This is a genomic window from Bradyrhizobium sp. U87765 SZCCT0048, from assembly GCF_018131225.1.
Lineage (GTDB): Bacteria > Pseudomonadota > Alphaproteobacteria > Rhizobiales > Xanthobacteraceae > Bradyrhizobium_A.
In genome coordinates this window covers 344,775-399,783 of sequence record NZ_JAFCMM010000006.1, presented here as the reverse complement: position 1 = coordinate 399,783, position 55,009 = coordinate 344,775, and the positions used below count along the sequence as shown (strand labels likewise).

General features: G+C 67.9%; 58 protein-coding genes (2 of these 58 only partly in view). 22 read left to right on the top strand and 36 right to left on the bottom strand.

All coding sequences use genetic code 11. The features are described from left to right. From JQ639_RS32005 to JQ639_RS31990, 4 genes are all read left to right on the top strand, one after another. Nucleotides 1–985: the 3' end of a S8 family peptidase gene (locus tag JQ639_RS32005; RefSeq protein WP_211964017.1), read on the top strand. It extends 1,493 nt beyond the left edge of the window; 985 of the gene's 2,478 nt are visible here — the last part of the coding sequence; its start codon lies off the left edge, out of view; its stop codon occupies nt 983–985. Nucleotides 986–2,264: 1,279 nt separating this feature from the next. Then, on the top strand, nt 2,265–2,465 hold the full coding sequence (locus JQ639_RS32000) for a hypothetical protein (RefSeq protein ID WP_211964015.1): 201 nt from the start codon (nt 2,265–2,267) through the stop codon (nt 2,463–2,465). 100 nt (nt 2,466–2,565) lie between these two features. Continuing rightward, the gene (locus JQ639_RS31995) at nt 2,566–3,543 is read left to right on the top strand and encodes a Bug family tripartite tricarboxylate transporter substrate binding protein (protein WP_211964014.1); all 978 of its coding nucleotides are present in this window, start codon (nt 2,566–2,568) and stop codon (nt 3,541–3,543) included. Nucleotides 3,544–3,879: 336 nt separating this feature from the next. Continuing rightward, on the top strand, nt 3,880–5,283 hold the full coding sequence (locus JQ639_RS31990; protein WP_211964010.1) for an amidase family protein: 1,404 nt from the start codon (nt 3,880–3,882) through the stop codon (nt 5,281–5,283). Nucleotides 5,284–5,321: 38 nt separating this feature from the next. Here JQ639_RS31990 and JQ639_RS31985 read toward each other — a convergent pair whose 3' ends face one another. Both JQ639_RS31985 and JQ639_RS31980 read right to left on the bottom strand, forming a co-directional pair. Further along, nucleotides 5,322–5,795 (bottom strand): hypothetical protein, encoded by a 474-nt coding sequence (locus tag JQ639_RS31985; RefSeq protein WP_211964008.1) that lies wholly within the window; start codon nt 5,793–5,795, stop codon nt 5,322–5,324. Between the two features lie 67 nt (nt 5,796–5,862). Continuing rightward, nucleotides 5,863–6,723, bottom strand: coding sequence for a dienelactone hydrolase family protein (locus tag JQ639_RS31980; RefSeq protein WP_211964005.1), 861 nt, complete (start codon nt 6,721–6,723; stop codon nt 5,863–5,865). 154 nt (nt 6,724–6,877) lie between these two features. Between JQ639_RS31980 and JQ639_RS31975 the strand changes: the two genes are divergently transcribed. After that, complete coding sequence (locus JQ639_RS31975) at nt 6,878–7,807, top strand: GlxA family transcriptional regulator (RefSeq protein ID WP_211964003.1); 930 nt, start codon at nt 6,878–6,880, stop codon at nt 7,805–7,807. Between the two features lie 89 nt (nt 7,808–7,896). Here JQ639_RS31975 and JQ639_RS31970 read toward each other — a convergent pair whose 3' ends face one another. From JQ639_RS31970 to JQ639_RS31955, 4 genes are all read right to left on the bottom strand, one after another. After that, entirely contained in the window at nt 7,897–8,736 is an 840-nt protein-coding gene (locus tag JQ639_RS31970) for an alpha/beta hydrolase family protein (protein ID WP_211964001.1), read from the bottom strand. Between the two features lie 31 nt (nt 8,737–8,767). Beyond that, the gene (locus JQ639_RS31965; RefSeq protein ID WP_211963999.1) at nt 8,768–9,478 is read right to left on the bottom strand and encodes a glutathione S-transferase; all 711 of its coding nucleotides are present in this window, start codon (nt 9,476–9,478) and stop codon (nt 8,768–8,770) included. Nucleotides 9,479–9,633: 155 nt separating this feature from the next. Next, nucleotides 9,634–9,834, bottom strand: coding sequence for a hypothetical protein (locus tag JQ639_RS31960; RefSeq protein ID WP_211963997.1), 201 nt, complete (start codon nt 9,832–9,834; stop codon nt 9,634–9,636). Nucleotides 9,835–10,143: 309 nt separating this feature from the next. Further along, complete coding sequence (locus tag JQ639_RS31955) at nt 10,144–10,479, bottom strand: hypothetical protein (RefSeq protein WP_211963995.1); 336 nt, start codon at nt 10,477–10,479, stop codon at nt 10,144–10,146. A 149-nt stretch (nt 10,480–10,628) separates the two neighbouring features. On the opposite strand from JQ639_RS31955, the gene JQ639_RS31950 reads away from it, so the two are divergent. After that, on the top strand, nt 10,629–10,958 hold the full coding sequence (locus JQ639_RS31950; protein ID WP_211963993.1) for a hypothetical protein: 330 nt from the start codon (nt 10,629–10,631) through the stop codon (nt 10,956–10,958). Nucleotides 10,959–10,962: 4 nt separating this feature from the next. Here the strand turns inward: JQ639_RS31950 and JQ639_RS31945 are convergent, their stop codons facing one another. Beyond that, nucleotides 10,963–11,208, bottom strand: a complete 246-nt coding sequence (locus tag JQ639_RS31945) for a hypothetical protein (protein ID WP_211963991.1) — start codon at nt 11,206–11,208, stop codon at nt 10,963–10,965. Nucleotides 11,209–11,599: 391 nt separating this feature from the next. Between JQ639_RS31945 and JQ639_RS31940 the strand changes: the two genes are divergently transcribed. Then, nucleotides 11,600–11,959, top strand: coding sequence for a GFA family protein (locus JQ639_RS31940; protein WP_211963989.1), 360 nt, complete (start codon nt 11,600–11,602; stop codon nt 11,957–11,959). Between the two features lie 76 nt (nt 11,960–12,035). Here the strand turns inward: JQ639_RS31940 and JQ639_RS31935 are convergent, their stop codons facing one another. From JQ639_RS31935 to JQ639_RS31895, 9 genes are all read right to left on the bottom strand, one after another. Next, entirely contained in the window at nt 12,036–12,716 is a 681-nt protein-coding gene (locus JQ639_RS31935) for a lectin (protein WP_211963987.1), read from the bottom strand. 277 nt (nt 12,717–12,993) lie between these two features. Continuing rightward, nucleotides 12,994–13,971, bottom strand: a complete 978-nt coding sequence (locus tag JQ639_RS31930) for a Tim44 domain-containing protein (protein WP_249122873.1) — start codon at nt 13,969–13,971, stop codon at nt 12,994–12,996. 191 nt (nt 13,972–14,162) lie between these two features. Then, complete coding sequence (gene cckA / locus JQ639_RS31925; RefSeq protein ID WP_211963985.1) at nt 14,163–16,730, bottom strand: cell cycle histidine kinase CckA; 2,568 nt, start codon at nt 16,728–16,730, stop codon at nt 14,163–14,165. Between the two features lie 287 nt (nt 16,731–17,017). Continuing rightward, nucleotides 17,018–17,794, bottom strand: a complete 777-nt coding sequence (locus JQ639_RS31920; protein WP_211963984.1) for an outer membrane protein — start codon at nt 17,792–17,794, stop codon at nt 17,018–17,020. Nucleotides 17,795–18,056: 262 nt separating this feature from the next. Continuing rightward, nucleotides 18,057–18,833 carry an HpcH/HpaI aldolase family protein gene (locus JQ639_RS31915; protein ID WP_211963982.1) on the bottom strand — a complete coding sequence of 259 codons (777 nt, stop codon included), beginning with the start codon at nt 18,831–18,833 and terminating at the stop codon, nt 18,057–18,059. Between the two features lie 8 nt (nt 18,834–18,841). After that, nucleotides 18,842–19,624 (bottom strand): 2-oxo-hept-4-ene-1,7-dioate hydratase, encoded by a 783-nt coding sequence (hpaH, locus tag JQ639_RS31910; protein WP_211963980.1) that lies wholly within the window; start codon nt 19,622–19,624, stop codon nt 18,842–18,844. A gap of 76 nt (nt 19,625–19,700) precedes the next feature. After that, nucleotides 19,701–21,191: a 2-hydroxymuconic semialdehyde dehydrogenase gene (locus tag JQ639_RS31905; protein WP_211963978.1), complete on the bottom strand. Its 1,491-nt coding sequence runs from the start codon at nt 21,189–21,191 to the stop codon at nt 19,701–19,703. Between the two features lie 21 nt (nt 21,192–21,212). After that, a complete protein-coding gene (locus tag JQ639_RS31900) occupies nt 21,213–21,950 on the bottom strand; it encodes an SDR family NAD(P)-dependent oxidoreductase (protein WP_211963975.1) in 738 nt (245 codons plus the stop codon). Then, nucleotides 21,950–22,702: a GntR family transcriptional regulator gene (locus JQ639_RS31895; protein WP_211963973.1), complete on the bottom strand. Its 753-nt coding sequence runs from the start codon at nt 22,700–22,702 to the stop codon at nt 21,950–21,952. Before JQ639_RS31895 ends, JQ639_RS31900 begins: the two co-directional genes overlap by 1 nt. A 268-nt stretch (nt 22,703–22,970) precedes the next feature. Between JQ639_RS31895 and JQ639_RS31890 the strand changes: the two genes are divergently transcribed. The 8 genes from JQ639_RS31890 to JQ639_RS31855 are packed head-to-tail and all read left to right on the top strand — an operon-like array spanning nt 22,971 to nt 30,015. After that, nucleotides 22,971–24,179: an ABC transporter substrate-binding protein gene (locus JQ639_RS31890; RefSeq protein ID WP_211963972.1), complete on the top strand. Its 1,209-nt coding sequence runs from the start codon at nt 22,971–22,973 to the stop codon at nt 24,177–24,179. Nucleotides 24,180–24,190: 11 nt separating this feature from the next. Continuing rightward, nucleotides 24,191–25,060: a branched-chain amino acid ABC transporter permease gene (locus tag JQ639_RS31885; RefSeq protein WP_211963970.1), complete on the top strand. Its 870-nt coding sequence runs from the start codon at nt 24,191–24,193 to the stop codon at nt 25,058–25,060. Further along, the gene (locus tag JQ639_RS31880) at nt 25,057–26,064 is read left to right on the top strand and encodes a branched-chain amino acid ABC transporter permease (protein WP_211963969.1); all 1,008 of its coding nucleotides are present in this window, start codon (nt 25,057–25,059) and stop codon (nt 26,062–26,064) included. Before JQ639_RS31885 ends, JQ639_RS31880 begins: the two co-directional genes overlap by 4 nt. Further along, nucleotides 26,064–26,816: an ABC transporter ATP-binding protein gene (locus JQ639_RS31875; RefSeq protein WP_211963967.1), complete on the top strand. Its 753-nt coding sequence runs from the start codon at nt 26,064–26,066 to the stop codon at nt 26,814–26,816. Before JQ639_RS31880 ends, JQ639_RS31875 begins: the two co-directional genes overlap by 1 nt. Continuing rightward, the gene (locus JQ639_RS31870) at nt 26,813–27,574 is read left to right on the top strand and encodes an ABC transporter ATP-binding protein (RefSeq protein ID WP_211963966.1); all 762 of its coding nucleotides are present in this window, start codon (nt 26,813–26,815) and stop codon (nt 27,572–27,574) included. Before JQ639_RS31875 ends, JQ639_RS31870 begins: the two co-directional genes overlap by 4 nt. Beyond that, entirely contained in the window at nt 27,571–28,446 is an 876-nt protein-coding gene (locus tag JQ639_RS31865; RefSeq protein WP_211963964.1) for a VOC family protein, read from the top strand. The genes JQ639_RS31870 and JQ639_RS31865 overlap by 4 nt, the downstream gene beginning before the upstream one ends. Nucleotides 28,447–28,474: 28 nt before the next feature. After that, complete coding sequence (locus JQ639_RS31860; protein ID WP_211963962.1) at nt 28,475–29,332, top strand: VOC family protein; 858 nt, start codon at nt 28,475–28,477, stop codon at nt 29,330–29,332. Then, nucleotides 29,329–30,015 (top strand): class II aldolase/adducin family protein, encoded by a 687-nt coding sequence (locus tag JQ639_RS31855; protein ID WP_211963959.1) that lies wholly within the window; start codon nt 29,329–29,331, stop codon nt 30,013–30,015. The genes JQ639_RS31860 and JQ639_RS31855 overlap by 4 nt, the downstream gene beginning before the upstream one ends. A gap of 551 nt (nt 30,016–30,566) precedes the next feature. Here JQ639_RS31855 and JQ639_RS31850 read toward each other — a convergent pair. Further along, entirely contained in the window at nt 30,567–31,310 is a 744-nt protein-coding gene (locus tag JQ639_RS31850) for an SDR family NAD(P)-dependent oxidoreductase (protein ID WP_211963957.1), read from the bottom strand. 31 nt (nt 31,311–31,341) lie between these two features. Beyond that, a complete protein-coding gene (locus JQ639_RS31845) occupies nt 31,342–32,076 on the bottom strand; it encodes an SDR family NAD(P)-dependent oxidoreductase (protein ID WP_211963954.1) in 735 nt (244 codons plus the stop codon). A gap of 228 nt (nt 32,077–32,304) precedes the next feature. Here JQ639_RS31845 and JQ639_RS31840 point away from each other — a divergent pair, with 228 nt between their 5' ends. After that, nucleotides 32,305–32,727: a cupin domain-containing protein gene (locus JQ639_RS31840; RefSeq protein WP_211963952.1), complete on the top strand. Its 423-nt coding sequence runs from the start codon at nt 32,305–32,307 to the stop codon at nt 32,725–32,727. Nucleotides 32,728–32,858: 131 nt separating this feature from the next. Further along, nucleotides 32,859–33,698, top strand: coding sequence for an IclR family transcriptional regulator (locus JQ639_RS31835; protein ID WP_211963949.1), 840 nt, complete (start codon nt 32,859–32,861; stop codon nt 33,696–33,698). A 4-nt stretch (nt 33,699–33,702) separates the two neighbouring features. Here JQ639_RS31835 and JQ639_RS31830 read toward each other — a convergent pair whose 3' ends face one another. The 10 genes from JQ639_RS31830 to JQ639_RS31785 all read right to left on the bottom strand — a co-directional run bounded on the left by JQ639_RS31830 (nt 33,703) and on the right by JQ639_RS31785 (nt 42,491). Then, nucleotides 33,703–34,470: an SDR family NAD(P)-dependent oxidoreductase gene (locus JQ639_RS31830; RefSeq protein WP_211963947.1), complete on the bottom strand. Its 768-nt coding sequence runs from the start codon at nt 34,468–34,470 to the stop codon at nt 33,703–33,705. Nucleotides 34,471–34,498: 28 nt separating this feature from the next. Next, nucleotides 34,499–35,689 carry an ABC transporter substrate-binding protein gene (locus JQ639_RS31825; RefSeq protein WP_211963946.1) on the bottom strand — a complete coding sequence of 397 codons (1,191 nt, stop codon included), beginning with the start codon at nt 35,687–35,689 and terminating at the stop codon, nt 34,499–34,501. Between the two features lie 22 nt (nt 35,690–35,711). Further along, nucleotides 35,712–36,407 (bottom strand): ABC transporter ATP-binding protein, encoded by a 696-nt coding sequence (locus tag JQ639_RS31820; RefSeq protein WP_211963943.1) that lies wholly within the window; start codon nt 36,405–36,407, stop codon nt 35,712–35,714. After that, nucleotides 36,404–37,123: an ABC transporter ATP-binding protein gene (locus JQ639_RS31815; RefSeq protein WP_211965056.1), complete on the bottom strand. Its 720-nt coding sequence runs from the start codon at nt 37,121–37,123 to the stop codon at nt 36,404–36,406. The genes JQ639_RS31820 and JQ639_RS31815 overlap by 4 nt, the downstream gene beginning before the upstream one ends. Next, on the bottom strand, nt 37,120–38,121 hold the full coding sequence (locus JQ639_RS31810; RefSeq protein WP_211963941.1) for a branched-chain amino acid ABC transporter permease: 1,002 nt from the start codon (nt 38,119–38,121) through the stop codon (nt 37,120–37,122). The genes JQ639_RS31815 and JQ639_RS31810 overlap by 4 nt, the downstream gene beginning before the upstream one ends. Beyond that, nucleotides 38,118–38,966 carry a branched-chain amino acid ABC transporter permease gene (locus tag JQ639_RS31805; RefSeq protein ID WP_211963940.1) on the bottom strand — a complete coding sequence of 283 codons (849 nt, stop codon included), beginning with the start codon at nt 38,964–38,966 and terminating at the stop codon, nt 38,118–38,120. The genes JQ639_RS31810 and JQ639_RS31805 overlap by 4 nt, the downstream gene beginning before the upstream one ends. Nucleotides 38,967–39,089: 123 nt before the next feature. Then, nucleotides 39,090–40,073, bottom strand: a complete 984-nt coding sequence (locus JQ639_RS31800) for a 3-hydroxyacyl-CoA dehydrogenase family protein (protein ID WP_211963939.1) — start codon at nt 40,071–40,073, stop codon at nt 39,090–39,092. An 8-nt stretch (nt 40,074–40,081) separates the two neighbouring features. Then, nucleotides 40,082–40,849 carry an SDR family NAD(P)-dependent oxidoreductase gene (locus tag JQ639_RS31795; RefSeq protein ID WP_249122872.1) on the bottom strand — a complete coding sequence of 256 codons (768 nt, stop codon included), beginning with the start codon at nt 40,847–40,849 and terminating at the stop codon, nt 40,082–40,084. Nucleotides 40,850–40,860: 11 nt separating this feature from the next. Continuing rightward, a complete protein-coding gene (locus JQ639_RS31790) occupies nt 40,861–41,208 on the bottom strand; it encodes an NIPSNAP family protein (protein WP_211963938.1) in 348 nt (115 codons plus the stop codon). Between the two features lie 71 nt (nt 41,209–41,279). Then, the gene (locus tag JQ639_RS31785) at nt 41,280–42,491 is read right to left on the bottom strand and encodes an ABC transporter substrate-binding protein (protein WP_211963937.1); all 1,212 of its coding nucleotides are present in this window, start codon (nt 42,489–42,491) and stop codon (nt 41,280–41,282) included. A gap of 205 nt (nt 42,492–42,696) precedes the next feature. On the opposite strand from JQ639_RS31785, the gene JQ639_RS31780 reads away from it, so the two are divergent. Further along, on the top strand, nt 42,697–43,587 hold the full coding sequence (locus tag JQ639_RS31780) for a LysR family transcriptional regulator (protein ID WP_211963936.1): 891 nt from the start codon (nt 42,697–42,699) through the stop codon (nt 43,585–43,587). 392 nt (nt 43,588–43,979) lie between these two features. On the opposite strand, the gene JQ639_RS31775 is transcribed toward JQ639_RS31780, so the two are convergent. Beyond that, nucleotides 43,980–44,942: an NAD(P)H-dependent flavin oxidoreductase gene (locus JQ639_RS31775; RefSeq protein ID WP_211963934.1), complete on the bottom strand. Its 963-nt coding sequence runs from the start codon at nt 44,940–44,942 to the stop codon at nt 43,980–43,982. A gap of 189 nt (nt 44,943–45,131) precedes the next feature. Between JQ639_RS31775 and JQ639_RS31770 the strand changes: the two genes are divergently transcribed. Together JQ639_RS31770 and JQ639_RS31765 are read left to right on the top strand one after the other, a co-directional pair. Further along, entirely contained in the window at nt 45,132–45,710 is a 579-nt protein-coding gene (locus tag JQ639_RS31770; protein WP_211963932.1) for a gamma carbonic anhydrase family protein, read from the top strand. A 110-nt stretch (nt 45,711–45,820) separates the two neighbouring features. After that, complete coding sequence (locus JQ639_RS31765) at nt 45,821–46,444, top strand: inner membrane-spanning protein YciB (RefSeq protein ID WP_211963930.1); 624 nt, start codon at nt 45,821–45,823, stop codon at nt 46,442–46,444. Here the strand turns inward: JQ639_RS31765 and flhB are convergent. The 6 genes from flhB to flgB are packed head-to-tail and all read right to left on the bottom strand — an operon-like array spanning nt 46,441 to nt 49,873. Then, on the bottom strand, nt 46,441–47,514 hold the full coding sequence (flhB, locus tag JQ639_RS31760) for a flagellar biosynthesis protein FlhB (RefSeq protein WP_211963928.1): 1,074 nt from the start codon (nt 47,512–47,514) through the stop codon (nt 46,441–46,443). The two genes, JQ639_RS31765 and flhB, sit on opposite strands and share 4 nt — an antisense overlap. Nucleotides 47,515–47,543: 29 nt before the next feature. Next, nucleotides 47,544–48,308 (bottom strand): flagellar biosynthetic protein FliR, encoded by a 765-nt coding sequence (gene fliR / locus JQ639_RS31755; RefSeq protein ID WP_211963920.1) that lies wholly within the window; start codon nt 48,306–48,308, stop codon nt 47,544–47,546. Nucleotides 48,309–48,363: 55 nt separating this feature from the next. Then, a complete protein-coding gene (gene fliQ / locus JQ639_RS31750) occupies nt 48,364–48,627 on the bottom strand; it encodes a flagellar biosynthesis protein FliQ (protein ID WP_211963918.1) in 264 nt (87 codons plus the stop codon). Between the two features lie 53 nt (nt 48,628–48,680). Continuing rightward, a complete protein-coding gene (gene fliE, locus JQ639_RS31745; protein WP_211963916.1) occupies nt 48,681–49,004 on the bottom strand; it encodes a flagellar hook-basal body complex protein FliE in 324 nt (107 codons plus the stop codon). A gap of 14 nt (nt 49,005–49,018) precedes the next feature. Next, nucleotides 49,019–49,441, bottom strand: a complete 423-nt coding sequence (gene flgC / locus JQ639_RS31740; protein ID WP_211963914.1) for a flagellar basal body rod protein FlgC — start codon at nt 49,439–49,441, stop codon at nt 49,019–49,021. A 36-nt stretch (nt 49,442–49,477) separates the two neighbouring features. Then, a complete protein-coding gene (gene flgB / locus JQ639_RS31735; RefSeq protein ID WP_211963912.1) occupies nt 49,478–49,873 on the bottom strand; it encodes a flagellar basal body rod protein FlgB in 396 nt (131 codons plus the stop codon). Nucleotides 49,874–50,324: 451 nt separating this feature from the next. Between flgB and JQ639_RS31730 the strand changes: the two genes are divergently transcribed. Beyond that, nucleotides 50,325–51,521 (top strand): flagellar biosynthetic protein FliO, encoded by a 1,197-nt coding sequence (locus JQ639_RS31730; protein WP_211963904.1) that lies wholly within the window; start codon nt 50,325–50,327, stop codon nt 51,519–51,521. Further along, nucleotides 51,518–52,273 carry a flagellar type III secretion system pore protein FliP gene (gene fliP / locus JQ639_RS31725; protein ID WP_211963901.1) on the top strand — a complete coding sequence of 252 codons (756 nt, stop codon included), beginning with the start codon at nt 51,518–51,520 and terminating at the stop codon, nt 52,271–52,273. Before JQ639_RS31730 ends, fliP begins: the two co-directional genes overlap by 4 nt. A gap of 79 nt (nt 52,274–52,352) precedes the next feature. On the opposite strand, the gene JQ639_RS31720 is transcribed toward fliP, so the two are convergent. Next, nucleotides 52,353–55,009: the 3' portion of a tetratricopeptide repeat protein gene (locus JQ639_RS31720; RefSeq protein WP_211963899.1), read on the bottom strand. The gene runs 1,030 nt beyond the window's last position; only the last 2,657 of its 3,687 coding nucleotides appear in the window; its start codon lies beyond the right edge, outside the window — the gene reads right to left on this strand; the stop codon is at nt 52,353–52,355.

The window sequence follows — 55,009 nt, the reverse complement described above, 5'->3', positions numbered from 1 at the left end:
GCCGCTGAAGCCAGACATCGTAATGGAGGCAGGAAACATGGGAGCGCCACCAGATGGCACAGATCCCGACTTCCTTCCCGAGTTGCAGTTGCTGACAACCAATTCCGTGTTTGAGGCAGGTCGACCACCTCTCGCCGAATTTAGAGACACCAGCGCTGCGACGGCTCTTGCCGCTAATCTGGCTTGCAGATTCGCGGCCCGCTACCCGGACTATCGCCCCGAAACCATCAGGGCATTCATGGTCCACAGCGCGCGTTGGACGGACGCTATGCGTGAGCGAGCGAAGTACGAGGACGGTTCGATGGACACCACCCGACTACTGCGTACTTTTGGTTACGGTGTGCCAGATCCAGAAACGCTGTTTTATAGCGCACAGAACAATCTGACTTTGGTAGCTGAGGACACTATTCAGCCTTTCTTCCTCGACGAGGAAGACAGCTCGATTAAGAGCAGTGATATTAAATATCACCACTTGCCCTGGCCGCGAGAGGCGTTGGAGGCACTCCCGCTCGACACCCCCATAGAGATGCGTGTCACGCTGTCCTACTTCATTGAGCCCAGCCCAGGCGAGCGCGGCTGGGACCGGAAATACGGATACCCATCACACGGGCTCCGTTTCAAGGTCATCAGACCGACTGAAACGCTTGAACAGTTCAAGCTACGCATCAACACCTACGACCGTGACGAGGACTACGACGAAGACCACGCGGGTGAGACCGGCTATTGGGAGTTAGGCACCGGCAAGCCAACCAATGGCTCTATCCATTCCAACACCTGGCACGGGAGCGCAGCGGAGCTGGCCCGTCGCGGATATATTGCCATCCACCCGACGCTGGGTTGGTGGCGGACTCGAAAAAAGGAAGAACGCTACGGTCGCTCGGTGCGGTACTCTCTGGTCGTCTCAATCTATACGCCACGCCAAGAGATCGACATCTACACGCCTGTTGCTGTGCAGGTGGGCATCGACGTTCCGATCGAAATTTAGGGGGTAGTGGCCGCCCCGGTGTCGAGCACGAGCGAGCACCGTCGAGCATGCGCGGCTACTATGTCGAGCATCTGAGAAATACCTTCACGCTTCCCGTCTCGCTGAAGGCCGCTCTCTAATCGCTGGCGTGCGTCATAGTCCCGCCTGATGAGGAGTCGCAACGTTGCCGCCGATCAAATTGGCTCGGCAGTATCTGCGATTTGCATAACGGTTTCTGGTATCTCTAACGGAAGGTAACCAGCCTTGGAGATGCGCTGCGGAGCCACGAGAGGCACCACGTGCTTGAAGTCCCATTGACGTGATCCGCGCGTTCGACCGATGTGATCCGTCACCCTGAGGTGGTCCCGCGGAGCGGGACCCTCGAAGGGCGACGGCCCGCGCGGTCGCTCAGCGGTTGTCCATCCTTCGAGGCTCGCTTCGCTCGCACCTCAGGATGACGGGGAGAGACATCGGAATGGCGGCGAGAAGCATCGGGACGACGTGAAGACCTTGCAGCGCCGAGATGCTTCCGCCGAAAGGCGCGGCGGCCATTAACACCAACCGAACATCCCGAACTTATTCCCGTCACTCTGAGGCGGCCGCGCCTCTCGCGGCCCTCGAAGGGCGACGGCCCCCACGCCGACGACATGCACCATCGTCGCCGGCACGTTCCGTCCGGCCAACGCATCGGCCGTCCATCCTTCGAGGCTCGCTGACGCTCGCACCTCAGGATGACGGGGAGAGACATCGGAATGGCGGCGAGAGGCATCGGGACGACGTGAAGGCCTTGCATCGCCGAGATGCTTCCGCCGAAAGGCGCGGCGGCCATTAACACCAGCCGAACATCCCGAACTTATTCCCGTCACCCTGAGGCGGCCGCGCCTCGCGCGGCCCTCGAAGGGCGACGGCCCCCACGCCGACGACATGCACCATCGTCGCCGGCACGTTCCGTCCGGCCAACGCATCGGCCGTCCATCCTTCGAGGCTCGCTGACGCTCGCACCTCAGGATGACGGGGAGAGGCATCGGAATGGCGGAGAGAGGCATCGGGACGACGTAAAGGCCTTGCATCACCGAGATGCCTCCGCTGAAGGGCGCGGTTGCCATCGACACCAGCCGAACATCCCGAGCCTATTCCCGTCACCCTGAGGCGGCCGCGCACCGCGCGGCCCTCGAAGGGCGACGGCCCCCGGGGCATCGGCCATCAGGCTCTTTATGCGCCGCCTATGCCGCGGCCATCGCGCCCGTCTCGCATCCCTATGCGTCCCCGGCGTAGTCTTGGCAGGTCGAGGAGATGCATCATGGTCCCACACGCCGTGTTCGTCGTCGGGTCTGCCTTGCGGCAGGCGCTCGGTGCCGCCGCCCAGGCGCTCACCACATTCGTCACCGGCCGCAAACCGGGCACCTACGATCCATCGCGCCACTACATGCGCGGCCCCGGGCCGAAATGGATCGCCAAGCACGGCGCTGCTCCGCACGCGGGCCGTCGACGCGCGGCCTGACCACGGACCAGCGGGCCGGCCGATTGCAAGCCATCGCGGCTTTGGACAAGATGGCGCGCGCCCGCAGCCGCGGGCCGCCGTCTCGATCCAGGAACCGCCCGTGCCCGTGTCCCGCCGTTCGTTCGTCCGCCTGCCCGCCCTCGCGTTCGCCGCCTCCATGCCCCTGACGGCCCGCGCCGACGACTATCCGTCGCGCCCGGTGCGCATCATCGTGCCGTTCGCGTCGGGCGGCGGCACCGACCTGATCACGCGCACACTGGCCGATCTCATCGGCACCCAGTGGAAGGCGACCGTCGTGATCGAGAACAAACCCGGCGGCGGCACCACCATCGGCAGCCAGGCCGCGGCAGCGGCCGCCGCCGACGGCTACACTCTGCTCGCGGCTTCCAACAGTTTTCTTATTTCGCCGCTGCTGCTGCCGACAAAGCCTTATGTGTGGGACCGCGACTTCACCGGCGTGTCGCTGTTCGCGCTCAGTCCGCACATTCTCGTGGTCAACCCCAAGGTGCCGGCGAAGACGCTGCCCGAGTTCGTCGCCTGGGCGAAGGCCCAGGGCGGCAGTGCCACCTTCGCCTCGTTCGGCTCGGGGTCGTCCAACCATCTCGGCTTCGAAGTGCTCAAGCGCAAGCTCGGCATCGACATCGTCCATGTGCCCTACAAGGGCAGCGCCCCGGCGATGAACGATCTCGTCGCCGGCCATGTCAACGCCATGCTCGGCGACCTGCAGAACGTCTCCGAGCAGCTCAGGGGCGGCACGCTGCGGCCGATCGCGGTGGCCAACGAAAAACGGATTCCGCTGCTGCCCGACCTGCCGACCATCGACGAGCTCGGCGTCAAGGGTTTCACGTCGAAGTCGTGGTTCGGCGTGCTGGCGCGCAAGGCCACGCCGCCGGCGATCGTCGCCAAATGGAGCGCGGCGTTCGCCGACGCACTGAAGCAGCCGGCGGTGAAGGAGCGCCTTGCTTCGCTCGGCGTCGACCTCGTCGGCGCGACGCCCGAGGGCATGCAGGCTTTTCTCGTCGAGGAAGCGAAACGCGCCGAGGACGCGGTGAAGCTGTCCGGCGCGACGATGGAGTGAGCCAACACGCTTCCGCATTTTCTGTGTCATCACCGGGCCGGCGCGTAGCCCCGAGACAACCCAGGTCGGATGTTTCCGACCTGGGTCTCGTCACATCGCGCGCAAGCTGGATTGCCGGGTCAAGCCCGGCAACGACGCATCCTGTGACCAACCGCCTCGTTCTCCACGGCCCTCGTCGACCATTCGGACTGCAGGTCCTGCGATCGCCCGCGAGCGCCCGACCGATGCCCGGGGCCCACAGCCGCATGCGGTCCGGCCATCTTGCCCTGCCCGCCCCGCGCCGCGATACTGCCGCTCCAACCCAAGACCGAGACCACACTGAGATGCGGGGACGACATGGCTGAACTCTGGCAACTGACGGCGACCGAACTGGCGGCGGAGATCCGCGGCCGCAAGGTCTCGGCGCGCGAGGCGACGGTGGCGACGCTGGCGCGGCTCGATGCCGTCAATCCCGCGATCAACGCCGTGATCGAGCATCGCCCGGAGGAAGCCCTCGCCCGCGCCGACGCCATCGATGCGACGCTCAAGCGCGGCGAGGACGCCGGCGCCATGGCCGGCGTGCCCGTCACCATCAAGGTCAACGTCGACCAGGCCGGCTACGCCACCACCAACGGGCTGAAGCAGCAGCGCGATCTCGTCGCCAAGGCCAGCAGCCCGGTGGTCGACAACCTCGTCAAGGCCGGCGCCGTATTGATCGGCCGCACCAACACGCCGGCGTTCTCGCTGCGCTGGTTCACCTCCAACCAGATCCATGGCGAGACAAAGAACCCGCGCGACCCATCGCTGACCCCGGGTGGCTCGTCGGGCGGCGCGGCCGCAGCCGTCGCCGCCGGCATCGGCGCGATCGGCCACGGCTCGGATATCGCCGGCTCGATCCGCTATCCCGCCTATGCCTGTGGCGTGCATGGCCTGCGGCCGACGCTCGGCCGCATCCCGGCGTTCAACGCCACGGCACCCGAGCGCTCGATCGGCGGCCAGCTCGGCGCGGTGTCGGGCCCGCTGGCGCGCTCCATTGCCGACATCCGCCTGTCGCTGGCCGCGATGGCGGCGCGCGATCCGCGCGATCCGTGGTGGGTGCCCGCGCCGCTCGAAGGCCCGCCGGTCGAGAAGCGCGCCGCGCTGACGCCCGCGCCGGATGGCCTCGAGGTCGCCCCCGAGGTCCGGGCTGCCGTGCTGGATGCCGGCAGACGCCTCGCCGACGCCGGCTGGATCGTCGAGGAGCTGCCGGCGACGCCGCCGCTGGCGGAAGCCGCCGACCTGCAGACGCTGCTGTGGCTCGCCGACGGCTATGACGGCATGGTCGCCGCCGCCGAGCGCGAGGGCGATCCCGCCGCCATCCATGTGCTGCGCAACCACCGCGACAACGCCCGCAAGCTCGACTTCGCCAGCTTCTCAAAGCTGCTGAGCCGCCGCGCGACGCTGCTGCGCGACTGGCTGCTGCTGCTCGAGCGCTATCCGGTGATCGTCATGCCGGTGTCGGCGGAGCTGCCGTTCGCCAACCATCTCGATACGCGGGACGATGCCACCTTCGCGCGGGTGTGGCGGGCGCAGATGACGCAGATCGGCCTGCCGCTGCTCGGCCTGCCGGGCCTTGCGGTCTCGACCGGCCTCGTCGGGCGTACGCCGGTCGGCGTGCAGATCGTCGCCGGCCGCTACCGCGAGGACCTCTGCCTCGCCGCCGGCGAAGCCATCGAGGCCGGCGGCACGCCGCCGTCGCCGATCGATCCGGTGACGGCGTAAGCACAGGCGCCGGCACGCCGCCCGCCGTGGACGGCGCCTCACGCGATGCCTGTCGCCATCGGCGCGCAGAGATGCCGGAGGTGCTTGTATCCGGCAGCGCGCGCGAAATCGGGCAGCCGCCAGATCTCGCCGCTCGCGCCCCAGGTGCCGTCGGCGACATCCCGGACCATGATCGAGGTCGCGACCCGGCGTGGATCATCGGCGGGCTTTGCATCCGTGACTGCTTGATGGATGCGCCGAACGGCCTCGGCGCGTCCTGCCTCATCGATGACGCCGGCCGGAGGATACAGCAAGACGATGACCGGGATGAACCGCGAGGTCTGGTCCGCGCCGCCCGCAAAAAAACAGCCTTGCTTCACTTCCTCGACCAGCACCCAGGTGAGGATCTCCTGCCGCGGATCGTCGCCCCACCCTTCGACGGCCTTGGCCGCAGCGTGAAGGCCCTTGCCGAGCGCAGCGCGGGCGGTTTCATCGAATACGCCTTCCGGCACCTTGACGATCATGTTCGGCATGAATGTCTCCATTGAGGGTGGTACCGGCGGCGATCCCTGAACGAGGCGAACAGGCCGCCGATCACCTTCACGGCCTGGCGCCAACGGCGGCGGCTGCGTCGATCCCTGCGCCGCCGGCCAGCCGCCAGCGGAAGAAGGCAAGAATTTCGTCGCGGGCTGCGATCGTCGGCTGTCCGTCTTCGTCGATCAGGTGCGCCGTCACGACGCTGTGCGGGGTCGTGACATGTCTGGCGAAAAACGGCGCGACATCGGTGTTGGCGGCGCTGTCCGGCAGGACGCGGGCGACGAAACGACCGCCGAGCGCATCCGCATAGGCCGCGAAGCGCTGCGCCATGCAGAATTTGTCGCCGGCGAAGCGATAGCCCATCACGGTGAGATCTTCGCGATCCAGCCGCTCGCGCACGGCCTTGATCTCGTCCGGCGCGATCTCGATGCCGGCCGGATTGTTCAGCGGCAGCGACGGCTGCGACAACACCGGCGCCAGCACCGCCGGCTCCAGCATCATGGTGAGCGCGAAGTTGCCGGTGAAACACATCCCGATCGCGCCGACGCCGGGCCCGCCGCATTCGTCGTGCGCGTGGCGCGCAAGCGCGCGCAGCCATTTCGTCACCGGACTGGATTCGTTCGACGCCATGGCACGAAATTCGGCACTGATGCAGGCACGCTGGAAAACGGCAGCCCCTTCCTCGGCGTCCGGAACCGCGCCGTCGCGCCCGAACAGCGAGGGCATGTACACGGTGAAACCGGCGTCGCGCACCCAGCGGGCAAATCGCGCGACATAGGGACTGATCCCCGGCATCTCCGCCATCACGATCACCGCCGGCCCCGTACCGGCCACGAAAACGGCTTTGGCGACGCCATCGAGCGTCATCTCGCGGCGCGTGAAATCCTCCAGCGGGTCGTCCTGTTTCATGGAGCGGGTCGGCATCGTGTCAGTCTCCTCGCAAGGGATGAAGGCCGGAACGGGGATCACCCTCCCCGCCGCAGCGACCATCTTCGCCGGGATCGTTGCGTTTTCGGTGGCATCGATCTAGTGTCAAAATCGACATTAAACGGGTCATTTTTGACATGGCATTGTTGACATGACCAGGGTCGCCGTAATCGAGATCGAAGGCTGCCTTGCGTCCAGCGCCGCCATCACGCACGACGTGCTGGCGACCGCCAACCACATCAGCGGCGCAAAGCGCACCATGCCGTTCGAGGTTGCGGCCGTCCATTGCCGCGCGCGACGAAGCAACGGCGATGTGCGCAGCGCCGATCTCGTCATCGTCCCGGGCCTGGGCACGACGACGGCCGCCGAGCTGGAGCGCAAATTGCTCAGTCCCGCATGCCGGCGGGCCGGGGACATGATCGCCAGCGCCTTCGCGGGCGGCGCCATGCTCGGGGCGTCCTGCGCCAGCACTTTCCTGCTTGCCGAGACAGGCGCGCTCGATGGGCGGCGGGCGACGACGACATGGTGGTACGCGCCGTTGTTTCGCCAGCGCTACCCCAAAGTCACGCTCGAGGCCGAGCAGATCGTGGTCGCGGATTGGCCGGTCGCAACTGGCGGCGCCGCCATGGCGCAGATGGACCTGATGCTCGCCATCGTCGACAAGTTCGCGGGCCCGAGTCTCGCCCAGGCCTGCGCGCGCTATCTGCTGCTCGACGAGCGGCGTTCGCAGGCACCGTTCATGGCGATCACATTTCTGGCGGGGCAGGATCCGAAAATCGCCCAGGCCGAGAACTGGGTGCGGGCCAACATCGCACGCGACTTTGCGATCGACGAAGTTGCCGCGTCCGTCGCGCTGGCGCCGCGAACATTCGCGCGGCGGATGGCCGCCACCTGCGGCCTGTCGCCGATCCAGTTCGTGCAGCGGATCAGGCTCGAGACCGCGCGATTTCTCCTCGAGACCACGCGGCTGCCGGTCGAGCAGATCGCCGTCAAGGTCGGATATGCCGAGCCCTCCACGCTGCGCCGGCTGATCCGCCGCGACACCAAGCGTCCGCCAGGCTATTTTCGCCCGGCCGCCTGACCGAAGACGACCTGGGCAACGCCTCTTCGCCATGCAGACGCGGCGACACGCCGCCCGCGCCGATCGATCCGGTGACGGCGTAACGCCGCTCAGCGCGGCGCGCGCACCGCGTCGACGAGTTCGCGAAGCCGGTCGATGACCACCGGCTCCAGCAGGATGTCGTGGGGCAGGCCTTCCACCACATCGGCCCCGACGGTCACGCCGTGCTTGCGCAGCGCCTCGGCATAGGCCTGTGTCAGCGGCGGCGGCGCGACATCGTCCTGCGATCCGACCAGCATGGTGATGCGCGTCGATGGCGGCACGCCATCGGCCTCCCGGATCGGCGACAGCGAACGCACCGGCCGCTGCCAGATCGCGCCGCCCTGCACCGTGTGCATGTGATCGCGCCAGGCATCGAGATCGCACGGGCACGACACCAGCAGCGCCGCATCCGCCCCGCCCTTGCGGCTGCCGAGCAGATCGGCGGTGATCGCCGCGCCGCCGGAATGGCCGACCAGCACCACGGCGCGCGGATGATAGCGCTCCTTCAAGGCGGCAATCGCGGTCACGACCGCGTCGATCACCTCCGGCGTGTAGTTGTCGCCGGTGGTCTCGCCGCGCAGGCCGTCGGAGCGTTCCTCGCCGTCGCTGTAGCCGGGGCGCAGCACCGCCGCGGCGACCACGTTCGGCAGCGCCGCGGCGACACTGGCCGCGAAGCGATACTGATAGGTTGGCGGCCGCCGCGGCGCATCGCCGTGGAGGACGACCACCAGCACCGGATCGGCGCCACGGCCCGGGCTCTCGTAGACGCGGGTCTTCAGCCGCTGGGGGACATTGACCCATATCGTCTCGCCCGCGGGCGGCGATGGCGATTGCGCCAATGCTGGCGCAGCGAGCATCACGGCCACAAGCACGACGACGAAGCGAGGACGAGAGAAGCGAAAATTCATGCGAATCAACATCCAGGCAATCATGGCACCCCTATCCGTCCAGCGCCGGATAGCGGCGGAAGATGCCGTCCTCATTGAACGGAATGCGGCGGTCGCTGGCGAGGTAGGCGCTGATGTTGGGCCGCTCCGCGATGCGGTCGTGCAGCGCGACGAGGCGCGGGTACTGCGGCTCGAGCTGCGCCATCATCTTCGGAAAGGCATAGCGCAGGCCGGCAACGATCTGGAACAGCGAGAGATCGACATAGGTCAGCCGGCGGCCGGTGACATAGCCGCCAGCGCTTGCCTTCAAGAGCCCCTCGAAATAATCGAGAAATTTCGGCGCGCGCGTTTCGCGAAAGTCCGCCGCGCGCTTCCTGGCCTCGCGCTTCTGGTCCTCGTAGTACAGCGATGGCCCGAGCGGATGATGGGTGTCGTGGATCTCGACCACGAAGTCGGTGATGGTGAGCTGCAGCTGGTGCACCCACAGCCGCGCGGCGTCCGCCTTCGGCGCGAGACCGTGACGACCGCCGAGATAGAACAGGATGTTGGCGGTCTGCCCGATGATCTGCTTGCCGGCGACCAGAAACGGTGGCGCGAACGGCGGTGTCGTGGTGCCCTTGCCGGCCAGCAGGCGGTCCATCGCGGCCATGCCGCGGGGCCCGCGCGCGACGTCGTCGTAGTCCGCGCCGGCGTCCTCGAGGGCGAGGCGGACATATTCGCCCCGGCCCTGGATCATCGGCCAGTAATACAGCTCATAACGCATGCATCGGTTCCCGTGCGGCAGTGACCAGACAGCGCCCGTCGAAGCGAAGCGACGGGATGCCGGGACTGTGCGGGGAACGCCTGCACCGGCGCAAGCGGGTCATGCGACAGGCAGGTCCGCGCGCGGCGCAGCCGGTCTGCCGGAACGACGCGCGGTCAGGCGGCGGCCCGGCGCTGTTCAGGATGCGGCATGCGGAAGATCGCGATGGTGGTGAACTGGTAGCCGCATCCCCCGCACGACCACACGAACGACATGCGGTCGCCGCCATGCTCGGACCAGATCGGGCGCTCGATCGGCTCGCCACATTGCGCACAGGGATTGTCGGTGGGAGAACAGGTGAAGCTAGCCGCAGCCATGACGCACCTCCCAGAAAGTGCCGACGCTCGTTGTGATGGCGCCGGACACGGCATGTCGTGGCCGCGGACGATAAGGAGTGCAGCCGCGCGGTCAAGCGCGCGATGTGACGCGCTGCATGGTCAGCAGTGCAGACCATTTAGCCCGCGCAATGGTTTCGCATTTGAGCGAATGCCGCCGTTCCCCCAGAGACATCGACGCTTTGGCGGGACATGACGGCCGCTGTAACACGGCCGATATCGATCCGTCACGATCGCGGCGCAGGCACACGCGCAAACGTGATCGCCGCGCGCCGCCGCACCCATCCGCAATCAGCCGGCGACGCAGCTCTTGATGAAATCGCGGCGCTGCGGGCCGACGATCTTCTGGTCGATCGCCTGCTTCAGGCATTCGACATGGCCCTGCGCCATGCACAGCGCCATCTGGTCCTTGCGGTCCTGGCCCTTGAGCTGCTTGCCGGCGATATCGCTCTGGCAGGCGGCACGCTTGCCGCCAGCGGCCGGGGCTGCAGGCGTGGCGGCCGATGTCGCAGCGGGCACCGACGCAGCCGGTGTGGAGGCGGCTGGCGCCGTCGCGGTCTGCGCGATCGCGGCCGTGACGGCAACAGTCGAGACAACGGCAGCAACAACGAGATAAAAACGGCGCATGGCAGGCTCCGGATGTGAGGGGACGTCGCACTTCGGCGAGCATGTAGATCGCCGCGGCTGAATGCCTTGTGAATGACGGCGCCGCAGTTTTGCCGCATGCGGCGCGCCAGTTGCGATGCGAACAGCCCTGACGCGACGAAGCTCCTGCCATGATGCCGATCCCGACATCGCCGACGCCTCGCATGTGCCATGCCTCGATGTGGCGTCGGCAGCGCTACGCCGCGATCATGTTGCTGGCGGCGGCGCTCGCCACCGCCGACGCGGCATCAGCGCTGGCGCGCGGCGGACATGGTGGTGGCCGCGGCGGCCATGCCGGCGGCCACGGCATTCACCTCGGCCATGGCAGCGCCGGCGGGATCGGCGGCGGAAGCTTTGCGCGTGGCGGCCGCAACACCAACGACAAGCATGTCCATGCTGCGTCCGACGAGCTCGATAAGCTGCTCAACACGCGCATGAAGAACATCTGCCGCGGCTGCTGAAGCCTCAGGGGCGCGACGAGCGCCAGTCGCGCCCGGCGGCGGCATCGGCGTCGTAGCGCACGCCGTGCAGCGCGAGCTCCATGCGAATGCGCCGCATCCGCGCATCGATCATCGCGCGATAGGCCCGCGCCAGCACGAGACGCAGCGTCACCGACAGCGCCCGCGGCGGCCGGCGCCCGAACGCAGGCCGCGCAACGCGCGGTGACGAACGCAGCCACTGGCTGGCGAAATTGGACAGCACCGAGGTCATGGCAGTCATTCCCGTCTATAGGCCGGCGGGTTCCGCGCGCCGCGAACGGCCGCGCGCGCCGACCTCGCTGATATGACGGGCCGCGCATAGGAATTCGATGGGGCGCGGAAGACGACGTTGTAGGAACGGCATAAGGATGGCGTCACGCAACCTTCGGCGCACTGTCTTACCGCCGTCAGACAAGCGGCGCAGGATTCGCGGGTGGCGGCAGGCCCCCCTGCCGTCGCCACTGCCTCCATCATGCCCCGTGCCGTGCGTACGGACAACGCGCGCCAGCCAGCGCGCGTTGTCCGATCGCCGGCGGCATCACCGGCTGATCGATGCCCGCCGCCTTAAGACTGCCGCGAACCGCGCCCAGCGTGGCGACAGGCGGCTAATATGGGGGACGGCGATGAGCGAGACACGGACCTTTACCGGCGGCTGCCACTGCGGCCAGGTGCGCTTCGAATGCACCACCGACCTTGCGACCGTGACGGCCTGCAACTGTTCGATCTGCACCAAGAAGGGCCTGCACTTCACGTTCCTGCCGCTGGAGAGTTTCCAGTTGCGCGCGGGCGCGGAGTCCCTGAAGGAATACCTCTTCAACAAGCACGCGATCCGTCACCAGATCTGCAACGAGTGCGGCGTCGAGGTGTTCGCGCGCGGCCGGAAGCCGGACGGCGCCGAGATCGTCGCGGTCAATGTCGCGACCATCGACCACATCGATCTCGCCTCCCTAACAATGACGCCGATCGACGGCCGCAACCGCTGAGCCCGTCCGGCACCGGAACGACAATGGCCCGGCGGACACGCCGCCGGGGCCATGATCCGGTTCGCGCGCAGCGGGTTCAGTTCGCCGCGAAGCAGTACAGCAGACCGTCGCCGCCGGTGCTCTTGAGGTCGGCCTGCGAGCAGCCGCCATCGGGGCCGCGCGAGGGATGCGAGCTGTTCCACGACTTCGCCGGCGCGGATTCGTCGAGACCGGTGCGGTCGGAATGGCCGACCATCGCCGATCCCTGCGTGCTGCTCGTCCAGTTCTTGCAGGTGCGGTCATCGGCGCCGGCGAAGGCGGTGCCGTCGGGCTGCGAGCCGGTGAGGACATCGTGGCGGTTCGGCGTGTCGCCGCGGCCGTTGTTCATTTCGCCCTTCTCGTTCAGCACCGTCTGCTTGGTGAGATTGTTGTCGCCATGCAACTCGGCGACGTCCTTGGCGACGACCACGCCCTTGGCATTCTGCCAGGGCCCCTTGCCGATCCTGTCGCGCGCATTGATCGCCGTCTTGCCGTCGGCCGCCTGGGTCGAGAGATAGGCGCGCCAGGTCTTGGTGCCTGCTCCGGCCGCCTGGGCCAGCGTCTGGCAGTGATTGTCGGCGCCGGCGAGACCGCCGAGATTGCCGCCATTGCCGATCCCGGCGCTGGTCACGAAAAAGGTCATGGCCGCCTGCTGCGCCGACGACGGCGTCGCGGCGATGGCCAGCAGCGCGACCGCGGCACCGAGCGACAGGGCACAAAAGCGTGTGGGCAACGGCATCGAAATCCTCCCTCTATGGTGTCTTGGCAGTGTCTTGGCAGCGTCTTGGCAGCATCTTGGCGGTGTCTTGTGGCGCCTCGGCTCCGGCGATGCATCGGCGCCGCCGCGCAACGATGATCAACCCGCGTCCGTCCAATTTATTCCGCGGTCATTGCACCGCAGCGCAGCAGCGTGCGGCACGGGCAAAGGCGCAAGAAAAAAGCACAAGAAAAAGGCACAAGAAAAAGGCGCCGCGCGAGCGCGACGCCTTGATGGGAACGACAGAAACAGGCGGTCATCAGACCTGCTGGATCGCTGACAGGATCCAGTTGCCGCCGCGGTCGCGCAGGAAGGTCCAGACTTCCGTGACCTCGATCTGGCGATCGCTGTTGTCGACGATGCGGCCGGTGGCCTTGTCGGTGGTCTTGTCGACCAGCGAGAAGCGCATCGCCACGCTGGCATAATCGGTCTCGCCCTCACGCCAGGCTTCCGCGAGGTCGCCCTGCAGCAGCTTGACGTTCGAAACCTCGTTGACCACGCCACGCTGCTCGTTCTCGGCAAGGTCCTTGGCGAAGTAGGACACCATCTCCGGGGTCGCGAGGCGATGCAGGCCCTGCACGTCCTGACGCGACCACGCTGCCTGGATATCGCCGAGCAGGCGCTCGAACGCCTCATAGTCGTCCGGCGTGATCTTCAGCGGCGGCGCGTTGGCGCCGAAGCCGAAACCAAAACCCTTGATCTGGTCGGGCTGCGGCTGGGGCTGGGCGTCGAACTGCGACGGCGACGGACCGCTGGCGTAGGCGGCGGCCGGCGAATTGCGCCGCTGCCACCACGACATCAACAGCCGCACCACGATCACGATCAGGCCGACCTGCAGCACGAGGCCGATGATCGAGGACAGGCCGCCGAGGCCGCCGAACAGGCCGCCGCCGAACAGCATGCCGAACAGGCCCGCGCCGAGGAAGCCGGCGGCAAGACCGCCGAGCAGGCCCGGACGGTTGAAGAAGCCGCCGCGGCCGGCATTGGCCGCCGCCGCCGGACCGCTCATGCCGGGGCTCGACGGCTGGGTCATGGAGCGCTCGAACGGCCGTGCCGCGTTCGGCGCGGTGGACGTGGTCGGCGGCGCGGAGAACGTCCGCGACCCGCGCGAACCGGAGCTGCCGCCGCCGCCAACCCGGGCGTCCGCGGCAGTGACGGCGAGCGCGACCGGCATGGCGACCGACAGCACGATAGCCAGAACCTTGATGGAAGCGCGCATGCGCTGCGAAAACGTCATGTTCAATCCCTTCATTCCCCACCAAGGGGAAAGCGCTTCTAAAATGGGGGACGGCGGCCAAAAGAAAAGCCGGCGCCATGGTTGCGGGCTGCGGCCCTCGGTCGCGGCCAGCGGCAATTTCATGAGGAAAATCAAAGAGGCAAGCGGGCCCTTGCGACGTTAGGCCCCAACGGGAGCCGGCGTCACCGCCGTCAGGGTGCAGTCATCGTCTCCTTCACCTGGGCCACCAGCTGGCTCAGGGTGAAGGGCTTGGGCAGGAACGCGAACTGCTGATTCTCCGGCAGGCTGCGCGCGAACGCATCCTCGGCATAGCCCGACACGAAGATGATCCGCAGCTCCGGATTGCGGCCCCGCATCTCCTTGAGCATGGTCGGGCCGTCCATCTCCGGCATCACCACGTCCGACACCACGAGGTCGATGGCATCGTTGTGCTCGACCAGGACGTCCAGCGCCTCCATGCCGTTCGCCGCCTCGAGCACGGTGTAGCCGCGCGAGCGCAGTCCGCGGGCGTTGAGCGCGCGCAGGCCGTCCTCGTCCTCGACCAGCAGGATGGTGCCCTGCCCGGTGAGATCGCGCGGCTTGGGCGGCGTAGCCGCCGCACCGGCGGCGTCCGGCGCCGCAGCAGTTGCCGCCGCGGCGGGCTCGACCGCCGGCTCGGCCTCGACCACATGGCGCGGCAGGAAGATGCGAAAGGAGGTGCCTTTGCCCGGCTCGGAATCGACATAGACGAAACCGCCGGTCTGCTTGACGATGCCATACACCGTCGACAGGCCAAGGCCCGTGCCCTTGCCGACCTCCTTGGTGGAGAAGAACGGCTCGAAGATCTTGTCGACGATCTCGGGCGGAATGCCGGTACCGGTGTCGGTGACGTCGATGCGGACATACTCCGCCGCCGGCATGCCCTTGTAGGGCAGCTTCGCCGCCTCGGCGGTGACGACATTGGCGGTGCGGATGCTGAGCTTGCCGCCATCCGGCATGGCGTCGCGGGCATTGACGGCGAGATTGACGATCACCTGCTCGAACTGCGAGACGTCGACCTTGACCGGCCACAGGTCGCGGCCGTGCACGAGGTCGAGCTTGACCTTCTCGCCGATCAGGCGGCGCAGCAGCATGGTGAGGTCGGACAGCGCATCGCCGAGATCGAGCACCTGCGGCCGCAGCGTCTGGCGGCGCGAGAACGCGAGCAGCTGACGCACCAGCGTCGCCGCGCGGGTCGCGTTCTGCTTGATCTGCATGATGTCCTGGAACGACGGGTCGGTCGGCTTGTGCGCGTTCAGCAGGAAGTCGTTGGCCATCATGATGGCCGAGAGCACGTTGTTGAAGTCGTGGGCGATGCCGCCGGCGAGCTGGCCGACCATCTCCATCTTCTGCTGCTGGGTGACGCGGTTCTCCAGCGTGCGCTTCTCGGTGGTCTCCAGCATGTAGACGATGGCGACCTCGGCGTCGCGCTCGTCCTTTTCCACCGCGGTGACGAAGAACTGGCCCCAGCGCTCGGCCGGACCGTCGAGCATCGCCTCGACCGGGGCGATGTCGCCCTGCCCTTCAGCCGCCTTGGCGATCGCCGCGGTCAGCGCCGCGCGGTCGCGCTCATTGACGACGGCGAGGATCGACTTGTTGGCCGAGCCCGGCAGGCTCTGCGCCAGCTTGGCGAAGCGCGCATTGGCGCGCGCCACCGCGCCCGAGCGGTCGACGGTCGCGATCGCCATCGGGGTGTGGTCGAAGAAGCGCATGAAGCGCACTTCGGCGGTGCGCTGCGGATCGGGGCCCTCGTCGCGGGCGCGGTTGATCACCAGGGTGCGCGAGGTGCCGGGGGTGCCGTCGGCACCGAAGGCGAGCTTGTGATAGAGCCGCACCGGCACCGTCTTGCCGTTGCGCATACGCAGGTCGACGTCGAAGGTCTCGGTCTTGACCGCGCCGGGCTCGGCCGCGATCGATGTCAGGAGCGCGGCGCCATCACCCGACACGATCTCCGCCAGCTTGAGCCCGCCGCTGCCGATCTCGGCGAGATCGTGGTCGAGCCAGTTGGCGAGCGTGGCGTTGATGTAGACGACCTCGCCCGCCGGATTGACCGAGAAGAAGCCGCACGGCGCGTGGTCGAGATATTCGATGGCGTGCTGCAACTCCTGGAAGACGTCTTCCTGGCGCTCGCGGTCGCGGGTGATGTCGGCGATCGACCACACCGTGAAGCGCGCCTCGCGCTTGCCCTCGCCGAGCGGGCGCACCCGCAGGCGCAGCCAGCGGCCATGGGCGCCGTCGCTGCCGGCAACGCGGACCTCTTCCTGCAGCCGCTTGCCCTCGCGCGCCGCCTTGAGCAGGCGGAACACGGCCTCGGAGACGTCGGGGTTGCCGATGAACACGCGCTCGACCGGACGGGCATCGTCCGGGCCGGCGGCACCGGTCAGCGAGAGGTAGGCCGCGTTGGTGTAGACGATGTGGCCGCGGCTGTCGGTGACGGCGAGGCCGTCGAAGGCATGGTCGGCGATCTGGCGCAGCACCGGGTCTTCGGTGGTGCGGTCGGCGAAGCGCACGATGCCGGCGGCGAAGGCGAACAGCGTGAACAGCCCGACCATCGCCAGCAGCGCCAGCAGGCCGAGGATGTAGGGCTGCGCCTGGGTGCGCCCCAGCACCATGAAGCCGACCGCAGCGGCGACGACGCCGGCGGCCACCACCAGGACGAGAAGGATGCTGCCGCTGCGCCGGGCAGGCTCGACGAGATCCGGTTCCGGATGGTGCGGATCGTTGCTCAATTCGAGGGCCATCGGTGGGCGCGGGGTGCCATGTGGGTCAGGATTCGAACGCTGTCGCGGGGGGATCCTCGACAAACGCTACACCGGACAGGCCCCACCCGCTCCTGAGTGCCTGAATCGGCGGCCCCAGCGCAAGCGAATCGTTCACGCCCGGCCGACGCTGCGGGACATGGATACCAGACAAACATGGCGACCTGCGGACGCCGCCCGCGATCTTGCGGGGCATGGTCAGCAAAAAGCCCCGGATCGCGATCCGGGGCTCGGTTTGCGCAGCCCGCCCGCAGGCGGCCGGATAATGATCAGTAGCGGGCGATGACCGGCGCGCTGCCGCCGAAGCGGTAGTTCAGCCGCACGGTTCCAATGTCGATGCTCTGGCGGATGGTGTCGCCACGGGCCACCGCGAGGTTGGTCGCCGGGAACGCGACATTGGTGCTGTTGGTCATGAACAGATGGTCGTACTCGGCGCCGACGGACCAGTTGGGAGCGAAGCCATATTCGAGGCCCGCGCCGACCACGCCGCCCCAACGGTCCTCGGTGGTCTGGTAGACCTGCGCGCCGGTCAGCGTCAGGGTGCTGCTGTAGGCATTGTCGGCCATCGCGGCGCCGCCCTTCACATAGAGCAGCACGTTGTTGACGGCGTAGCCGACCTGGCCGGTGAACATCGTGATGGCGTTGACCTTGGTCTGGTTGGACAGCGGCTGGACGGTCAGCGCCTGGCTGATGTTCGATCCCTTGAGGTTCGCCCAGTCGCCCAGGGCCTCGACGCCGAACACCCAGCTCGCGACCTGCCAGCGATAGCCGATCTGACCGCCAGCGACCGCGCCGGTCGCGTTGTGACAGCCCTCGCGCAGGTTCGGCACAATCGCGATGTTGTTGTTGCTGGTGAGATCCCAGCACTCCCGGCTCGACGCACCGCCGCCGTTGACGCCGATGTAGAAGCCGCTCCAGTCGTACAGCGGCGACACCAGCGCCGGCGCCTTGGTGTAGACCGGTCGCGACAGGTCGGCGGCCGATGCCGCATCGCTCGCGGCGATCATCGACAACAATGCGGCTCCGGTGATGAGAAAACGCTTCATGCCAGCCCCCAGCAATAAACAAAGTGAATGTGCAAAGTATCGTGGGCCTACTGTCGCACGGAGATCGCGATCGCGACAGCACGACGCATCGCGCGCACGCGTTTCTTCGCGCCCGTGTGACTGAATTGCAGCAATCGGAGCGCTGCTTTTGCTGCGCGCGCAACGCACCTTGGCGCATCGCGTCGCATGCCGCGCGCACCATGAAAAACGCCGCTTCCCAACGGAAGCGGCGTCGTCGTTTTGCGACCGATTCGTGCGTGGCTCAGCGGCCGATCCAGCCCTTCGCCTTGGCCGCGAGCGCATCGGCGGACTTGGCCAGCAGGCCGATGTCGGAGCCGACCGCGACGAAGTGATAGCCCCACTGGATGTACCGCTGCGCGTCCGCTTCCACCGGCGCGAGAATGCCGGCGGCCTTGCCCGCCTTGGTGATGCGCTTGACCGCGTCCTCGATCACCTTCTGCACGTCGGGATGGGACGGATTGCCGATATGGCCCATCGAGGCGCAGAGGTCGGACGGGCCGATGAACACGCCGTCGACGCCGTCGACCGCCGCGATGGCGTCGAGGCGCTCGATGGCGCTGAGCGTCTCGACCTGCACCAGCACGCAGATCTCGCGATCGGCATCAGAGAGGTAGCGACCGATGCGGCCGAACCGCGCTGCGCGGCTGCCGGTGGTGATGCCGCGGATGCCGGCCGGCGGATAGCGGCACGACGCCACCGCCTGCGCGGCCTCTTCCTCGTTCTGCACGAACGGCACCAGCAGCGTCTGCGCGCCGATGTCGAGCAGGCGCTTGATCAGCACGGGATCGTTCCATGCCGGACGGATGATCGGGGTCGCGGTGCCCCGCGTCATCGCCTGCAGCTGCGCCAGCACCGACGGCAGCTCGTTGGGCGCATGCTCGGTGTCGACCAGGATCCAGTCATACCCGCTGTCGGCAATGAGCTCCGCGCCGATGTTGCTGCACAGGCTGCACCACAGGCCGATCTGCACCTGCCTGGCGGCGATCGCGGCCTTGAATGGGTTTTTTCCTAGATCCATGGTCATCCTCACACGAACTGAACGACGACGGCCCCCTGCGGTCCGAAGTCGGCATGCAGCGTGTCTCCCTTAGCCGCCCACACCGGCCGGGTAAAGGAGCCGGACAGCACGATATGGCCGGGCTCCAGCGTGGTGCCGAACGCGCCCACTTTATTGGCGAGCCAGGCGATGCCCATCGCCGGATGGCCGAGCACACCGGCGGCGATGCCGGTCTCCTCGATCTCGGAGTTGCGATAGAACACGGCCCCGACCCAGCGCAGGTCGACGTCGAGCGGCCGGAACGGCCGGCCGCCGAGAATGATGCCCGCCGCGGCGCCGTTGTCGGCCACGGTGTCGGTGATCTTGCGCGGGTTCTGCACGCGGGCGTCGATGATCTCGATCGCGGGCACGACATATTCGGTGGCGCGCAGCACGTCGGTCAGGGTGACGCCCGGGCCCTTCAGCGGCTTGCCGAGCACGAAGGCGAGCTCCGGCTCGACGCGCGGCACGCAGTAGTCGGCGTGGTTTACCTTGGCCCCGTCGGCGACCATCATGGTATCCACGAGGTGACCATAATCAGGCTCGTCGATCTGCGACGACTGCTGCATCGCCTTCGAGGTCAGGCCGACCTTGTGGCCGATGATGCGGCGGCCGGCGGCGACCTTGCGGCGCGTCACCTCGCTCTGGATGGCGTAGGAGTCGGCGACCTCGATGTGCGGAAACTGGATCGACAGCTGCACGGCCTGCACCTTGGTGCGCTCGGCCTCGAGCAGGATGTCGGCGGCGCGGGAACGTTCCTGGTCAGTCAGCATGGGATATCCTCGGTTGTGTCAGTCATAGTGGATGGACGCGGCGTTGCGGCCACGGATCGCGAAAATTGAAGACGCGTCAGAGCTTGATGCAGACGTTGCGCAGCTCGGTGTAGAACTCCATCGAGTGCACGCCGCCCTCGCGGCCGATGCCCGACTGCTTGGAGCCGCCGAACGGCGTGCGCAGGTCGCGCAGGAACCAGCTGTTGACCCAGGTGATGCCGACGTCGATGGCCGCCGCGACGCGATGGGCGCGCGTCAGGTTGTCGGTCCAGATCGCCGTCGCAAGGCCATAGGGGCTGTCGTTGGCGCGTTCGATCGCCTCGTCCTCGCTGTCGAACGGCGCGATGTGGCAGCACGGCCCGAAAATCTCCTCGCGGATCACGGCGGAGGTTTCCGGCAGACCGGTCCAGATTGTCGGCTGGATGAACGAGCCGCGGTCGAACGGCGCGGACAGCGTCGGCGCGCCGCCGCCGGTGATCACTTCGGCGCCTTCTTCCCTGGCGCGCTGATAGTACGACAAGACCTTGTCGCGATGGGTGTGGCTGATCAGCGGGCCGAGGGTCGTCGCCTTGTCGAAGGGATCGCCCATGCGCAAGCCTTCGGCCGCGGCCTTGAGGCGCGCGGTGAAGGCCTCGAAGATCGGCCGCTCGACATAGACGCGCTCGGTGCCGAGGCAGACCTGGCCGCAATTGGCGAACACCGAGCGGATGGTGCCCTCGATCGCCTTGTCCATGTTGCAATCAGCGAACACGACAGCGGCATTCTTGCCGCCGAGCTCGAACGACACCGGGCGCACGCCCTGCGATGCCGCGCGCATGATCGCCGAGCCGGTCGCGGTCTCGCCGGTGAAGGTGATGCCGTCGATGCCGGGATGGCTGGTGAGATACTCGCCGGCGCTGTCCGGACCGAAACCATGGACGACATTGTAGACGCCCGGCGGCACGCCGGCCTCGTTCATCACCTCGCCGAGCAGCGTCGCGGTGGTCGGCGTTTCCTCCGACGGCTTGACCACCACGGTGTTGCCGCAGGCGAGCGCGGGGGCGACCTTCCAGGTCATCAGCAGCAGCGGCAGATTCCACGGGCACACCACCGCGATGACGCCGCGCGGCACGCGGATGGCATAGTTCAGCGCGCCGGCGCCGTCCGGCGTCGCCATGCGGAAGGTTTCGGTCGACAGCGTCAGCACCTGGTCGGCGAACACGTTGAAGTTGGCCGCGCCGCGCGGGATGTCGATGTGGGACGCAAGGCTCGCCGGCTTGCCGGTGTCGCGCACTTCCGCTGCCAGGAACTCGTCGAAGCGGCGCATGATGCCGTCGGCGACCTTGCGCAGGATGACTGATCGCTCCTGCTCGGACATGCGGCCCCACGGTCCCTTGAGCGCCCGCTGCGCCGCCTTGACCGCGTCATCGATCACGGCGGAATCGGCCTCCGGCACGAGATTGACCACCGCGCCGTCGACCGGCGAGCGGTTCTCGAAGCTGGTGCGCGCGGTGGCGACGAAGCGGCCGTCGATGAAATGGGTCAGGGCCGCGGCGCCGGACTGGGTACGCAAGGCAGCAGTGGTCATCACAACAAACTCCGGGATCGATCAGGGACGCATCATCGCGCCGCCATTCACGTCGAGAATGGCGCCGGAGATGAAGCTGGCGGCGGGGGAACACAGGAACGCGACAGGCCAGGCGATTTCCTCGGGCCGCGCGGCGCGCTTGAGCGGATGGCGCTGCAGCGCCTCGGTGAGATCGTGGACGCCGACCATCGCGGTGTCGGTGACGCCGGGCGCGACGCCGTTGACCAGCACGCCGTCGCCGCCATGGCGCGCGGCGAGCCAGCGCACCAGCGTATGCAGGCCGCCCTTGGAGGCGGCGTAGTGCGGGCCGACACCGGGAAACGAGCCACCGGTGGTGGCGACGATCGAGCCCAGCAGCACCAGGCGGCCGCCGCCGCGCGCGGCCAGCCGCGGCGCGATGGCGCGCGCGAGACGCATCGGCATCATCAGATTGGTGGCGAGCGTCGCCGCGGCGACGTCGTCCCACTGCTCCGAGTCCCAGTCGACCGGACGATAGATACCCGCGCCGAGCACGGCGCCGTCGAGGTCGCCGGCGCGCCCCGCCAATTCAGTGACGGCGTCAGCGCTGTCGAGATCGAGGGTGATCTCCTCGACGTCATGTCCCGCGTCACGCAGCGGCGCGGCCTGCGCCGCGCAGGACACACGATCGGTCAGCACGAGACGCGCGCCGAGGCCGGCGAGCACGCGCGCGACCGCGGCGCCGATGCCGCCGGCGGCGCCGGTGACGAGAATGCGCTGTCCAGTGAGATCGAACGACATCAGCGGGTCTCCGGGGATTCGGCAGGATTGGCCTCGGCGGCGAGCGTCTGCATGGCGCGGCGCACCTCGTCGGCCGTGCGCGACAGATGCAGCTCGGTCATGCGCGTCGCCTTCAGCGCATTGCGCTCGATCGCGGCGTCGAAGATGGCGGCATGCTCGTCATGGACGTTGCGCCAGCGGCGCGAGACGTTGAGCGACACGCGGCGGTAGCGCTCGGACTGCTGGTAGAGCAGATCGCGCAGCTTGATCAGCACCGGCGAGCCCGACGCCGACACCAGCGCGGCATGGAAGGCGCGGTTGGCGCGCTCCCACTCCTCCAGCACCGGCGGATCGAGCGCCTCGGCTGTCTGCGGCAGCTTCATCTCGATGGCGGTTAGATCGTCGAAGGCGCGACGCACGGCGGTCTCCCAGGCGGCGTCGCCATGGCGGATGGCGAGGTTGAGCGCCTCGGTCTCGATCAGGGCGCGCACCCGCGAAACGTCGTCGAGTTCTTCCAGCGACAGCGGCGCGACCCAGAAACCGCGCTGCCCCTCGGACACCACCAGCAAGTCGCCCATCAGGCGGGTCAGGGCCTCGCGCAGCGGCGACATCCCGACCGCGTAATCGTTGGCGAGGCCTTCGAGCTTGAGCTTGCTGCCCGCGGTCAGCCGGCCGGCAATGATGTCGTGACGCAGCCGGCGGTAGGTGGTGTCGGCGAGCGTGCGCCCGACCGTACCCGGCTCCTCCGTCCTGTCCGTTCCGCCCTGCTTCATCGCCCCTCTCCGGATGCTGTGCTCATTTGTCATACCTCAAAATTTCGAAATTCCAACACGAAATCTTCTTGCTTGAAAATCCACGGGCAAGAATTCAACAGGCAATTTATTGAACTAACTGGATAATACGACGTCGCGCTTGCCATCTTCATCAATACCGTGGATATGATTTTCGAAATTATTTGACACCGCTCGCGCCATCTGGTCGGATGCCGGCGGCCGTGCGGCGACAAGAAACGCAATGCCCAACACCCTCGGAGGACACGCCATGACCATTCGCTTTCCCGGACTGAGCCGCCGCGCCCTGCTCGCAGGCGGCGCCGCTGCCGCCACCACGCGCCTCCTGAGCGCCCCCGCCCTGGCGCAGTCCGCAGGCAATCCGCTCAAGATCGGTATGGTGACGTCGCTGTCCGGCCCGTTCACCGCGCTGGGCGAGAGCATGCGCGCGGGCCTGCAGCTGTTCCTCAAGGAGAACGACCGACGCCTCGCCGGCCGCCCGGTCGAGCTGATCACCGAGGACGACCAGGCCAAGCCCGACGAGGGCGTGCGCAAGTTCCGCAAGCTGATCGGCCAGGACAATGTCGACATCGTCTGCGGCGTCATCAGCTCCGCCGTGGCACTCGCCGTGCGCGATGTCGTCGCCGACGCCAAGGCGCTGACCTTCATTTCCGCCGGCTCCGCCAACGACCTCGCCCGCAAGGCCGCGAGCCCGCTGGTGTTCCGCCCGACCAAGACCAACTGGATGCTCGGCCACACTGCCGGCCTGTGGGCGTTCGAGAAGATCTCCAAGAAGGGCTGCATCACCATCGGCGCCGACTACGCCGCCGGCCGCGAATATGTCGGTGACTTCGCCGCCACCTACCGCCAGCAGGGCGGCCAGATCACTAAGCAGCTGTGGTCGCCGCTCGGCACGCCGGACTTCGGCCCGCTGCTGACCACAGTGGCCGCCGAACAGCCGGACTTCATCTACTCGTTCTTCGCCGGCTCCGACGCCGTGCGCCTGCTGCAGCAGATGAAGGAGTACCGCCTGCAGGGCAGGATCAAGCTGATCGGCGGCGGCGCGCTCTACGACCAGGAAGACGTCGTCAACGTGGTGAAGGATGCGGCGATCGGCGGCCTCAACACCTGCAACCAGTCGCCGACCGCGCCGAGCTCGACCGCCTTCAGCGCCGCCTACCGCGAGGCCCGCGGCTCGCTGCCCGGCGAGATGGGCACCGCCGGCTATGTCACGGGACAGGCGATCAAGGCTGCGGTCGAGGGCGTGCAGGGCGACCTCTCCAACAAGGACAAGGTCAAGGAGGCGCTGCTCGCCAAGCCGATCGACACCGTGTTCGGCCCGATGACGTTCGATCCCCGCAACAACCAGGCGATCCTCGACATCTATGTCAACGAGGTGAAGAAGGACGCCGCCGGCAATGCCGTCAACGAGGTGATCCACACCTACAAGGCGATCAAGGATCCGGGCCCGTCGGCCTGAGCGAGGCAATCGTGGGCTTCTATCTTGTCCAGACGCTGAACGCGCTGTCGTTCTCGGTGCTGCTGCTGCTGACAGGCCTCGGCCTGTCGCTGGTGCTCAGCCTGATGAACTTCGTCAACCTCACCCATGGCGCGTTCGTGCTGCTGGGCGCCTATGTCGGCATCTACTGGTTCGCCTCCGGCCTGCCCTGGCCGCTGGCGTTCGCGGCGGCGTTCGCCGCCGCGGGGCTCGCCGGCTTCGTGCTGGAGCGCTTTCCGTTCCGCCAGTTCTATCCGCGCCCCCACCTGATGCAGGTGCTCTTGACCTACGGCCTGTCGGTGATCTTCGCCGACCTGATGCGCTGGGGGTTCGGCGCCCAGATCATGACGCCGCAGATTCCCGAGGCGCTGCGCGGCGTCGTGTTCCTGCTCGACCTGCCGTTCCCGATCTACCGCCTGTTCATCATCGGCTTCGGCTTTGCGCTCGCGCTCGGCCTGTGGATCGTGGTCGACCGCACCATCTGGGGCGCGGTGGTGCGCGCCTGTGTCGTCGACCGCGGCTTTGTCGAGACGCTCGGCCTCGACACCCGCAAGATCTTCACCATCGTGCTGGTGATCTCCGCCGGCCTCGGCGGCCTCAGCGGCGCGCTCGGTGCCGGCATTCTCTCGGCTTATCCCGGCCTCGACGAGGAGGTGCTGATCCTTGCGCTGATCGTGGTGGTGGTCGGCGGCCTCGGCACCTTCCGCGGCACGGTCGTGAGCGCGCTGCTGCTCGGCTTCACCATGACGTTCGCGAAAGTCTTCGTCCCTGAATTCTCCAACTTCGTCGCCCTTGCCGTGATGGCAGCGCTGCTGGTGCTGCTGCCGTCGGGACTGGTGGCGCAGAACATGAGGCAAGTGTGAGCCTGCTCAACATCATGGACACCCGCGCGCGCATGGTCGCCTCCCCTGCCGGACGCATGAGACGGATCGCCCTTTTCGCCGCCATCGCGGTGCTGCCGCTCCTGGTGGCGAGCGACTATCAGCTGCGCTTCCTCGCTGAACTCCTGATCGTCGGCGTCGCCGTGCTGTCGCTCGATCTTCTCGTCGGCTATGGCGGCCTCGTGTCGCTGGGCCAGGCGGCGTTCTTCGGCACCGCCGCCTATGCCGCGGCCCTCGTCGCCCAGCGGCTCGGCGCCGACGTTGCCGTCATGCTCGGCGTCGGCATGGCGACGGGTGCTGTGCTCGCGGCGCTGTTCGGCATCGTGCTGATGCGCACCATCAACCTGTTCTTCCTGATCCTCAGCCTGATCCTCGGCCAGATGGTGTGGGAAGTCGCGTTCCACTGGCGCGATCTCACCGGCGGCGCCGATGGCCTGCGCGGCTTCCCGGCGCTCACGCTGCATCTCGGCGTCGCCACCGTGCCGCTGACCAGCGGCCTTGCGCTCTATGCGCTCGCCGCCATCGTCGCCGTGCTCGCGCTGCTCGCCGCCCGTCACTTCGTCGACGCCCCGCTCGGGCGCGCCCTGATCGGCACGCGCGAGCGTGCGCTGCGCATGAGCGCCCTCGGCTACAGCATCCCGCGCATCCGCATGCAGGCGCTGATCGTCTCCGGCGCCATCGCCGGCGCGGCCGGCGCGCTCTATCCCTTCGTCAACCAGTATATCGGCCCCAACAGCGTGCACTGGACGTTCTCGGCGGCGATGATCATCATGCTGGTGATCGGCGGCGTCGGCACGCTCTACGGCGCGTTCGTCGGCGCGGCGATCTACCTCACCATCCAGACTTACCTTTCGTCCTACACCGACCGCTGGCAGCTGCTGGTCGGGCTGATCTTCGTGCTCACGGTGCTGCTGATGCCGCAGGGCGTGGTCGCGGGCGTGCGCGCCGCCTTCGCGCGGCTGTCGCGGAAGAACGGAGGCGCATGATGGCGATGCTGACGGTCGACCATATCGGCAAGTCGTTCGGCGGCCTGCGCGTACTCAGCGACGTCACCTTTGATGTCAACGAAGGCGAGGTCGTCGGCCTGATCGGGCCGAACGGCGCCGGCAAGACCACCCTGTTCAACGTCATCACCGGCTTCCTGACGCCGAACCATGGCACGGTGATGTTCGACGGCCGCGACATCACCCGCCTCGCGCCCAACGCACGGGTGCGCGCAGGCCTGGTGCGCACCTTCCAGAAGAGCATGGTCTTCCCGGACCTGTCGCTGCGGGAGAACATTGCGCTGGCCGTGCGCGCCCGCAACAGCGCCGGGTACCGCCTGCGGCCCGCCGCGCGCGAACTCGCGGAGGCCGACGCGACCGCCGACGCCCTGCTCGCCCGCGCCCGGCTCGGCGAGCGCGCCGGCGACAAGGTCTGCAACCTGTCCTATGGCGACCAGCGCATCGTCGATGTGCTGATCTCGCTGGCGATGGCGCCGCGCCTCCTGCTGCTCGACGAGCCGACCGCCGGCCTCGCCCGCGAGGAAGGCGAGCGCCTGATCGAGATCGTGCGCCAGCATGACAGCCGCACCGCCATCGTGCTGATCGCCCACGACCTCGACATCGTGTTCGGGACCAGCAACCGCGTCGCGGTGCTCGACCTCGGCCGCATGATCGCATTCGACACGCCGGCCGCCATCCGCGCCCATGCCGGCGCCCGCGCCGCCTATCTCGGCGCCCTCGCGGAGGCGACATGACCATGACCAACACGACCACCAGCACCGCGACCGCCGCTCCGGCCCCCACGCCGATGCTGTCCCTAGCCGGCCTGTCGGCGTCCTATGACGGCGTGCGCATCCTCGACCGCATCGACCTTCAGCTCGCCGCCGGCGAGACGCTGGCGCTGCTCGGCCGCAACGGCGCCGGCAAGACCACGCTGATCAGCGCGCTGCTCAACCTCGAGCCCACGGTCGGCGGCCGCGTCGCCATCAAGGGCCACGACGTCTCGGGCTGGCCGACCCACCGCATCGCCAGGCTCGGCGTCGCACTGGTGCCGCAGGGCCGTGGCGTGTTCCCCTCGCTGACCGTCGAGGAAAGCCTGCGCATGGCGACGCTGTGGAACAAGAGCCGCGCCCGCGGCTGGGATCTTGCCCGCGTCTACGACACCTTTCCGCGTCTCGCCGAGCGGCGGCGCTCCTCCAGCGGCGCGCTCAGCGGCGGCGAGCGCCAGTTGCTGGCGATCGCCCGCGCGCTCCTGACCCAGGCCGACTTCATCATCCTCGACGAGCCGAGCGAGGGTCTCGCCCCGCTCGCCATCGAGGATGTCATCATCGGCTCGGTCGGCCGCCTCGCCCGCGAGGGCTTGACCATGATCGTCGCCGAGCAGAACGTCGCCATGGCGCTGCGCCTCGCCACCCGCGCGGTGGTGCTCGCCCATGGCCGCATCGTGTTCGACGGCGCCCCGGCGGCGCTGCTCGCCGACAAGGACCTGCAACGAGAGCATCTCGGCCTATGACCACGCCCCTCCCAACCTCCGCCTCCCCGATCGAGCAACTGCGCTATGTGCGGCTCGGCACCCGCGACCTGCCCGCGGCGGTCGACTTCGCCGAGCGCATCCTCGGCCTCGAACTGATCGGCCGCACCGATCACGAAGCCTATTTCCGCTCCGACTACCGCGACCACACCCTGGTCTATGTCGCCGACGATCCGGCCCAGCGCAGCATCGGCCTCGAAGTCTACGATCCGGAGACCCTGGCGCGGCTCGGCGCGGCGCTGGCCGCGCGCGGCCTCACCGTGATCGAGGGCGACGCGGAGGCGACCGCACGGCGCAAGGCGCGCAACCTGCTGCGCGTGCCGATGGCCGGCGGCTACGAACTCGACCTCGTGGTGCGACCGCTGCAGTCCGGCTGGCGCTACCACGGTCCGCGCGATGCCGGCATCACCGGCCTCGCCGGCGTCGCGCTGCGCGGTGCGGCCGACGCTTCCGATCACGCCATCTGGACCAGCGTGCTCGGCGGCACGGTGAGCGACTGGGTCGGCGATGCCGCCTACATCCGCTTCACTGATGACGCCCATCACCGCATCGCCGTGCATCCGTCGACGGCACGCGGCGTGCTCGCAATCGAGTACGAGGTCGAGGACGTCGACCTGATCATGCAGAACAATTACTACCTGCGCAGCATGCAGGTGCGCATCGTCGACGGCCCGGGCCGCCGCCCGGCGTCCAACCAGATGTACGTCACCTTCGCCGGCCCCGACGACGTGCTCTTCAGCTATGTCTGCGAGGGCGCAGCCGTCGACGGCAAGCGACGCCCGCGCCAGTTCCCCCGCGTGCGCGGCTCGTTCTGCGCCTGGGGCAGCGACACCGACGTTCCCGAGTATCAATAAGACGCCCGCCCGACCAACGGAGGTTCAGATGATCAAGCTCGCCGATGTCTCCTATGTCCGTCTCGGCACCCGCGATCTCGAAGGCGCGACCCACTTCGCCACCGGCTATCTCGGCCTCGACGTCGCCGAGCGCGCCAAGGGCGCTGTTTACTTCAAGTCCGACGAGCGCGAGCACACGCTGTGCTACGTCGAGGGCGACCCCGCCGACCAGGCGGTCGGCTTCGAGGTCGAGCAGCAGGGCGATCTCGACGTCGCCGCCGCGCAGCTCGAGACGCTGGGACACGCGGTCGCGCGCGGCAGCCAGTCCGACGCGGCGCTGCGCAAGGTGCGCGACTTCATCAGCTTCCGCGACCCCAGCGGCAACCGCATCGAGCTGGCGTGGCGGCCAGGCTATAGCGGCCGGCGCTATCACGGCCAGCGCGACGCCGGCGTCACCGGCTTCAGCCATGTCGGCCTGTGCTCGACCGACCTCGTCCGCGACGAGGCGTTCTGGACGCAAGTCACCAATGCCCAGGTCAGCGATCGCATCGGCGACGCGCCGCTGCTGCGCATCGACGAGGTGCACCACACTATCGCCCTGTTCCCCTCCGCGAAGCCCGGCATCCAGCACATCAATCACCAGGTCGAGACCGGCGACGACATCATGCGCTCGTTCAACTTCCTCAAGCAGCGCCAGGTGAAGATGGTGTTCGGCCCCGGCCGCCACCCGACCTCGTCGGCCAAGTTCCTGTACTTCGAAGGCCCGGACGGCATGGTGTTCGAGTATTCCAGCGGCGTTCGCGAGATCGCCGACGAACTGCTGTGGCGCGAGCGCCAGTTCGTGTTCGAGCCCAAGGGCTTCTGCAAGTGGGGCGCCAAGCCCGCGATCGCCGAATTCAACAAATGAGCGACGCTGTCCCGACCACGCGCGCGGCGCAGGACGCGCTGGTGCGCACCGCGTGCCGCGCGCTCGCCCGCCACGACCTCGTGCATGCCTACGGCCATTGCAGCCTGCGGCTCGACGACCGGCACTTTCTGGTGTCGCCGGGCATGCCGCTCGGCCTCGTGCGCGACGACGATCCCTGCATCGTGGTGCCGCTCGACGGCCCGCTGCCCGACGGCGTCCTCGGCGAGGTCCGCATCCACCGCGAGATCTACCGCCGCCGGCCCGACGTCGGCGGCGTGGTACGGGCGATGCCGAAGCAGGCAATGGCGCTGGGCACGCTGCGCCGCACGCCGCTGCCGCGCCATGGCCTCGGCGCCTATTTCGCGCCGCAGCCGCCGCTGTGGGACGATCCGCAGCTGCTGCGCTCCGACGATCAGGCCGCCGCCCTCGCCGACACCCTCGGATCGGCGCGCGCCATCCTGATGCGCGGCAACGGCACCGTCACCGCCGGCGCCAGCCTGCATGAAGCCGTGGTGCTGACCTATTACCTGGAAGACGCCTGCCGCGTCGAACTCGCCTGCCTCGCCAGCGGGCTCGCGGATAACGGCGCCGTGCTGTCGATGGAAGAAGCCACTGCCCGCGCGACGTGGAACGGCCGCATCCTCGAGCGGATGTGGGATTACCTGACGCAGCCGGCGGCCTGAGCGCGCCGCACGATCAAGTCCGCCAACGCTCACCCCGTCATCCTGAGGTGCGCGCCCTTGCGCGCCTCGAAGGATGAACGGCCCCGTCGCTCACGCTTGGGCCGTCGCCCTTCGAGGGCCGCGCAAGGCGCGGCCACCTCAAGGTGACGGATCACATCTGCGCTCGTCGATGCGCTGAGCGCGTCGCGCTTTCGATCATTCTCTGTCGTGGCCGGGCAGCGCGATCCGTCTTCGACGGATCGCTAGGACTAAGGTCTCCCGGCCACCCCGCTTAGAGACGCAGTGCCTACCTTGTCGGGGTCGCGGGCACGAGACCGGCGATGACAAACACTGATGTTCGGACAACTACGCGGATGAGCTTTAAAGCGTGATGATTGAATCTGGATCAATGCAATCCGTCACCCTGAGGTGGCCATGCAAAGCATGGCCCTCGAAGGGCGACGGCCCGGGCCGTTCATCCTTCGAGGCTCGCTACGCTCGCGCCTCAGGATGACGGATCATGCTCACACGCGATTGGCGTGCGCTACGGTCGATGTTCACTGCCACAGTGCCTAATGAATATGCTGCCCGCCATTGACGTCGATCTCGGCGCCGGTGATGTAGCCCGACAGCCCCGAGGCGAGGAACAGGCAGGCACCGGCGACGTCGTCGGGGGTGCCGAAGCGGCCGAGCGGAATGCTGGCGGTGACGCTGGCGCGCAGATCGGCGTCGTAGGCGTTCTCGGTCATCGCGGTGTGGATGACGCCGGGATTGACCGCATTGACGCGGATGCCCGCCGGCCCGAGCTCGCGCGCCAGCGATTTCGCCAGCGCCAGGATGCCGCCCTTGGACGCCGCATAATGCGGGCCGCCGAGCAGGCCGCCGCCGCGCTGCGCCGCGATCGAGCCGATGAACACGATCGACGAACCCCGCGCCATCAGCGGCAGCAGCTCCTGCGTCACATGCAGCGCGCCGCGCAGGTTGACGTCGAGCACGAAAGTGTAGTCGTCGTCCGAGACCTCGGCGACGCGGCGCTTCTGCACCACACCGGCATTGTTGAGGAGGACATCCACCCGCCCCCACTGCGCACGCACGCGCTCGGCCGCATCATGGCAGGCCGCGCGCGAGGCAACGTCGACCTGCAGCGGCAGCGCCGCCGGGCCAACGAGCTTCGCCGCATCCGCGAGCGCGGCGCCGTCATTGTCGAGGATAGCGACACGGGCGCCGTTGGCCGCGAACATCCGCGCCGCCGCGAACCCGATCCCCTTGACGTTGCCACCGCCGGTGACCACCGCCACCTTGTCAGACAAAAGCATTCCGAAGTCTTTCTTGTTGAGTGACGGGCGCTCAGCCCATGAAAGCGCCGCCATTGACGTCGACGATCGCCCCGCACATGAAGCTCGCGCCGGGCGAGCACAGAAACGCCAGCGGCCAGGCAATCTCTTCCGGTTTGCCATAGCGCGGGATCGGCATGTCCTTGAGCGCATCGGGCTTGGCCATCGCCACCATCGGCGTCAGCGTCGAGCCTGGCGCCACCGCGTTGACCAGCACTTCCGGCGCCGCGCGGCGCGCCAGCCAGCGCACGAAGCTGTGCACCGCGCCCTTCGACGCGGCATAATGCATCGGCGAATGGGCGTGCGTGCCGCCGGTGTGGGCGGCGACCGAGCCCAGCAGCACGATGCGGCCATGGCCGCGCGCCTTCATATGGGCGAGCGCGCCGCGGACGAAGTTCGCCGGTCCCCCGACATTGACGTCCATGGTGTGGTGGAACTGGTCGATCCAGTCGTCCGCCAGCCAGTCTTCCCTCGGGAAGATGCCGGCATTGAGGATCAGCGCATCGATCGGAAAATTGCGGGTGCAGAACGCCTCGACCGCGGCGCGATCGCGCACATCGCAGGCCTCGAACACGTGATTGCGGCCATCGCCGCGCAACTCCGCGAGCAGCGCCGGATTCTCGGCGACGTCGGTCAGGATCATCTCCGCGCCGAGCGAGGCGCACAGCCGCGCCGTCGCCGAGCCGATGCCGCCGCTGGCGCCGGTGAGGACGATCCGCATGCCGGAGAGGTCGTAAGGGGCTGTCATGTTTCGCACCACTGCGCCGGGTCGCTGACCCGGCCTCCCGTCCAGGAGCGCGGCCGCGGGGGCAGCCGTGCCGGTAATTGGACTTGTTGTTTTTATTGCATTGTGAGACTAATGAACATGAAGACGGGCGTCAATCCTGCTCCGGTCGATCGGAGAGCGGACGGCCGGTCTCGCCACAACCAGAACATCAGCCGGCCTCGAAGACAGCGCCGCGCAGAGGAGACAACCATGACCGACGTCAAACCGATCGTGACCCGCAAAGGACAGGAGCACACCGACACCGGCCAGTCCGGCGGCGCGGTGCGCATCTCCGGTGTCAGCCCGCAGCACACCCCCGCGCAGAAGATCTGGTTCGGCAAGGTCAGCAACGAGCCGGGCTACCGCTCGCTGCCGCACCATCACGGCGAGGCCGAGACCGGTGGCTATGTGTTCAAGGGCAAGGGACGGATCTATTTCGGTGAGAACTATGCCGAATACGTCGACATGACAGAAGGCGACTTCGTGTTCGTGCCGCCGCACATGCCCCATGTCGAGGTCAACATGAGCACCACCGAGGAACTGGTGTGGCTGACGGCGCGCACCCCGGAAAACATCGTCGTCAACCTGCCCGACGTCGACGATTCCACCCTCGTCGGCTTCGCCCGCGCCTGAGCCGGCGGGGCAACCCGCGGACATCTTGACGACCGGGCGGCCGTTTCATTTCAGCGGCCGCCTGATTAGATTGACCATCGACCGATTCAAGCTGTCTCGTCCCCCATGGCGGGGCGTCGACCGGAGAACCGATGAGCAGTCTCGACAGGATGCTGACCATCCTCGACCTATTCGACGAAAGCCGGATGAGCATCCAGCTCGAGCACGCCGTGCAGGCGACCGGCGCGTCGAAGGCGACTGCCTATCGCTACATCCAGTCGCTGTGCAACCGCGGCCTGCTCGCCCCCGCCGCCGAAGGCAGCTACGTGCTGGGCCCGCGCATCATCGAGCTCGACCGCCTGGTGCGCAAGATGGACCCGCTCCTGACCAGCGCGAGCCCGTTGATCCGCGCCGCCAGCGAGCGGCTCGGCATCAACATCATGCTTTGCAGCTTCTACGGCGACAAGGTGATGTGCGCCGATCTCGCCTGGCCCGACCGCAGCATCGAGGAGATCTACGAGCGGGGACGGCCGATGCCGCTGTTCCGCGGCGCCATGGCCAAGATCATCCTCGCCAACCTCACGCCCTACCAGCTCCGCAGCATCATGCTGTGGCACGGCGAGCGCATCCGCGACGCCGGCCTCGGCGACAACTGGGACGATTTCCGCTCGCGCATGACCAAGCTGCGCCGCGCCGGATTCTGCGTGTCGCGCGGCGAGGTGTTCAACGCCCTCGTCGGCATCAGCGCACCGATCTTCGACGCCGAGCAGCGCGTGCTCGGCAGCGTGGTGTTCGTGGTGCCTGAGGCGCGCTACGACGCCCGGCAGGACGTGCCTTATCAGGACGAGATCGTGGCGCTGTCGACGGCGATCACCGCCGACATCGCCCGCCGCATGCCCAAGAGCCTCGCCGGCGCGAGCCGCGCGGCGCGCCCGCGCAAGGCCCGCCTCATCGAGCCCGCGCAGGACGACGCCGAGAAGGCGACGATTTGAGCCGTCAGCCGGCGGCGAGGAAGCCGCCGTCCACCGTCAGGATGTGGCCGTTGACGAACGAACCCGCCTTCGAGGCGAGATAGATCACCGCCGGCGCGAGATCCTGCGGCTCGCCCCAGCGCCCGCCGGGCACGCGCGACAGCATGTTGCGGGTGAAGGTCTCGTCCTCCTGCAACACCTTGGTGAACTCGGTGGCGATGAAGCCCGGCGCCAGCGCATTGGCGGTGATGCCGTGCTGTCCGAGCTCGTGCGCCAGCGCCTTGACCAGCGACGTCACGCCGCCCTTGGCCGCGGCATAGGCCGCCAGCGCCTGCTTGGGCTGCTGCGCGGCAATCGAGCCGATCATGACGATGCGGCCGAACCTGCGTTCGATCATCTTCGGCACCACGGCGCGTGTCACCAGGAAGGCGCCGTTGAGATGGGTATCGACCACCGCGCGCCATTCCTCGTAGGTGAATTCCTGGAACGACTTGCGGCGCTGGATGCCGGCATTGTTGACGACGATGTCAACCGCGCCGTGCTCGGCGATGATGCGGCCGACGCCGGCGTTGACGCCGGCCTCGTCGGTGACGTCGAAGGCGACATGCGAGGCCGAGAGGCCCCGCCCGCGCAGTTCGTCGGCCCGCGCCTTGATGGTCGCCTCGTCGAGATCATTGATGACGACATGGGCGCCGGCGGCGGCGACCGTCTGGGCGATCCCCCAGCCGATGCCGCGCGCTGATCCGGTGATCAGCGCGACGCGCCCCTGAAGGGAAAACAGATCCGAAGACATGCGATAGAACTCCAATGACAGCGATCGATCAGCCGAGCTTGCAGGCTGCGCTCGGCGGGGTGGTGGCGATATCGGCCGGCACCGACATCTTGATGACGGGGCGCAGCTTGCCGTCGTTGATCTCGACGACGCCGAAATAGTTCGGGCGCACGAGCTGGTTGTCTTCCTTGCGCAGCAGCACCTTGCCGACGATGGTGTCGTACGTGCGGCCGGGGATCGCCTTGGCGAGATCGGACGCCTTGACGCTGCCGGTCGCCTGCACCGCCTGCAGGATCACCTGCATGCCGATATAGGTGTCGCCCTCGAAATTGCTGGGCACGGTGCCGGGATAGGTCTTCTCCCAGGCAGCGACGAACGCCTTGTTCTCCGGCGTGTCGAGCGTCGAGGAGTAGTTGATGATGCCGGAGATGCCCTTGGCGCTGTCTCCGATCGCCTGCACCGTGTTGTCCGTGACGAAGCTGACGCCCGCGACGATCTTGTCATCGAACAGGCCGTACTGCTTGGCCTGGGTCGCGAAGTTGACGGCATCGCGGCCGGCGAGCGCGACATAGATGCCCTTGGCGTCGGAATTCTTGATCTTCTGGATGTAGGTGGCGAAATCGTTGGTGCCGAGCGGCGAGAAGTTCTCCGATACCACCTTCTTGCCCTGCTCGGCCGCCGACTTGCCGAAGCTCGCGGCGACATCGCGGCCCCAGGCGATGTCGGCGGCGATCAGCGCCCACTCGGTCTCCGGGCGCCCCTTGAGCCACGGCGTCGCGGTCGCCGCGTCCGAGGAATCGGCATTGTTGACGCGGAACATGCGCGCGGTGCAGCTGTCGCCGGTGATCTTGTCGCTCTTGTTGATGGTGGCGACATAGAGCGCGTCCCAGCGCGCCAGCAGCGGCGCGATCGCCAGCGCCTCGCCGGATGCAATGGCGCCGATCAGCACCTTGTTGCCCTGCAGCGCCAGCTTCTCCGCCTGGCGGCGCGCGAGATCGGGCTTGGCCTCGGTGTCGAGGAATTCGACCTCGACCTTGTGCCCGGCGACGCCACCCGCGTCATTGGCCTGCTTGACGGCGAACTCGATCGCCCGCTTGGCCTGGTTGCCGAGGTCGGCATAGGTGCCGGTCAGCGCGGTCGGCACGCCGATCTTCAGCGGCTCCTGCGCGCGAGCGGCGGTGGCGGCCAGCATGGCCGTTCCGGCCAGCAAAGCGATGGCGGTAGTGGTCATGGTCTTCATGGGCATCCTCCCCTCGTCGCCTTCAGACGGCGACATGTCGTTTGAGTTGATCGTCCGAAAGGTTTTCCAGCGCCCCGCTCTCCACCACCGCGCCCTTCGACAGCAGGTGGTAGGTCTGCGCCACCCGCCGCACCAGGCTGATGTGCTGCTCGATCAGCAACAGGCTGGTGCCTTCGCTGGCGAGCCGCACGAACACCTCGGCGAGTTCGTCGACGATCACCGGCGCAAGGCCTTCGCTGGGCTCGTCGAGCACCAGCAGCGCGGGGTTGGCCATCAACGCGCGGCCGATCGCCAGCATCTGCTGCTGGCCGCCGCTCAGCGCGCTGCCCGAGGTGTCCTGGCGCTCGCGCAGGATCGGAAACAGGTCGAACACCCGCTCCAGCGTCCAGGCGCCCTTGCGCGCGACCGCGGCGCCGAGCAGCAGGTTCTCCTTGACGGTGAGCGCTGCGATGATGCGCCGCCCCTGCGGCACCACCGAGATGCCGGCGCGCGCGGCGCTGTAATTGCGGATCGGCCCCGACGGCCGGCCGCCGAAACGGATGGCGCCGCCGCCGAGCGCGGCGATGCCCAGACACGTGTTGACCACCGTGGTCTTGCCGACGCCGTTGCGGCCGAGAATGGCGACGCGGGCCCCCGCGCCGATCTCGAAGCTGACGTCGCGCAGCACCTGCGCGCGGCCGTAGAACGCATCGACACGATCGAAAGCGAGCAGGCTCATTGCGCGGTGCTCCCGAGATATGCCGACACCACCACCGGATTGCTGCGGATGGCGTCGGGCTCGCCCTCGGCCAGGACCTTGCCGAGATGCAGCACGGTGATGCGGTCTGAGATGCCGAACACCACCTCCATGTCATGCTCGACCAGCAGCACGGTGACCTGCCATTCCCGCGCCAGCGCGCGCAATTGCTCGGCCATCGCCAGCGACTCCTGCACCGTGAGGCCGGCGGCCGGCTCGTCGAGCAGCAGCACCCGCGGCCGCCCGACCAACGCCAGCGCGAGATCGAGCCGCCGCCGCTCGCCGTAGGAGATGTCGGCGGCGACGCTGTCGCAGATCGTGTCGAGTTCCAGCCGTTCCAGCACCTCGGCGCCGTTGTCGATCTCGGCGCTGCGCGCGGCGAGGCGGATCTGGGCGCCGACCGTGAGATCGGTGAACACATTGGTCTTCTGGAACGAGCGCGCGAGGCCGGCCTGGCGGCGCTTGCGCGGCGACAGCGCGCCGATGTCGCGGCCGTCGAGGCGCACGGTGCCGCTCCAGCGCGCGGCGCGGCCGGACAGCACGTCCATCAGCGTCGACTTGCCGGCGCCGTTCGGTCCGATGATGCCGCGGATCTCGCCCTTCCCGACCGACAGCGCGACGCCGTCGAGGGCGCGGAAGCCACCATAGGCGCGCGTCAGGGCGACGCCTTCGAGCGCCGGTGTGGACGATGGTGTCATCGGCGCCTCCCTGCGACGAGGCGCGCCAGCAGCCCGCTGAGGCCCGCCGGCACGAACACGGTGACCACGATCAGGATGGCGCCGATCACCGCCGGCCAGTGCTCGGTAGCGTCGCCGGCGATCTCCTTGATGAAGAAGAACACGATGGCGCCGAGCGCCGGCCCCCACACGGCGGCCGTGCCGCCGATGATCGCCATGATCAGGGCCGAACCCGACAGCGTCCAGTGCAGCATGTCCGGCGAGATGAAGGCGTTGTAGAAGGTGGCGAGCACGCCAGCGATGGCGGCGAGCAGCGCCGACAGCGCGAAGATCGCCGCGCGCGGCAGCAGCGTCTCGTAGCCGATGAAGCGCGCGCGCTCCTCATTGGTCTTGATCGCCGCGGTGAGCAGGCCGAACGGGCTGCGCATCAGCAGCCACAGCCCGCCGAGCACGATCATCAGCACCACCCAGCACACCACGAACATCGCGTGCGGATCCTGGAACAGCGTGACATCGATGCCGAACACGCGCGACGGAAAGGTGATGGCGAGTCCGTCGTCACCGTTGGCAAGACCGCGCACCTTCAGCGCCATCTCGTAGAAGGCCTGGGCACAGGCCAGCGTCAGCATGCCGAAGGCGACGCCGGGAATGCGGGTGATGACAAGGCCAAGCAGGAAGGCAAGCAGCGTCGGCACCACGAGGGCGGCGATGAGCGCGAGCTCGATCGGCAGATACCCGCGCATCACGGTGACGCCGAAGATGTAACCGGCAAGGCCGTAGAACAGCGCATGGCCGAAGGAGACCATGCCGTTCTGCCGCACCAGGAAACCGACGCCGGTCGCGAGCAGCGCGCCGATCAGCGCCTGGGTCAGCAGCGACAACGTCAGCGGCGAGGTGACGACCAGCGGCACGAAGCAGCCGGCGATCGCCACCAGCGGCGCCAGCGCGCCGACAAGCCGCCCGCGGCGGGCCGCGGGCTGGCGCGCGGCCTCGCCCATCACGACATCGGGCGCGGTCATGTCGCCCTCCCCGCGAGGCCCGACGGCCGCGCGATCAGGATCGCAATCATCAGCACGAACGGCACCATCGAGGCGATAGACGGCACGAACACGATGCCGAAGTTCTGCAACTGGCCGATCACCAGCGCCGCGACCAGCGCGCCCGCGAAGCTGCCGAAGCCGCCGATCACCACGACAATGAAGCTCTCGATCAGGATCGAGCCGCCCATCGACGGCGACAGCGCCAGCAGCGGCGCGGCGATCGCGCCCGACAGCCCGGCGAGCCCGGCGCCGATCGCCACCACCGCGAGGCTGACGCGCTCGGTGTCGACACCCTGCATGCCGGTCGTCACCGGATCGGCGGCGAAGGCACGGACATAAAGCCCGATGCGGCTGGTCTTGAGCCACAGCGTCAGCCCGACCCCGACCAGCGCCGCGGCGACGATCACGAACAGGCGATACACCGGAAACGCCGACCCGGCGATCGACACCGTGCCCTGCAGCAGGGCGGGCACCGCGACGGTGAGGTTGTCGCGCCCCCACACCGTGCGCACGAAATCCTCCAGCAGCAGCAGCAGGCCGAACGTCACCAGCACGGTGACGATCGGGTCCTGGTCCTGCAACTGGCGAAACACCGTGCGGTCGAGCACGAGACCGACGACCGCGAGCGTCAGCGTCGCGACGACAAGCCCGCCCCAGAAGCCGGCGATCGCGATCGCGGCATAGGCGACATAAGCGCCGAGCATGAACAGGCCGCCATGGGCGAAGTTCACCACCTGGCGCAGCCCGAAGATCAGCACGAGGCCGACAGCGACGAGATAGAGCAGCCCGCCATAGACGAGGCCGTTGAGGACGTGGATCAGCATGCGCGCCTCCGCGCGTGCGTCGGCCTCGATACTCTCTGCATCGCCCTCCCCGTATCGTTCTTGCCGGCCGCGGGCGGCCATTTCGATTTATTCAACAGTCTCATGATGCGATAGGGTTGGCAATTATCGATCGATTGGCGCCGGCGTTTCCCGCAGTTGCGCCAGAACGCCGGCGAGCGCGGTGTCCCGCCATTGCGCCAGCTCTGCGACGCCGTGGTCGCCCACGGCCGCGGCGATGCCGGCGGCGAGCTTCGCCTCGAGATCGGCATCGAGCGTGAGCGTGCCCAAATCGTCGCACCAGCCTTGCAGCGGCTCGCGCGCCCAGGCGAAGAAGCCCGCAAGACCATTGTCGCCGCCGCCGAGATGATAGCTGAGATGCGGCCCGGCGACGGCGAGACGCAGGCCAAGGCCATGGGTGACAGCAGCGTCGACGTCGGCGACCGACGCGACGCCGTCACGCACGAGACACGCCGCTTCGCGCCACAGCGCGACGGTCAGGCGGGTGGCGAGATGGCCGATCACCTCCCTGTTGAGAACGACCGGCCGCTTGCCCATCGCGGCATAAATGCCGGCAGCCGCCTGCACCGCGTCCGGCGACGTCGCCCGGCCGCCGACGATCTCGACCAGTGGCAGCAGGTGTGGCGGGTTCATCGGATGGCCGACCAGCACGCGCTGCGGATGAACGCAGCCGTCCTGCAGATCGGACGCGCCGAGGCCCGACGTGCTCGACGCGATCAGCACATCCGGCGGCAGCAGCGCATCGAGCGCGCGCAGCGTCACCTGCTTGACCGCAAGCTCCTCGCGGACATTCTCCTGGACGAAGTCGATCGCCGCGCCGTCGAGCGCTGCGATGGCCTCGATCACCGTGACCGCTCCCGTAGCAGCCGCCGGATCGCGCAGCCGCGCCGCCGCCATGGCGCGATGGCACTGCGCGACGGCGTCTGGAACGCGCTCGCGCGCGGCGGCCTGCGGCTCGACCACGACGACATCGTACCCGCTGCCGGAGAAATAGCCCGCCCAGCTCGTGCCGATGGTGCCGGCACCGACCACGGCGATGCGGCGGATGCGGTCGGCGGCGCGCGGCGTCACGGTCTTGGCAGAGTTCATCGTCGCCATCAGGAGATCGACAGGCCGCTGTCGACGGCCATGACATGGCCGGTGGTGCGCGCCGCGGCGTCGGACGCCAGGAACATCGCCGCCTGCGCCACGTCGATCGGCTCGACCATGCCGAGCAGGTGGGCAGCGGTGAGCCGCTGCGTCGTCTCCAGCGCCTCGAGCTGCGCCACCACGCGCGGCGTGCGGGTGACACCGGGCGAGACCGCGTTGACACGCACGCCCTGGGCCGCGAACTCCACTGCCATCGACCGTGTCAGCGCGACGATGGCGCCCTTGGCCGCGGTGTAGGCATCCTTGCCCGGCCAGCCCATCGCGGCGACGACCGACGCTGCGTTGACCACCGCGCCGCCGCCGGCCTTGATGATCTCGGGAATGCCGAAATGACTGACCAGCCAGGTGCCGTAGAGATCGAGGCGAATGGCGCGCCAGAACTCCTCGAACGGCGCGCGCGTCACGTCGTTGTCCTGCATGCTGGAGCCGCCGGCGTTGTTGTAGATGGTGTCGAGCTTGCCGAAGGCGGCGACGGTCGCGGCGACGCAGGCCTTGACGCTGTCGGGATCGGTGACGTCGGTCCGCACGAACGCCGCCTGCAGACCCGCGGCGACGATCTCCTCCGCCGCGGCAGCACCCTGCACGGCATCGATGTCGGCGATCATGACGCGGGCGCCGTTGCGCGCGAACAGGCCAGCGGCGGTACGGCCGATGCCGGTGCCCGCACCGGTGATCAACGCGACCTTACCTTGCAGCATCCCCTGCGAATTCGTCATGGCGACCTCCCTCAAGCCGTACGCGCAGAACCGAGCAGCGCGCCCGGCAGCGGCGAGAACGCGGTCGGCACCATGATGCGGTTTTCCATGGTGCGGATCATCGGGCGGATCTTCGCGATGCACGCCTGCCACTGCGGCTGCTCGGCGAGACGGGCGCGGCGCTTGCGCCGCTCCTCGAGGTCGGCATACGCCCACAGGTGCACCAGTTGGTTCTGGATGCCGAACTCCGTGGTGAAGTAGCCGAGGAAGCCGCCGAGGATCTCGCGCTGCACCGGCAGCCCCTCGCTCTCGTAGATGCGAAAATACTCCCGCACGTCGACTTCGGTGTGCAGCACGTACATACGTTCTTCGACGATCACGGCGCGTCTCCTGTTCTTGTTGGTCTTGTGGTGGTGCGGGCGTCCTGTTGCGATGTCCGGCAGGGCCGGCGCTACTTGCCGACCAGCGGGCACGCCGGATCGAGCGGCTTGAAGGCATCGGCGGCAGCGGTTTCGCCGACCTTTTCATAAAGATCCCACGGCCCCTTCGACTGCTCCGGCGACTTGACGCGGAACAGGTACATCGGGTGCATCTTGCGGCCGTCGACACGCACGCTGCCCTTGCCAAAGGCGAGGTCCTGCGTCGGCAGTTCCTTCATCCTGGCGACGATGGCGCGGCCGTCGCCGTCGCCACCGACCGCGGCGACCGCCTTGAGATAGTGCAGCACACCGGAATAGACGCCGGCCTGGAACGAGGTCGGCATCGCGCCGCCGTGGCGCTCGCCGAACTTTTTGGCGAAGGCGCGGGTGTCGTCGTTGAGATCCCAGTAGAACGGCTCCGACAAATAGATGCCCTTGCCGCTGTTGAGGCCCAGCGACTTGACGTCGGTGAGATACATCGCTAGGCCGGCGAGGCGCTGGTCGCCCTGCGGGATGCCGAACTCGGTCGCCTGCTTGACCGAGTTGGTGAAATCGCTACCGGAATTGGCGAGCGCGATGACGTCGGCCTTCGACGCCTGCGCCTGCAGCAGGTAGGACGAAAAATCCGACGAGTTGAGCGGATGGCGCACCGAGCCGACCACGGTGCCGCCGGCCTTCTTGACGATGTCGCCGGCCTCGCGCTCCATGTCGTGGCCGAAGGCATAGTCGGCGGTGACGAAGAACCAGCTCTTGGCGCCCGACTTCAGCACTGCCGATCCTGTGCTCTTGGCGAGACTGTAATTGTCGAGCGTCCAGTGGACGTGGTTGGGCGAGCAGGCATCGCCGGTGAGACGGTTGCTGTTCGACGTGGTGATGACGGCGACCTTGTTCTTGTCGCGCACCAGGTTGACGATCGCGAGCGAGATCGACGAGTTCGGGATGTCGGCGATCATGTCGACGCCTTCAGTGTCCAGCCACTTGCGCGCCATGGTCAGACCGATGTCGGACTTGTTCTGGTGATCGCCGCGGACGATCTCGATGGGCACGTTGCCGATCTTGCCGCCGAACTCCTCGACGGCGATCTGCGCCGCCACCACCGAGCCCGGCCCCGCCATGTCGGCATAGATGCCGGACTGGTCGTTGAGCACGCCGATCCGCAGCACGCCGTCGCTGAACTGGGCGTGGGACGACTGACTCGACAAAGCAAGCAAGCCCGCCGCGAGCGCGGCCATTCGGAACGACATCAGCACCTCCCCTGAAAACGGCCGATCTCCGCCGGCCCGCATCATTTTTGACTGCATGTTATTTTTGATATTTGTCTCGTTAATTGAGAAATTTGTCAATTATCGAATTTGTCTGCCCATGACTTTCGGGCGGCCACTTTTGACGCAGCAATCGCCTTGTGAGATATTGGAACAGCCTGAGCTATCGACAGCAGGGATAGATAAAATGGACGCCGCCGACCTCAAGGTTTTCGAAGCCGTCGCCCGCCTCGGCAGCATGAACCGTGCCGCGCAGGAGCTGCACACGGTGCAGTCCAACGTGACGACGCGGATCCGCATGCTGGAGGACGGTCTTGGCATCGCCCTGTTCCAGCGCCACGCCCGCGGCGTGACGCTGACCGCCGCCGGGCAGCGGATGCTGCCGTTCGCCGGCCGCATCGCCAAGCTGCTGGCCGAGGCGCAGGCCGCGGCACAGGACGAGGGCGAGCCGACCGGCGTGCTGCAGGTCGGCAGCATGGAAACCACCGCGGCGCTGCGGCTCTCCAACCTGCTGACGATGTTCGCCAGCAGCTATCCCCGGGTGCGCCTCGCGGTCACCACCGGCACCACCGCGCATCTCGTCACCGAAGTGGTGGAATGCCGGCTCGACGGTGCCTTCGTCGCCGCGCCGATCGAGCATCCGCAGTTGATCCAGGAGCCGATCTTCCGCGAGGAACTGGTGCTGGTGACCGAGCGCGCCATCCGCGCGCCGCGCGAGCTTGCCGGCGTCGACGGCCTCAAGACCATCGTGTTCCGCGCCGGATGCTCCTATCGCCAGCGCCTCGACAACGTGCTGGCGCAGATGGGCATCGTGGTGGCGCAGCCGCAGGAGTTCGGCTCGCTCGACGCGATCATCGCCTGCGTTTCCGCCGGCATCGGCGTCACGCTGCTGCCGCGCGGCACCGTCGCGCCTGCCCTGCGCGATGGCCGTGTCGCCGTTCATGCGATCGATCCGAAGATCGGCGCGGTGCAGACATTGTTCGTGCGCCGCCGCGACGCCTACGAGTCGAGCGCGATGCGCGCCTTCCTCGACGTCGCCCGCACCCAGGCGATGCCCCCGGCGCAGGCGGCGGAGTAACGCCCGTCACTTGTTGAGCGAAGCCGATCCAGGCCTCACTGCGCAACAGTGTCTGCGGCTCGTAGCCCCTGGTGAGCGAAGCGACACCCGGGATTTACAGGCAGCAGCGGCTGCAACACCCGTATGTCGCTACGCTCATACCGGCTACGCGCTGGAGATGTAGATCCCATCTGCAAGTCTTGTTTTAAGCTGCAAACTATCAACTTTCTCCGTCATGCCCGGGCTTGTCCCGGGCATCCACGTCTTCACAGGCCCGCAGCAGGAAAGGCGTGGATGGCCGGGACAAGCCCGGCCATGACGAATTCAACAACAGAGGCCCAGTCTCACGGTCTTTTTAAGTCAGCTTCTCGAGAACACGCGCCTGCTTCTCACCACAAGGAGATGCGCCTCCGTTAGCGCACCGCGAGCCGCGCGACGACGTCGGCCGCCTCCTGCGCGATGCGCCGGACGATGTCGCCGGCAGGCAGGACGTCGTGCACGAGGCCAGCCGCCTCGCCGACGATGACGGCGGCGTGGTCGAAATCTCCAGCCTCCGCCGCCGCGGCGTAGCGCGGCATCTCGGTTGCCAGCTCCCTCGCCAGATCGTCCTCGCGACCGTTCCAGCGCTGCACGAAATCGTTGACCAGCGTGCGGATGGTGAAGGACGCCGGCCAGTGATAGCCGCGGATGAGATCGACCGCCGAGCCGCGCACCGTTGCGGCGCCGTCCTCCGTGACCACTTTCTGCTTGGCAGCGGGATGCACCAGCGCCTCGTCGGCGGCATAGAACCGCGTGCCGAGCAGCACGCCGTCGGCGCCGAGCGCCCACGCCGCGGCGAGGCCCCGGCCATCGGCGATGCCGCCGGCCGCGAGCACCGGGACCTTGTCGCCGACCGCATCAACCACCGCCGGCACCAGCGGCAGCGTGGCGCAAGCCGCGCCATGGCCACCGGCCTCGGTGCCCTGCGCGACGATGACATCAGCGCCCTTCGAAACCGCGTCGCGCGCCATGGCCACGGTCTGCACCTGGCAGATCACCGCGATGCCGGCGCGCTGTGCCTTGGCAGCGATCGGCGCGGGATCGCCGAACGACAGCATGATCGCCTTCGGCCGGCGTTCGAGCACGAGATCGACATGGTCGGGCTGCGCGGCCGCGCTCCAGGTAATGAAGCCGACGCCGACCTTCGCCATGTCGCGGGCAAGATCGAGTTCGCGCTCGAGCCAGGCCCGGTCGCGGGTATAGCCGCCGCCGACCAGGCCGAAGCCGCCGGCCGCCGAGACCGCCGCCGCGAGACGGCCGCCGGACACCGCCCCCATCGGCGCGGCGACGATCGGATGGCGGCAGTGAACGATGTCCGTGAAGCGGCGCGGAGCCATGAGGATTTCCTTCCCGTTGTGTTGTGTCGTTGGCGCGAGCCTAGGCGAAGCGCCGATCATGGCGGTAACGATTGTTGGTGATCCGGTTATCTCGCTGGCAGATAGCTCGGGCGAACCAGCCGCATGGCGCGTCCCCGCGTGATCGCCTACGGTGCCGACCACAACGACAACACGCTTCGAGGAAACAGCATGACATCCCTCTTCGGCCCCGACGTGCGCGATCTCGGCGCCGCGTTCATCGAGCCATCGGCCCGCATCTACGGCGCGGTCGAGATCGGCGCCGGCGCGTCGGTGTGGTGCAACGCGGTGATCCGCGCCGAGTGCCAGCGCGTGGTGATCGGCCCGCAGTCGAACGTGCAGGACTTCGTCATGATCCATGTCGGCCTCGATACGCCGACTCTCATCGGCGCCCGCTGCTCGATCACCCACCATGTCACGCTGCACGGCTGCACCGTCGAGGACGACTGCCTGATCGGCATCGGCGCAACGATCATGGACCGCTGCGTGATCGGCAGGGGCTCGATCGTCGCCGGCGGCGCCTTCCTGACCGAAGGCACGGTGATCCCGCCGCATTCCATCGTGATGGGCGCGCCGGGCAAGGTCACGCGCAGTCGCGACAATACCGCAGCCAACCGCATGAACGCCCTGCTTTACCATCGCAACGCCCTCGCCTACGCCGCCGGCAACTACCGCGTCTGGTCGCAGCCGGAGCTGCTGGCCGAGGTCGTCGCCGAGCAGGCGCGTCACGCCGCCACCACGGCCCCCTGACGAGACGGACGGTCGCCCCCACCGCTCACGACATCCCTTGACGCCATGCCTTGGTCACGCGATCCATGTCCGTCAGCGCCGGCCTCCGCCGCGCCATCACGGGGGCTGCGATGAAAGACTTTCTGAAGGCCGCGCGGCTGCTGCTGCTCGACCTGGCGTCGACGCTGCTGTTTCTGCTGGTCTTCCTGCTGACCCACAACACCGCCCTGTCTGTCGGCCTCGGCGTCGCGCTCGGTCTGGGCCAGATCGGCGTGCAACTCGCCCGCCGCAGGCCAATCGACACCATGGAGTGGCTGAGCCTGTTCCTGGTGATCGCCGCCGGCACGGCGACGCTGCTGACCGACGATCCACGTTTCCTGCTGTTCAAGCCGAGCGTGATCTACGTCCTCATCGGCGTCGTCATGCTCAAGCGCGGCTGGATGACCCGTTACCTGCCACCGATCGCCCGGCAGGTCGTGCCCGACGTCGCGGTCACCGTCGGCTACGCCTGGGCCGCTCTGATGTTCGTATCCGCTGCCGTCAACGCCATCGTCGCGATCACCTGCAGCAGCGCGACCTGGGCGGTGGTGATGCCGGCGTTCGGCCTCGTCAGCAAGGTGGTGGTGTTCGTCGCCGGCTTCGCTGCGCTGCGCATCACCGCCCGCCGCCGCATCCGCGCCATGCCTGAGGCCGAGCGCATCGCACTGCTGATCGCCACCGGCGAACTGGCCGCGCCGCTCGCGACATCCGCCTAGCGCGCCGCTCCGAATCTGCGCTTCAGCCGCATGACGTAGCCAATGACTTCGGCGACCGCCTGATAGTGCTCGACCGGGATCTCGTCATCGATCTCGACGGTGGCGTGCAGCGCGCGGGCGAGCGGCGGGTTCTCGACGATCGGCACGTCGTTCTCGGTCGCGATTTCCCTGATCTTGAGGGCGATCGCGTCGGCGCCTTTGGCGACGCAAATCGGTGCCGCCATGCCTTGCTCGTACTTCAGGGCGACCGCGAAGTGGGTCGGGTTGGTGATGATCACCGAAGCCGTCGGCACCGCCGCCATCATGCGCTTCTTCATGCGCGCGAAGCGCATCTGCCGGATGCGCCCCTTGATATGGGGGTCGCCTTCCGACTGCTTGTATTCTTCCTTGACCTCTTCGCGCGACATCTTCTGCCGTTCGAACCACTCGCGATACTGGAAGAAGTAGTCGCCGGCGGCGATCAGCGCCAGCAGCGCCACCACCGCGCCGATCAGCTGCATCGACATCGCCTTCGCAGCGGACAGCAACTGCACCGGATCGAGGCGCACCAGCGCATCGACCCGCTCGCGCTCCGGCCACAGGATCGCCATCATGATCACGCCGAGCGCGATCAGCTTGACGAGCCCCTTGAGGAAGTTCATCGCCGCCTGCTTGCCGAACAGCCGCTTGGCGCCCGCCATTGGCGACAGCTTGCTGAACTTCGGCGTCAGCGGCTCCGACGACCACACCAGGCGGTGCTGCACGAGGTTGCCGCCGAGCGCGGCCAGCGTCAGCACCAGGAACGGCAGGCCGAGCACGCTGACCAGCATGAGGTCGAGGTGCTTCATCAGGGCCAGCAGCCCCGGCCCGTCGGTGCGGATCAGATGGGCGTTGGCGAGCAGGTTGCGCAGCGGCATCTGGAGGCCGCCGGCGATGCCCGACGAGAACGCCGACGCCACCAGCGCCGCGCCGGCCATCACGAACCAGGTATTGACCTCCTGGCTCTTGACGACATCGCCGCGCTCGAGGGCTTCGTCGAGGCGTTTTTGGGTTGGGTCCTGTGTTTTCTCTGATGCGTCGTCATCAGCCATCGGTCACGCTCCCGGCGCGGCAGGAGGGATCAGGGCGACAACTGACGCAGCACGCCGCCGAAATAATCGAGGAACGTGCTCATCATGGTGGCGATCACCACGATCAGGATCATGAACCCGGCCATGATCGACAGCGGCACGCCGACGAAATAGACCTGCATCTGCGGCATCATGCGCGCCAGAAGGCCGAGCCCGACGTTGAACACGAGGCCGAACACGATGAAGGGCGAGGCCAGCTGGATGCCGATCTTGAACGAGGTCGTGAACGCCTGCGTCGCCAGCGCGGCGATGTCGCCGCTCGGGATCAGGTCCCCCGGCGCGAACACCTTGTAGCTCGCGCTCAATGCGCCGATCACGAGATGGTGCATATCGGTCGCGAACAGCAGGGTCAGGCCGAGAATGGTGAGGAAGTTGCCGACCAGCGCACCCTGCGCGCCCTGCGTCGGGTCGATCGCGGTGACGAAGCCGAGGCCGAGTTGCTGGGCGATCACCGATCCCGCGACCGACAGCGCCGACAGTGTCACCCGCGCGGTGGCGCCGAGCACGATGCCGACCAGGATTTCCTGCAGCAGCAGCACCAGCATCGGCGTCAGCGACGTCATGTCGACGTGATAGGCCGCGCGATGCAGCGGCAGGATGATCAGCGTCAGCATCAGCGCGATCGACAGCTTGATACGCACCGGGATGTTGGTCTCGCCGAAGCCCGGCATCAGCATCACCATCGCGCCGATCCGTGCGAAGGCCAGCATGAAGGCCGCGGCAAGTGCGGGCAGCAGCGAGATGTCGATGCGCATCCAATGTCCCGGTTCCAGCCAGGCTCCATGGCGGGTGATCAGCCGCCATTGTGCGTCATCCCCCGATGATTCGCGACGAAATCCGCATCATGTGACTGTGCAGCGCGTCCGCCATGAACGGCAGCACGAGCAGCATGGTGAGGAAGATCGCCAGGATCTTCGGCACGAACACCAGCGTCTGCTCCTGGATCTGCGTCAGCGCCTGCACAAGCGAGATGACCACGCCGACCACGAGGCCGACGAGCATCAGCGGCGACGACACGATGACGATGGTCCACACCGCGTCGCGCGCCACGTCGAGAACTTCAGGCCCTGTCATTGCACTCCCCTACCCCACGCACCCCGAACGACCTCACGCTCCCCGAAATTCGCCTAGATGGCCATCTTCATGATGTCCTCGTAGGACTGGATGACACGGTCTCGCACCGACACCAGCGTCGACACCGCGACGTCGGTTTCCGCCACCGCGGTGACCACGTCCATCACGTTGGCCTTGCCGGTCGCCATCGCCACGGTCTGGTTGTCCGACTTGCGGCCGGCTTCCATGACGCTCGACAGCGAATCCTTGAGCAGCGCGCCGAACGAGGGACCTGCGACCTCTCCGCCCTGCGAAGCGGACTTTCCGGCGTTGCCGGCTGCTTCCATCATGCGGGCGAGGCTGGAATAGGCGTTTGCGGCAGCGGTGGGCGAAGCCATGGACGAACTCCCGATCAGGCCTTGAGGATGTCGAGCGTGCGCTGGATCATCCGGCGCGTCGCGGTGATGATGTTGACGTTGGCCTCGTAGGACCGCTGCGCGTCGCGCATGTCGGTCATTTCGACCACCGAATTGACGTTCGGATACTTGACGTTGCCGCTGGCGTCGGCCGCCGGGTTGCCCGGCTCGTACTTGATGCGGAACGGCGACTGGTCGGGCTTGACCCGCCCCAGCGACACGACGCGCGCATCGAGCGTGCGATCGAGCTCGGAGGAGAAGGTCGGCACCTTGCGGCGGTAGGGATCGCCGCCGGCTGTCTGAGACGTCGAGTCGGCGTTGGCGATGTTTTCCGACAGCACCCGCATCCGCCCGGCCTGCGCGCGCAGGCCCGACGTCGCAATGTTCATTGCCCTCAGGAAGTCCGATCCGTCAGCCATCTCGATCCCTCAAATCGCTCCCTCAAACCTTGCGCGTCAGCGCTTGCCGATCGCGGTCTTCAGCAGCGCCAGGCTGCGGCTGTAGAGCGAGGTCGCCGCCGCGAAATCCATCTGGTTCGCCGCCGACTTCTGCATCTCGTCCTCGAGGCTGACCGCGTTGCCGGCCGGCCGGGTCTCGTAGCCCCCCCTGTTGCTGGAGGCGAAACGGTCGGTTCCACCGGTCGAAGACAGATGGGCGGCGCTCGTGCGCGTCATGCCCAGCCCCGCCGGCCCTGCGGTCAGGGAGCGGAAATCGGGTTCCACAAGGTCCCGCGGCTTGAATTTCGGAGTGTCGGAATTGGCGATATTTTCGGCGAGCACCCGCTGGCGCTCCTGATGCCACTGCATCCGGGTGCGCAAGGCGCTCAGCGCCGGGATATCGGTGATCGCCATGGGGTCTGCCTCGGCCCTCGCCGGACGACACGCCAGCGGAGATAGGCAGAATTTGCCGCCTGTATGGTTAATAAAGAGTTAACTCCAGCGGGCTCAATTTTGCCATTAATTCGCCGTTAACCAACCAAGCCATTGAAATTCCGACGCCTTGGCGCTGGACACAGGGGACGTCAGCGTCGATGACGACGCAGGCGAGAGGGCAATTCCTGCCGTCCGGCATTAACCAACAGGGCAAGACATTAACAAACGGAGCGGAACTTCGAGATTCGGCCGCGGCGCTGCGCTAGTGGTCCTGATGGTTCCGACATTCGCAATGATGCCGACCGATAGGGCAAGCGAGTGCTAGAATCGGACCGCGAACATCCGGAAACGTTCCAACGGACTTTTCTCGGATCGCAGCATTCGCCGAATCTGCGGGTTGAAGTACACTCTGGTTTGGTGGGGACCAAACATGTCGCAATTGCTGTACATCATTTTGATCCTGTTCTCGGTGCTGGCCGTCGTCGGCCTCGCCGCATGGGCGGTGAGGTATTTCGGCCGTAACCGGCTCGGCGCCAGCGGCAACCGCGGACGGATGCCGCGTCTTGCGGTCATCGACGCGATGTCGGTGGATGGCCGCCGCAAGCTCGTGCTGGTGCGCCGCGACAATGTCGAACACCTGCTGATGATCGGCGGCCCCGGCGACCTCGTGATCGAACCCAATATCGTGCGCGCGGCGCCGCAGCGCGAGCAGCTTCCGAGCCGCGGCCCGGTCGGCGCAGACCTGCCGCCGCGCATGGGGCCCCTGCCCGACGCCAACTGGAATGACGGCCAGCTCGACGAGCCGCAGGAGCCGGCCTTGCCGGAGCCGCCGCCGCGCTCGCCGCGCCCGTCCTTCGCCGATGAAATCCGCCGCGCCGCGCCCGCCGCCGAGCGTCGTCCCGATCCGCTGGCGGCGATCGCCGCCGAACTGCCGCCGGCACCGTCGCGCCGTGCCAGCCGCCCCGCCGATCCGCTGCCGCCGCGCCTGCCCGAGCCGGTGGCGCCGCGCCACGAGCCGCCGCTTCTGCGTGCCGAACCGCCGCTCCCGCGCGCCGAAGCCCCGATCGCGCGCGCCGAACCGCCGCTTCCCCGTGCGGAGCCTTCGCTTCCCCGCGCCGAGCTGCCGCCGCTTCCGCGCACCGAACCGGCGATGACCCGCAGCGACATCACCATGCCGCGCAGCGAGCCGACGATGCCACGGTCCGAGCCGCTGATCCCGCGTGGCGAGCCGGCCATGAGCCGCAGCGAGCCGCTGGCGCCGCGCATTCCGGCCGCGCCGGAGCCGATGGCCAAGCCGCTGCCGCGCTCCGAGCGTCCGCTGCCGCCGGCGCCGCCCGTTCCGCCGCCCGCCCCCGCGCCGTCGTCCTCCGCCCTGTCGGCGGCCGACCAGAACCTCGCCGAGATGGCCCAGCGCCTCGAGGCCGCGCTGCGCAAGCCGGCCGAGGCTGCCGCGCCGCCGGAGCCGCCGCGTCCGGCGCCGCGTGCCTCCGACGTCGGCGCACCGCCGCCGCCGCGCAACGAGAACGCCGCACCGCCGGTCGCACCGCCGCTGCCGAAATCCTCGGCCTTCGAGAATCTCGAGGACGAGATGGCGAGCCTGCTGGGCCGTCCGAAGTCGCCGACGTGAGGTTCGCCGGCCTTCCGCGTAGAGTATTTTTTCTTCTCCTTGTCCTGATTACAGCCGGCTCGCTGATCGAGCCGGCCGCGGCGCAGGACATCAGCATCAATCTCGGCCAGGGCAATGGCGGCGTCACCGAACGCGCCATCCAGCTCATCGCGCTGCTGACGGTGCTGTCGATCGCGCCGTCGATCCTGATCATGATGACCTCGTTCACGCGCATCGTGGTGGTGCTGTCGCTGCTGCGCACGGCGCTCGGCACGGCGACCGCGCCGCCGAACTCGGTGATCATCGCGCTGGCCGTGTTCCTCACCATGTTCGTGATGGGGCCGGCGCTGCAGAAATCCTACGACGACGGCATCAAGCCGCTGATCGCCAACCAGATCGGCGTCGAGGAGGCGCTGCAGCGCGCCTCGGTGCCGCTGCGCGGCTTCATGCAGAAGAACGTCCGCGAGAAGGACCTGAAGCTGTTCATGGATCTGTCGGGCGAGCCTCCGGCGCCGAGCCCCGAACAGATGTCGCTGCGCATCCTGGTGCCGGCCTTCATGATCTCCGAACTCAAGCGCGCGTTCGAGATCGGCTTCCTGCTGTTCCTGCCGTTCCTGATCATCGACCTCGTGGTCGCCTCGGTGCTGATGTCGATGGGCATGATGATGCTGCCGCCCGTCGTGGTGTCGCTGCCGTTCAAGCTGATCTTCTTCGTGCTGGTCGACGGCTGGTCGCTGGTCGCGGGCTCGCTGGTGCAGAGCTACGGCGGCTGACGGCTGGCGTGCCCCCTCGAGGGGCCACGGCAAGCAGCGGCCCAGCGGCCGTTTGTCCTGCGAGGCGCGCGGAGGATGATCAGCGCGCGCTGGCGCTCTTGACGCTGCCGATCTTCGGCAACTGGCCGGTCGGAACCGGATCGCCCGCGGGCGCGGTGCTTGCCGACGGCGCCTTCGCCATGGTCGCATCCGGGAAGCGCTGCTTCATCTCGCGCAGGAAGCCGTCGAGGGTGTCCACCGAGGCCGCCATCTTCGCGATCTGGGTGAATTCGGCGCTGCTCGCGGCGGCGGGCTGGCTGGCCAGATCGAACGCGACGCGGTCCGCCCCCTCGTTCATTTTCGGACCATACTTCTCGCGGAAGCGCGCCAGGCCAAGCGCGTCTTCGGCGAGCGCATAACCGATCGCGGCGCGAATGACGTCGCCCTTCTCGGTCGCCGTCAGCGGCTGGAAATCCTTCCAGCGCTCGCCATAGTACAACTCGATCTGCTCGGCGGATTCGCGCCAGCGCCGCGCTGCCCACAGAATGTCCGAGCGCAGCCGCGTTACCTCGCGGCCCGACAGGTTGGACACGATATCGAGTGCGAGGTCGTGGCGACCGACGTCGCTCTGCGCCCGCGCCTCCAGCAGCATGCGCTGCTGGCGCAGCTCGCCGGCGAGATCGGCGATCCGGGTCGAGCGCAACGCACCGAGCGCGCGATCGGGCTTGCGGTTCATCAGGTAGATGGTGGCGAGACGCGCCGCGACTTGGGCGCGCGCGGAGCCTTCGAGACGATGATCGACCTGATACTGCAGCAGATCGGCCGCCTGGTCGAGCAGGTCGACTGCGACAAGCCGCTCGGCGAGACGGCGGATCATTTCATCGCCGCGACGGCCGATCGGCGTCAGCTCGCGGTAATCGTAGAACATCCCGAGCGCCTCGATCGGCGGCAGCGCGTCGCCCTTCTCGCCGAGATAGACCTGCACGAACAGCGCCGAGGTCTCGTCCTGGATATCGCGCGACACATCCGAATTCGGCGACAGCCGCGTCGCCAGCCGCGCCGCGGCGAAAGAATCGAGGTAGCGGCCCTGCGCCGAATAGATACGCGCGAGCTGCTGCAGGGCTTCGAGTTCGATACCGCCGCCGCGCCAGGTCACCGCCAGCGTCTCGAGGCCGGCGAGCGCGTCTTCGGGGGAGATGTCGTTGCGCTTGCGGCGCAGCGCGATCTCGCGCAACCGCGCCTCCGCCGCCGACGCGCGGTCATCGCTGGTGACGATGTCGCGATAGCCGGCGAGCGCGTCCTTCTCACGCCCCATCGCCTCGGCGAGTTCGGCCCGCATGACGTTGACCGCCGGCTTCAACCGGTCGGGAACGCCGATCAGATCGATGTCGTTGGCGCGGGCGGACGCGCCGGCGAAGTCCTTGACCTCGAGCGAGGCGCGCATCGCCGCCATCAGCACCTCGCGCTGCAAATCCTTCGGCAGCGCGGCGATGGCAAACTCGGCATTGCGAAACTTCTCGCGCGCCTCCGGCCACTTCTCCTGCCGCGCGGCGGCGAGACCCTTCCACAGCTGCAGGTCATAGCCATTGGCGATGACCGGGTTGGCGAGATCCTTGAGGCCCGCGGCCGGACGGTCGCCGAGGATGTTGGCGATGGCGCGGATGATCAGCGCGCTCGGATCCTCAGTGCCGGGCTTGGCGCCGGCCAGCGCGAGATCCATCACGCCCTTGGCCTCGAAAGCGAAGCCGCGCGCGAGATAGAACCGCGCCAGGTCGAGATTGGCGGCGAGACGGTCGCTGCCGCTCGCCTGTCCGGCGGCGGCCACCAGCGCATCGTAGCGCTTGTTGAACACCGCGTCGCGGTTCTGATCCCATTCGGCGACATCGAACAGCGGCTTGGGACCGTCGCCGATCCGCTGCGACGGCGCGAGCGCGGCGGACGACAGCGTCAGCCCGCCCGGACGGGCCAGCGTCACGCGATCGGCCGACGCCGTTACCGTGAAGTCGTCGGCATTGGACTGCACGACGACGCCATGGATCGATTCCAGCAGCGAGAACTCGACGAAATCCTGGCGTTTGACAAAGCCGCGTGCCGGCAGCGGCGCGGTGACCACGGTGAGCGCGTCGCCGGCATCGGGATCGGCGAGACGGTGCACCGTCGCCGGCCCCGCCATCATCACCGCGACATGGGCGCGGGCCGGATCGGCGATGTTGCGTGTCGCCGTCAGCGGCTGCGACGGCACCTCCATGGTGTCGGCGAAGGTCAGGACGAGGCCGCCGGCTTCGCCCGACAGTGACGTCAACTGCGGGCGGCCGAGGCGGATGCGGACCGCCTGGCCCTTGTCGAGCTTTTGCGTCGCGACGTCGCCGATCAGCGCGCCACCGTCGCGGCGGATCGCCTCGACATTGAGCGGCCGCGTGTCATCGAGCACCAGCCACACGGTCTCGCCGCGGCGGAACACCGCGGCGGGAGCCGACGCGCCGAGCGGAAATGTCAGCTTGAGGCCATCGCTGCTGCGCGCGGCCAGCACCTTGAGGCCGCCATCCTGCGGGCTCGCGGCCTGCTGCGGCGCGGGCCCCGGCGCCGGCTGCGCGACCACGGGCGCGGCCGGCACTGGCGCAACGGGCTCCCTGGCACGCGCGTCCGCAGCCGCCACATCCGCGGCAGCGGGCGGCGCCGGCGGCACCTCGGCCGGCGGCGGGGGAACGGCGGCTTTCGCCTCGTCGCGCGGCCGTGCCGGCGGCGGCACGGCGGGCG

What these genes read in the sequence shown, in the direction of transcription:
- JQ639_RS32000 (WP_211964015.1), top strand. Translation starts at nt 2,265, where the DNA reads ATGGTCCCACACGCCGTGTTCGTCGTCGGGTCTGCCTTGCGGCAGGCG.
- JQ639_RS31990 (WP_211964010.1), top strand. Translation starts at nt 3,880, where the DNA reads ATGGCTGAACTCTGGCAACTGACGGCGACCGAACTGGCGGCGGAGATC.
- JQ639_RS31985 (WP_211964008.1), bottom strand. Translation starts at nt 5,795, where the DNA reads ATGCCGAACATGATCGTCAAGGTGCCGGAAGGCGTATTCGATGAAACC.
- JQ639_RS31980 (WP_211964005.1), bottom strand. Translation starts at nt 6,723, where the DNA reads ATGCCGACCCGCTCCATGAAACAGGACGACCCGCTGGAGGATTTCACG.
- JQ639_RS31975 (WP_211964003.1), top strand. Translation starts at nt 6,878, where the DNA reads ATGACCAGGGTCGCCGTAATCGAGATCGAAGGCTGCCTTGCGTCCAGC.
- JQ639_RS31970 (WP_211964001.1), bottom strand. Translation starts at nt 8,736, where the DNA reads ATGAATTTTCGCTTCTCTCGTCCTCGCTTCGTCGTCGTGCTTGTGGCC.
- JQ639_RS31965 (WP_211963999.1), bottom strand. Translation starts at nt 9,478, where the DNA reads ATGCGTTATGAGCTGTATTACTGGCCGATGATCCAGGGCCGGGGCGAA.
- JQ639_RS31960 (WP_211963997.1), bottom strand. Translation starts at nt 9,834, where the DNA reads ATGGCTGCGGCTAGCTTCACCTGTTCTCCCACCGACAATCCCTGTGCG.
- JQ639_RS31955 (WP_211963995.1), bottom strand. Translation starts at nt 10,479, where the DNA reads ATGCGCCGTTTTTATCTCGTTGTTGCTGCCGTTGTCTCGACTGTTGCC.
- JQ639_RS31950 (WP_211963993.1), top strand. Translation starts at nt 10,629, where the DNA reads ATGATGCCGATCCCGACATCGCCGACGCCTCGCATGTGCCATGCCTCG.
- JQ639_RS31945 (WP_211963991.1), bottom strand. Translation starts at nt 11,208, where the DNA reads ATGACCTCGGTGCTGTCCAATTTCGCCAGCCAGTGGCTGCGTTCGTCA.
- JQ639_RS31940 (WP_211963989.1), top strand. Translation starts at nt 11,600, where the DNA reads ATGAGCGAGACACGGACCTTTACCGGCGGCTGCCACTGCGGCCAGGTG.
- JQ639_RS31935 (WP_211963987.1), bottom strand. Translation starts at nt 12,716, where the DNA reads ATGCCGTTGCCCACACGCTTTTGTGCCCTGTCGCTCGGTGCCGCGGTC.
- JQ639_RS31930 (WP_249122873.1), bottom strand. Translation starts at nt 13,971, where the DNA reads ATGACGTTTTCGCAGCGCATGCGCGCTTCCATCAAGGTTCTGGCTATC.
- cckA (WP_211963985.1), bottom strand. Translation starts at nt 16,730, where the DNA reads ATGGCCCTCGAATTGAGCAACGATCCGCACCATCCGGAACCGGATCTC.
- JQ639_RS31920 (WP_211963984.1), bottom strand. Translation starts at nt 17,794, where the DNA reads ATGAAGCGTTTTCTCATCACCGGAGCCGCATTGTTGTCGATGATCGCC.
- JQ639_RS31915 (WP_211963982.1), bottom strand. Translation starts at nt 18,833, where the DNA reads ATGGATCTAGGAAAAAACCCATTCAAGGCCGCGATCGCCGCCAGGCAG.
- hpaH (WP_211963980.1), bottom strand. Translation starts at nt 19,624, where the DNA reads ATGCTGACTGACCAGGAACGTTCCCGCGCCGCCGACATCCTGCTCGAG.
- JQ639_RS31905 (WP_211963978.1), bottom strand. Translation starts at nt 21,191, where the DNA reads ATGACCACTGCTGCCTTGCGTACCCAGTCCGGCGCCGCGGCCCTGACC.
- JQ639_RS31900 (WP_211963975.1), bottom strand. Translation starts at nt 21,950, where the DNA reads ATGTCGTTCGATCTCACTGGACAGCGCATTCTCGTCACCGGCGCCGCC.
- JQ639_RS31895 (WP_211963973.1), bottom strand. Translation starts at nt 22,702, where the DNA reads ATGAAGCAGGGCGGAACGGACAGGACGGAGGAGCCGGGTACGGTCGGG.
- JQ639_RS31890 (WP_211963972.1), top strand. Translation starts at nt 22,971, where the DNA reads ATGACCATTCGCTTTCCCGGACTGAGCCGCCGCGCCCTGCTCGCAGGC.
- JQ639_RS31875 (WP_211963967.1), top strand. Translation starts at nt 26,064, where the DNA reads ATGGCGATGCTGACGGTCGACCATATCGGCAAGTCGTTCGGCGGCCTG.
- JQ639_RS31870 (WP_211963966.1), top strand. Translation starts at nt 26,813, where the DNA reads ATGACCATGACCAACACGACCACCAGCACCGCGACCGCCGCTCCGGCC.
- JQ639_RS31865 (WP_211963964.1), top strand. Translation starts at nt 27,571, where the DNA reads ATGACCACGCCCCTCCCAACCTCCGCCTCCCCGATCGAGCAACTGCGC.
- JQ639_RS31860 (WP_211963962.1), top strand. Translation starts at nt 28,475, where the DNA reads ATGATCAAGCTCGCCGATGTCTCCTATGTCCGTCTCGGCACCCGCGAT.
- JQ639_RS31855 (WP_211963959.1), top strand. Translation starts at nt 29,329, where the DNA reads ATGAGCGACGCTGTCCCGACCACGCGCGCGGCGCAGGACGCGCTGGTG.
- JQ639_RS31850 (WP_211963957.1), bottom strand. Translation starts at nt 31,310, where the DNA reads ATGCTTTTGTCTGACAAGGTGGCGGTGGTCACCGGCGGTGGCAACGTC.
- JQ639_RS31845 (WP_211963954.1), bottom strand. Translation starts at nt 32,076, where the DNA reads ATGACAGCCCCTTACGACCTCTCCGGCATGCGGATCGTCCTCACCGGC.
- JQ639_RS31840 (WP_211963952.1), top strand. Translation starts at nt 32,305, where the DNA reads ATGACCGACGTCAAACCGATCGTGACCCGCAAAGGACAGGAGCACACC.
- JQ639_RS31835 (WP_211963949.1), top strand. Translation starts at nt 32,859, where the DNA reads ATGAGCAGTCTCGACAGGATGCTGACCATCCTCGACCTATTCGACGAA.
- JQ639_RS31830 (WP_211963947.1), bottom strand. Translation starts at nt 34,470, where the DNA reads ATGTCTTCGGATCTGTTTTCCCTTCAGGGGCGCGTCGCGCTGATCACC.
- JQ639_RS31825 (WP_211963946.1), bottom strand. Translation starts at nt 35,689, where the DNA reads ATGAAGACCATGACCACTACCGCCATCGCTTTGCTGGCCGGAACGGCC.
- JQ639_RS31820 (WP_211963943.1), bottom strand. Translation starts at nt 36,407, where the DNA reads ATGAGCCTGCTCGCTTTCGATCGTGTCGATGCGTTCTACGGCCGCGCG.
- JQ639_RS31815 (WP_211965056.1), bottom strand. Translation starts at nt 37,123, where the DNA reads ATGACACCATCGTCCACACCGGCGCTCGAAGGCGTCGCCCTGACGCGC.
- JQ639_RS31810 (WP_211963941.1), bottom strand. Translation starts at nt 38,121, where the DNA reads ATGACCGCGCCCGATGTCGTGATGGGCGAGGCCGCGCGCCAGCCCGCG.
- JQ639_RS31805 (WP_211963940.1), bottom strand. Translation starts at nt 38,966, where the DNA reads ATGCTGATCCACGTCCTCAACGGCCTCGTCTATGGCGGGCTGCTCTAT.
- JQ639_RS31800 (WP_211963939.1), bottom strand. Translation starts at nt 40,073, where the DNA reads ATGAACTCTGCCAAGACCGTGACGCCGCGCGCCGCCGACCGCATCCGC.
- JQ639_RS31795 (WP_249122872.1), bottom strand. Translation starts at nt 40,849, where the DNA reads ATGACGAATTCGCAGGGGATGCTGCAAGGTAAGGTCGCGTTGATCACC.
- JQ639_RS31785 (WP_211963937.1), bottom strand. Translation starts at nt 42,491, where the DNA reads ATGTCGTTCCGAATGGCCGCGCTCGCGGCGGGCTTGCTTGCTTTGTCG.
- JQ639_RS31780 (WP_211963936.1), top strand. Translation starts at nt 42,697, where the DNA reads ATGGACGCCGCCGACCTCAAGGTTTTCGAAGCCGTCGCCCGCCTCGGC.
- JQ639_RS31775 (WP_211963934.1), bottom strand. Translation starts at nt 44,942, where the DNA reads ATGGCTCCGCGCCGCTTCACGGACATCGTTCACTGCCGCCATCCGATC.
- JQ639_RS31770 (WP_211963932.1), top strand. Translation starts at nt 45,132, where the DNA reads ATGACATCCCTCTTCGGCCCCGACGTGCGCGATCTCGGCGCCGCGTTC.
- JQ639_RS31765 (WP_211963930.1), top strand. Translation starts at nt 45,821, where the DNA reads ATGAAAGACTTTCTGAAGGCCGCGCGGCTGCTGCTGCTCGACCTGGCG.
- flhB (WP_211963928.1), bottom strand. Translation starts at nt 47,514, where the DNA reads ATGGCTGATGACGACGCATCAGAGAAAACACAGGACCCAACCCAAAAA.
- fliR (WP_211963920.1), bottom strand. Translation starts at nt 48,308, where the DNA reads ATGCGCATCGACATCTCGCTGCTGCCCGCACTTGCCGCGGCCTTCATG.
- fliQ (WP_211963918.1), bottom strand. Translation starts at nt 48,627, where the DNA reads ATGACAGGGCCTGAAGTTCTCGACGTGGCGCGCGACGCGGTGTGGACC.
- fliE (WP_211963916.1), bottom strand. Translation starts at nt 49,004, where the DNA reads ATGGCTTCGCCCACCGCTGCCGCAAACGCCTATTCCAGCCTCGCCCGC.
- flgC (WP_211963914.1), bottom strand. Translation starts at nt 49,441, where the DNA reads ATGGCTGACGGATCGGACTTCCTGAGGGCAATGAACATTGCGACGTCG.
- flgB (WP_211963912.1), bottom strand. Translation starts at nt 49,873, where the DNA reads ATGGCGATCACCGATATCCCGGCGCTGAGCGCCTTGCGCACCCGGATG.
- JQ639_RS31730 (WP_211963904.1), top strand. Translation starts at nt 50,325, where the DNA reads ATGTCGCAATTGCTGTACATCATTTTGATCCTGTTCTCGGTGCTGGCC.